This window comes from Hydrogenophaga sp. (assembly GCF_026125825.1).
Taxonomy (GTDB): domain Bacteria; phylum Pseudomonadota; class Gammaproteobacteria; order Burkholderiales; family Burkholderiaceae_C; genus Hydrogenophaga.
Genome location: NZ_JAHCKK010000020.1, coordinates 1 through 54,650, shown reverse-complemented (window position 1 = coordinate 54,650; position 54,650 = coordinate 1). Strand labels below are relative to the sequence as shown.

The 54,650-nt window shown below is 69.5% G+C and carries 47 protein-coding genes; 16 read left to right on the top strand and 31 right to left on the bottom strand.

Features of this window, described 5'->3' with window-relative positions; genetic code table 11:
• The 16 genes from KIT86_RS09625 to wbaP form a co-directional block, all read right to left on the bottom strand.
• On the bottom strand, nucleotides 1–518 hold a 518-nt coding region (locus KIT86_RS09625), incomplete at its 3' end, for a Wzz/FepE/Etk N-terminal domain-containing protein (protein ID WP_297397685.1).
• A gap of 13 nt (nucleotides 519–531) precedes the next feature.
• Nucleotides 532–1,290: a polysaccharide biosynthesis/export family protein gene (locus tag KIT86_RS09620; RefSeq protein WP_297397683.1), complete on the bottom strand. Its 759-nt coding sequence runs from the start codon at nucleotides 1,288–1,290 to the stop codon at nucleotides 532–534.
• The gene (locus KIT86_RS09615) at nucleotides 1,269–2,531 is read right to left on the bottom strand and encodes a glycosyltransferase WbuB (RefSeq protein ID WP_297397681.1); all 1,263 of its coding nucleotides are present in this window, start codon (nucleotides 2,529–2,531) and stop codon (nucleotides 1,269–1,271) included. Before KIT86_RS09615 ends, KIT86_RS09620 begins: the two co-directional genes overlap by 22 nt.
• Complete coding sequence (locus tag KIT86_RS09610) at nucleotides 2,528–3,406, bottom strand: hypothetical protein (RefSeq protein WP_297397679.1); 879 nt, start codon at nucleotides 3,404–3,406, stop codon at nucleotides 2,528–2,530. The genes KIT86_RS09615 and KIT86_RS09610 overlap by 4 nt, the downstream gene beginning before the upstream one ends.
• An 11-nt stretch (nucleotides 3,407–3,417) precedes the next feature.
• The gene (locus tag KIT86_RS09605; protein ID WP_297397677.1) at nucleotides 3,418–4,389 is read right to left on the bottom strand and encodes a glycosyltransferase family 2 protein; all 972 of its coding nucleotides are present in this window, start codon (nucleotides 4,387–4,389) and stop codon (nucleotides 3,418–3,420) included.
• A gap of 10 nt (nucleotides 4,390–4,399) precedes the next feature.
• On the bottom strand, nucleotides 4,400–5,356 hold the full coding sequence (locus tag KIT86_RS09600) for a nitroreductase family protein (protein ID WP_297397674.1): 957 nt from the start codon (nucleotides 5,354–5,356) through the stop codon (nucleotides 4,400–4,402).
• Nucleotides 5,349–5,921: a putative colanic acid biosynthesis acetyltransferase gene (locus tag KIT86_RS09595; RefSeq protein WP_297397672.1), complete on the bottom strand. Its 573-nt coding sequence runs from the start codon at nucleotides 5,919–5,921 to the stop codon at nucleotides 5,349–5,351. The genes KIT86_RS09600 and KIT86_RS09595 overlap by 8 nt, the downstream gene beginning before the upstream one ends.
• On the bottom strand, nucleotides 5,918–7,069 hold the full coding sequence (locus KIT86_RS09590) for a polysaccharide pyruvyl transferase family protein (RefSeq protein ID WP_297397670.1): 1,152 nt from the start codon (nucleotides 7,067–7,069) through the stop codon (nucleotides 5,918–5,920). The genes KIT86_RS09595 and KIT86_RS09590 overlap by 4 nt, the downstream gene beginning before the upstream one ends.
• The gene (locus KIT86_RS09585) at nucleotides 7,066–8,181 is read right to left on the bottom strand and encodes a glycosyltransferase family 4 protein (RefSeq protein ID WP_297397668.1); all 1,116 of its coding nucleotides are present in this window, start codon (nucleotides 8,179–8,181) and stop codon (nucleotides 7,066–7,068) included. Before KIT86_RS09585 ends, KIT86_RS09590 begins: the two co-directional genes overlap by 4 nt.
• Entirely contained in the window at nucleotides 8,178–9,443 is a 1,266-nt protein-coding gene (locus KIT86_RS09580) for a hypothetical protein (protein WP_297397666.1), read from the bottom strand. Before KIT86_RS09580 ends, KIT86_RS09585 begins: the two co-directional genes overlap by 4 nt.
• Complete coding sequence (locus tag KIT86_RS09575; protein ID WP_297397664.1) at nucleotides 9,440–10,375, bottom strand: aldo/keto reductase; 936 nt, start codon at nucleotides 10,373–10,375, stop codon at nucleotides 9,440–9,442. Before KIT86_RS09575 ends, KIT86_RS09580 begins: the two co-directional genes overlap by 4 nt.
• Nucleotides 10,372–11,967, bottom strand: a complete 1,596-nt coding sequence (locus tag KIT86_RS09570; RefSeq protein ID WP_297397662.1) for a GMC family oxidoreductase — start codon at nucleotides 11,965–11,967, stop codon at nucleotides 10,372–10,374. The genes KIT86_RS09575 and KIT86_RS09570 overlap by 4 nt, the downstream gene beginning before the upstream one ends.
• A complete protein-coding gene (locus KIT86_RS09565; RefSeq protein WP_297397660.1) occupies nucleotides 11,964–13,307 on the bottom strand; it encodes a lipopolysaccharide biosynthesis protein in 1,344 nt (447 codons plus the stop codon). Before KIT86_RS09565 ends, KIT86_RS09570 begins: the two co-directional genes overlap by 4 nt.
• Before the next feature lie 20 nt (nucleotides 13,308–13,327).
• On the bottom strand, nucleotides 13,328–14,479 hold the full coding sequence (gene gmd, locus KIT86_RS09560) for a GDP-mannose 4,6-dehydratase (RefSeq protein ID WP_297397658.1): 1,152 nt from the start codon (nucleotides 14,477–14,479) through the stop codon (nucleotides 13,328–13,330).
• Nucleotides 14,480–14,499: 20 nt separating this feature from the next.
• A complete protein-coding gene (locus tag KIT86_RS09555) occupies nucleotides 14,500–15,480 on the bottom strand; it encodes a GDP-L-fucose synthase (RefSeq protein WP_297397656.1) in 981 nt (326 codons plus the stop codon).
• Nucleotides 15,480–17,018, bottom strand: coding sequence for an undecaprenyl-phosphate galactose phosphotransferase WbaP (wbaP, locus tag KIT86_RS09550; protein ID WP_297397654.1), 1,539 nt, complete (start codon nucleotides 17,016–17,018; stop codon nucleotides 15,480–15,482). Before wbaP ends, KIT86_RS09555 begins: the two co-directional genes overlap by 1 nt.
• Before the next feature lie 379 nt (nucleotides 17,019–17,397).
• On the opposite strand from wbaP, the gene KIT86_RS09545 reads away from it, so the two are divergent.
• Nucleotides 17,398–17,826: a helix-turn-helix domain-containing protein gene (locus KIT86_RS09545; RefSeq protein ID WP_297397652.1), complete on the top strand. Its 429-nt coding sequence runs from the start codon at nucleotides 17,398–17,400 to the stop codon at nucleotides 17,824–17,826.
• Between the two features lie 126 nt (nucleotides 17,827–17,952).
• Here KIT86_RS09545 and KIT86_RS09540 read toward each other — a convergent pair whose 3' ends face one another.
• The 7 genes from KIT86_RS09540 to KIT86_RS09510 form a co-directional block, all read right to left on the bottom strand.
• Nucleotides 17,953–18,423: a hypothetical protein gene (locus KIT86_RS09540; protein ID WP_297397650.1), complete on the bottom strand. Its 471-nt coding sequence runs from the start codon at nucleotides 18,421–18,423 to the stop codon at nucleotides 17,953–17,955.
• A gap of 85 nt (nucleotides 18,424–18,508) precedes the next feature.
• Nucleotides 18,509–20,491 (bottom strand): carboxypeptidase-like regulatory domain-containing protein, encoded by a 1,983-nt coding sequence (locus KIT86_RS09535; RefSeq protein WP_297397648.1) that lies wholly within the window; start codon nucleotides 20,489–20,491, stop codon nucleotides 18,509–18,511.
• Nucleotides 20,488–21,309: a hypothetical protein gene (locus tag KIT86_RS09530; RefSeq protein WP_297397646.1), complete on the bottom strand. Its 822-nt coding sequence runs from the start codon at nucleotides 21,307–21,309 to the stop codon at nucleotides 20,488–20,490. The genes KIT86_RS09535 and KIT86_RS09530 overlap by 4 nt, the downstream gene beginning before the upstream one ends.
• 7 nt (nucleotides 21,310–21,316) lie before the next feature.
• Nucleotides 21,317–21,775, bottom strand: a complete 459-nt coding sequence (locus KIT86_RS09525; RefSeq protein ID WP_297397644.1) for a hypothetical protein — start codon at nucleotides 21,773–21,775, stop codon at nucleotides 21,317–21,319.
• Nucleotides 21,772–22,431, bottom strand: a complete 660-nt coding sequence (locus tag KIT86_RS09520) for a hypothetical protein (protein ID WP_297397642.1) — start codon at nucleotides 22,429–22,431, stop codon at nucleotides 21,772–21,774. The genes KIT86_RS09525 and KIT86_RS09520 overlap by 4 nt, the downstream gene beginning before the upstream one ends.
• Before the next feature lie 131 nt (nucleotides 22,432–22,562).
• The gene (locus KIT86_RS09515; protein WP_297397640.1) at nucleotides 22,563–23,153 is read right to left on the bottom strand and encodes a hypothetical protein; all 591 of its coding nucleotides are present in this window, start codon (nucleotides 23,151–23,153) and stop codon (nucleotides 22,563–22,565) included.
• A 208-nt stretch (nucleotides 23,154–23,361) separates the two neighbouring features.
• The gene (locus tag KIT86_RS09510) at nucleotides 23,362–23,865 is read right to left on the bottom strand and encodes an Lrp/AsnC family transcriptional regulator (RefSeq protein WP_297397638.1); all 504 of its coding nucleotides are present in this window, start codon (nucleotides 23,863–23,865) and stop codon (nucleotides 23,362–23,364) included.
• A gap of 183 nt (nucleotides 23,866–24,048) precedes the next feature.
• On the opposite strand from KIT86_RS09510, the gene KIT86_RS09505 reads away from it, so the two are divergent.
• The 5 genes from KIT86_RS09505 to KIT86_RS09485 all read left to right on the top strand — a co-directional run bounded on the left by KIT86_RS09505 (nucleotide 24,049) and on the right by KIT86_RS09485 (nucleotide 33,500).
• Nucleotides 24,049–27,648, top strand: coding sequence for an indolepyruvate ferredoxin oxidoreductase family protein (locus tag KIT86_RS09505; RefSeq protein WP_297397636.1), 3,600 nt, complete (start codon nucleotides 24,049–24,051; stop codon nucleotides 27,646–27,648).
• Nucleotides 27,649–27,769: 121 nt separating this feature from the next.
• Nucleotides 27,770–28,096: a preprotein translocase subunit YajC gene (gene yajC, locus KIT86_RS09500; RefSeq protein ID WP_291121741.1), complete on the top strand. Its 327-nt coding sequence runs from the start codon at nucleotides 27,770–27,772 to the stop codon at nucleotides 28,094–28,096.
• 92 nt (nucleotides 28,097–28,188) lie between these two features.
• Nucleotides 28,189–30,063, top strand: coding sequence for a protein translocase subunit SecD (gene secD, locus KIT86_RS09495; protein WP_297397632.1), 1,875 nt, complete (start codon nucleotides 28,189–28,191; stop codon nucleotides 30,061–30,063).
• 15 nt (nucleotides 30,064–30,078) lie between these two features.
• Complete coding sequence (secF, locus tag KIT86_RS09490) at nucleotides 30,079–31,032, top strand: protein translocase subunit SecF (RefSeq protein WP_297397630.1); 954 nt, start codon at nucleotides 30,079–30,081, stop codon at nucleotides 31,030–31,032.
• 83 nt (nucleotides 31,033–31,115) lie between these two features.
• A complete protein-coding gene (locus KIT86_RS09485) occupies nucleotides 31,116–33,500 on the top strand; it encodes a DUF1631 family protein (RefSeq protein WP_297397627.1) in 2,385 nt (794 codons plus the stop codon).
• 16 nt (nucleotides 33,501–33,516) lie between these two features.
• Here KIT86_RS09485 and dprA read toward each other — a convergent pair whose 3' ends face one another.
• Both dprA and KIT86_RS09475 read right to left on the bottom strand, forming a co-directional pair.
• Nucleotides 33,517–34,623, bottom strand: coding sequence for a DNA-processing protein DprA (dprA, locus tag KIT86_RS09480; RefSeq protein WP_297397625.1), 1,107 nt, complete (start codon nucleotides 34,621–34,623; stop codon nucleotides 33,517–33,519).
• An 8-nt stretch (nucleotides 34,624–34,631) separates the two neighbouring features.
• Entirely contained in the window at nucleotides 34,632–35,873 is a 1,242-nt protein-coding gene (locus KIT86_RS09475) for a LysM peptidoglycan-binding domain-containing protein (protein WP_297397622.1), read from the bottom strand.
• Nucleotides 35,874–36,094: 221 nt separating this feature from the next.
• Between KIT86_RS09475 and def the strand changes: the two genes are divergently transcribed.
• Genes def through KIT86_RS09450 form a run of 5 tightly spaced genes read left to right on the top strand, consistent with a single transcriptional unit; the run spans nucleotide 36,095 to nucleotide 39,216 of the window.
• Entirely contained in the window at nucleotides 36,095–36,616 is a 522-nt protein-coding gene (gene def, locus KIT86_RS09470; RefSeq protein ID WP_297397620.1) for a peptide deformylase, read from the top strand.
• The gene (locus KIT86_RS09465) at nucleotides 36,613–37,125 is read left to right on the top strand and encodes a hypothetical protein (RefSeq protein WP_297397618.1); all 513 of its coding nucleotides are present in this window, start codon (nucleotides 36,613–36,615) and stop codon (nucleotides 37,123–37,125) included. The genes def and KIT86_RS09465 overlap by 4 nt, the downstream gene beginning before the upstream one ends.
• Before the next feature lie 39 nt (nucleotides 37,126–37,164).
• Nucleotides 37,165–38,145: a methionyl-tRNA formyltransferase gene (fmt, locus tag KIT86_RS09460; RefSeq protein ID WP_297397616.1), complete on the top strand. Its 981-nt coding sequence runs from the start codon at nucleotides 37,165–37,167 to the stop codon at nucleotides 38,143–38,145.
• On the top strand, nucleotides 38,145–38,888 hold the full coding sequence (locus tag KIT86_RS09455) for an AzlC family ABC transporter permease (RefSeq protein WP_297397614.1): 744 nt from the start codon (nucleotides 38,145–38,147) through the stop codon (nucleotides 38,886–38,888). The genes fmt and KIT86_RS09455 overlap by 1 nt, the downstream gene beginning before the upstream one ends.
• Complete coding sequence (locus KIT86_RS09450) at nucleotides 38,881–39,216, top strand: AzlD domain-containing protein (protein ID WP_297397612.1); 336 nt, start codon at nucleotides 38,881–38,883, stop codon at nucleotides 39,214–39,216. The genes KIT86_RS09455 and KIT86_RS09450 overlap by 8 nt, the downstream gene beginning before the upstream one ends.
• A gap of 16 nt (nucleotides 39,217–39,232) precedes the next feature.
• Here the strand turns inward: KIT86_RS09450 and KIT86_RS09445 are convergent, their stop codons facing one another.
• On the bottom strand, nucleotides 39,233–41,932 hold the full coding sequence (locus tag KIT86_RS09445) for a sulfatase-like hydrolase/transferase (RefSeq protein WP_297397610.1): 2,700 nt from the start codon (nucleotides 41,930–41,932) through the stop codon (nucleotides 39,233–39,235).
• A 107-nt stretch (nucleotides 41,933–42,039) separates the two neighbouring features.
• On the opposite strand from KIT86_RS09445, the gene KIT86_RS09440 reads away from it, so the two are divergent.
• From KIT86_RS09440 to fba, 5 genes are all read left to right on the top strand, one after another.
• Nucleotides 42,040–42,762 (top strand): response regulator transcription factor, encoded by a 723-nt coding sequence (locus KIT86_RS09440; protein ID WP_297397608.1) that lies wholly within the window; start codon nucleotides 42,040–42,042, stop codon nucleotides 42,760–42,762.
• Entirely contained in the window at nucleotides 42,759–44,108 is a 1,350-nt protein-coding gene (locus KIT86_RS09435) for an ATP-binding protein (protein ID WP_297397606.1), read from the top strand. The genes KIT86_RS09440 and KIT86_RS09435 overlap by 4 nt, the downstream gene beginning before the upstream one ends.
• 137 nt (nucleotides 44,109–44,245) lie before the next feature.
• Nucleotides 44,246–45,928 carry a phosphoethanolamine transferase gene (locus KIT86_RS09430; RefSeq protein ID WP_297397604.1) on the top strand — a complete coding sequence of 561 codons (1,683 nt, stop codon included), beginning with the start codon at nucleotides 44,246–44,248 and terminating at the stop codon, nucleotides 45,926–45,928.
• A gap of 73 nt (nucleotides 45,929–46,001) precedes the next feature.
• On the top strand, nucleotides 46,002–47,195 hold the full coding sequence (locus tag KIT86_RS09425) for a phosphoglycerate kinase (RefSeq protein WP_297397602.1): 1,194 nt from the start codon (nucleotides 46,002–46,004) through the stop codon (nucleotides 47,193–47,195).
• Between the two features lie 37 nt (nucleotides 47,196–47,232).
• Nucleotides 47,233–48,270: a class II fructose-bisphosphate aldolase gene (gene fba / locus KIT86_RS09420; RefSeq protein WP_297397600.1), complete on the top strand. Its 1,038-nt coding sequence runs from the start codon at nucleotides 47,233–47,235 to the stop codon at nucleotides 48,268–48,270.
• Here the strand turns inward: fba and KIT86_RS09415 are convergent.
• From KIT86_RS09415 to KIT86_RS09395, 5 genes are all read right to left on the bottom strand, one after another.
• Nucleotides 48,261–49,595 carry an ATP-binding protein gene (locus KIT86_RS09415; RefSeq protein ID WP_297397598.1) on the bottom strand — a complete coding sequence of 445 codons (1,335 nt, stop codon included), beginning with the start codon at nucleotides 49,593–49,595 and terminating at the stop codon, nucleotides 48,261–48,263. The genes fba and KIT86_RS09415 overlap by 10 nt on opposite strands.
• A 142-nt stretch (nucleotides 49,596–49,737) precedes the next feature.
• Complete coding sequence (locus tag KIT86_RS09410) at nucleotides 49,738–51,279, bottom strand: nickel-dependent hydrogenase large subunit (protein ID WP_297397596.1); 1,542 nt, start codon at nucleotides 51,277–51,279, stop codon at nucleotides 49,738–49,740.
• Nucleotides 51,276–52,277, bottom strand: coding sequence for a HupU protein (locus KIT86_RS09405; RefSeq protein ID WP_297397594.1), 1,002 nt, complete (start codon nucleotides 52,275–52,277; stop codon nucleotides 51,276–51,278). Before KIT86_RS09405 ends, KIT86_RS09410 begins: the two co-directional genes overlap by 4 nt.
• A 1-nt stretch (nucleotide 52,278) precedes the next feature.
• Complete coding sequence (locus KIT86_RS09400) at nucleotides 52,279–53,733, bottom strand: sigma-54 dependent transcriptional regulator (RefSeq protein WP_297397592.1); 1,455 nt, start codon at nucleotides 53,731–53,733, stop codon at nucleotides 52,279–52,281.
• The coding region (locus tag KIT86_RS09395; RefSeq protein WP_297397590.1) for an enoyl-CoA hydratase-related protein at nucleotides 53,730–54,650 on the bottom strand (921 nt) is incomplete at its 5' end. The genes KIT86_RS09395 and KIT86_RS09400, both read right to left, overlap by 4 nt.

Here is a 54,650-nt window from a genome sequence, read left to right as displayed (position 1 = left end):
GCCAGGGCCGCGGCCTGGTCCAGCGGCCCGCTGCCGCCGGCCACGCCCGCGGCTTCGGCCACGGCCGGCGTGGGCGGTGCGCTCATGGCGCCCGGCTTGTCCAGGCCCATTTCATCGATCACGCGCTCGGCCAGGCTGCGGCTCTTGAGCAGCTCCACCTGGGTGCGCAGCTGCAGTTGATCCGACAGCGGGCCCTCTTCCACCTCGACCTCGGTGTTGAAGCCCACCACCTTCTGCGCCGCGCGGTCGATCTGCAGCATGGCCGAACTCTCGTACTGCGGCGTGAGGCTCAGCGTGTAAGCCCCGGCCGCCAGGGTGCACAGGGCGGCGACGCCCAGGATGCTGCCCTTGCGCCGCGCCAGCGCGCGATAGAGGGTCTTGAAGTCGATGCGCTCTTCCGTCAGTGCAATGGCTTCGCCGCGCGCCTGCCTCCGCTCGGCGCGGGGCGCCTCGTGGTGCAGGCTCATCGCGTCCCTCGGATCGGGCACGGCGGGCATGGGGTGGGGATGGTGGTTCATGGCGGGGCTCCCGTCATTTGAAGGGGTTGAGCGTGCTCAGGATGTCGCTGAAAAGCGAGTCCCTCAGAGCGGTTCGCCGGGCGTTGCGCTGGACCACGATCACGTCGTCCGAGCGGATGTTCGGGTCTTTTTCCTGGCCCGCGCGCACTTTGTCGAGGTCGTAGGTGAACTGTTCGCGTGCGCCGCCGCTGCCGTGGCGGTAGACAACGATCTGGTTGATGTCGGCATAGGGCGCGAAGCCGCCCGAGAGGGCCAGGGCGCGCAGCAGCGTGAGCTGGCCCGTCACCGGGTAGATGCCCGGGCGGATCACCGCGCCTTCGATGGCGACGCGCTGCGTGGTGAATTCCTTGATGAAGAGCGAGACCTGCGGGTCCTGCAGGTACTTCTCCTGGTAGCGCTGGGCGATCAGCCGCTCAGCGGCCTGGGCCGTGAGCCCGGCCACCGGCACCTGGCCGATGAGCGGCAGCGACACCTCGCCCGAGGCGTTCACGCGCACATCGCGCTTCATGTCGGGCACGCCGAACACGTCGAACGCCATCAGGTCGTTGGGGGCGATGCGGTAGTTCGCGTCCACGCCCTCGGCGGGCGAGGGCGTCGGCCGCAGGCCTGCTCCGTCGGCGTCCAGCGGCGCGCTGGCCGGCACGGCCTGGGGGGCTTGCGCCGCCGTGGGTGTCTGTGGCTGGGCCTGCAGCGGCCACGCCGCCGCGAGGGCCAGCGTGGCGATGGTCCGTGCAAGCCAGGGCCTGCGGGTCATGAAGAGCTGGTGGCACATCGCGTTTCCCCTTTCTGGCCCAGGGCCAGCAATTGCATTTCAAAGCGGCGCAGGACTTCGTCCCGGCTCAACTCGGCCTCGGCGTAGCGTCGGCCGTTGGCGCCCCACCTGGCGCGGCGCGCCGGGTCGGCCGCCATCGCGCGCAGTGCATCGGCCATCGCGGCCGGGTCCTCGGGCGGGACCACGAGGCCGCAGGCCGCGTCCTGCTCCACCACGCGGCACAGCTCGGTGCCGGGCTGGGCGGTGGCGAGCACGGCGCGGCCGCTGGCCAGCATGCCGGTGAGCTTGGAGGGCATCACCAGGTCGGCCGCATCGGCGCGCTGGGGCAGCAGGTGAACGTCGGCCAGGCCCAGCCACTCGTTGAGCCGCTCCAGCGGCTGCAGGTCCAGGAAGCGCACATGCGGCAGGCCCGCGCAGCGCGCCTGCAGATCAGCGCGCCCCGAGCCGTTGCCGCCGAGCACCAGCTGGATGCGCGGCTCGTCCCGCAGCAGGCGCCCCACCTCGGCGAGGACCTCCAGGCCCTGCTTGTTGCCCATGTTGCCGGAGTACAGGGCCACCACGGCGTCGCTCGCCAGGCCCAGCTCGGCGCGGTAGGCGCTGGGCGTGGTCAGCGGCGCGATGCCGCTGATGTCCACCCAGTTCGGGACGTGGACGATGCGCTCGGCCGCCACGCCCTTGCTCCGCGCGCGCTCGACCATGCGCCCGGAGATGGTGGACACGCGGTCGAAGCGGCGCATCAGCCAGCGCTCGGCCTGCTCGACCCAGCGGCGCAGCGCGGGGCCCCGGATGAGGCCGAGGTCGAACGCGGCGTCCACCTCGTAATCCTGAACGTGCAGCCAGCTCCGGGCGCCGCGCAGCGTCGCGAAGGCCGCCGCCGCGGGCGCGCACATCAGGGCCGGCTCCACCACCCAGACCACGTCGGGCTTCCAGCGCCATTGCGCGCACAGCACCGGCAGGCTGGACAGCGCGAAACTGCCCAGGTGCAGCAGCCGCTTGAGGCCGCCGGGCTGCCGGGGCACCCACAACGGCGTTCGCATCACCCGCACGCCTTGCCACGTCTCGCTGCGGTAGTGGCGCGCGCTGTGGCCCTCGCCCACCTTCCAGGCCGGGTAGTAGGGCGGTGCGGTGATCACGCGCACCTCGTGCCCCGCAGCGGCCAGCCACTGCGCCATCTCGCCGGTGTACTTGCCGATGCCGGTGAGCTCGGGTGCGAAGTTGATGCCGTAGACAAGCAGCTTCACGGCCGCCCCCTGGTTTTCGCCGCCGGGGCGGGCGTGGCCGCATCGCCCACGAAGGTGCGCACACCCATGAATTTCATCTGGTAGTGGCTGACGTTCTTGTGGCTTTGCGCGGAGATGATCAGGTAGAAGTTCTGGCGCCGGGCGATCTCGGGCACGTAAGGAGGCCCCGCCTCCAGCACCTGCTGGCCGTTGAGCCACCAGCGCACGGTGAGCGTGTCGGGCGAGTAGGAGACGCCGAAGACATTGGGCTGCGTGCGGTCCAGCGGCACCTTCGACGTCGGGTTGGGGTTCTGGATCTTCTTGTAGTTCGGGTAGATGCCGGTCCAGGAAATGGCCGTGTGGTGGCCGCCCGGCCCGAAGCCGCCTTCGTCGATGTCCAGCTCGAACCAGCGCTCGAAGCTCTTCGGGTCGCCTTCGTACACGTCCTCCATGCGAGGGTTGTGCTCGATCGGCATGAGCCAGATGGCCGGGAAGTTGTCGCGGTGGTTGGACGAGATCGCGACCTGCGCTTCGATGTAGAACGGGCGGTCGCCGCGCAACAAGGGGAACTGGCCCGGGTGCGAGGTCATCTTCGCGGTCGCCATCACGCCGCCGCGCTGCAGGATCACGCCGTCGTCGGCCTGCTCGTAGAGGCTCTGGTCCTTCGGCGGCGTGAAGTACAGGCCGTTGTAGTACTTGCGCCCGTCGGCCCGCCCCGTGAAGTCCACGTCATCGACCCGGGGGCAATCGCGGAACAGCGCCTGCACCGCGCCCACCTGCGTGGCGCCAGGCGGAGTCGAGGCGTCCTGGCAGATCAGCGCGCCGTTGGCGTGCGCCCAGGCGGGCCACGCCACACACAGGGCGGCGATGAAGGGGGACGGGGTGGGGAGGTGCATGCCGGTCCTTTTCACAGTCGGGGGGCGAGCCGGTTGTCGCGGACGTCCGGGGTCGCCACGGCCTCGCTCTGGGCCACCAGCCGGTGACCGGTGAGCCGGCTCAGTTCGGCGCAGATGGCGGCCTTGTCGTGCAGGTGGGCCACGGCCCGCTCCAGCTCCATCACCTTGGCGCCCACCAGGAAGCGGTACCAGCCACCTTGCAGGAAGTGGTAGACCAGGCCGCTGCGGCCGTCCAGGAAACCCAGCTGGATGACGTAGCGCCAGAGGAAATACAGCGGGGCGCTGACGGTGAAGGGAATGCGGTTGTAGAGGCGCTCCTTGACCCGGCGCTTGAACGAGGCCTGGAAGGATGCGCTGTGCGCGTTGAGCGCTTCGTCGCGCGCGAACAGGCCCAGCCGCTGGTTGAGCACCTCGATGGCTTCGCGCGTGGCGTACTTGTTGTGCTTGTCGGTGAAGTAGCTCAGGTCGTGCAGGTTGTGGTCGGCAAAGCCACCGTCGAAGGTGACGGTGCGCCCGCCCCAGACCACCACGTGCTCGTCCATCCAGCGGTCTTCCACGCGGCCATGGCCGTGCCGCCAGAGCCGCAGCATCACCAGGGGGTAGCGCCCGCCGTGGCGAACCCAGCGGCCCATGAAGATGTGCTTGCGCTTGAGTTTCACGCCCACCACATCGGCCGGCAGTTGCGGCAGCCGGTCGGCGATCGCCTGCGCGAGGTCGGGCTCGATGATTTCGTCGGCGTCCAGGCGCAGCACCCACTCGCCGCGGATGTCGAGGCTGTCCAGCGCCCACTGGAACTGCCGGGCCTGGTTGACAAAGGCGTGCGTGTGGACCTCGGCACCGAGCCGCCGCGCGATCTCGGCGGTGCCATCGGTCGAGCCGGAGTCCACCACCAGGATCTGCCGCGCGAACGGCTGGATGGAGCGGATCGCGCGTTCGAGGTGGATGGCCTCGTTGTAGGTCAGGATGATGGCGGTGATGCTCATCGCGTGCTCCTCATGCGTGAAGGGTGGCGATCTCCGCCGCGGGCCTGCGCGGCGAGAAAGCCACCTTGGTGTCGGGTGCGAGGGGCTCGCCGAAGGCGATCATCATGATCAGCCGCTCGCCCGCGGGGATGCCGCCGGCGCGGCGGATCGCGTCCTCGGTCTTGTGGTCGATCGCCAGGTTGAGCGGGCAGGCGCCCCAGCCCATCGAGCGGCAGGCGAACATCAGGCACATCGCGAACAGCGCCCCGTCGACATAGGCCTGGTTGCGCTGCCCGGGGCCGCCCCAGGCGCAGATCTCCGAGCTCACCACGAACAGGTTGCCGACCGATTCGGCAAAGCCGCGCGAGCCGCCCTGCAAGGCCAGCAGTGCCTGGATGCGTTGGCGGTCCTGGTAGGCGTGCACCCGGGAGGACTGGCGGTTGCACTGCGAGGGCGCGAGCTGCGCGAGTGCGATGGCCTCGTAGACGCGCTCGGGGGGCAGCGGGGTGGGCCGCAGCGTGCGGATGCTCGAGCGGCTGGCCATCAACTGCTGCAGGCTGTTCAGGGGCTGGCCCTGGAAGGAATAGTCGCGCGTGCCGCCCTTCCAGGGCCTGGGCAGCCGGGCTTCCCAGGCCTTGAGGTACACCGAGATCTCGTCGAGCAGCGGGTCGCTCAGGCCCGCCCTGGTGTGGAAGTTCAGATAGGCGTCCAGCGCGCCCAGCGACATGTGGGCGGGGATCGGCGAGTGCCCGATGTCGTAGCGCGAGAGCGCGGCCATGACGAAGCGGACCTTGTCCTTGCCGAACATCGGCTTGGGGTCCGGCAGGGACAAGCCCTTCTCGATCGTGTGGGCCTCGATGATGATCTTGTAGAACGCGCGCCGGGACGGGTCCACGAAGGGCGAATACGAGTTGAAGCGCAGGAACAGCACGGCGTCGCGAAAGGCTTCGCTGAAGATGCCGGCGACCTTGAGCATTTTGCTAAGCATGGCGGCGCTCCTTCACCACGCGGTCCTTGATCCTGCGGCACGGATGGCCGGCGCAGACCGACCACGCCGGCATCTCCTTGACGACCACCGACCGCGCCCCGATCACGGCGCCTTCGCGGATCACCACGTTCGGATGCACGAAGCACTCGGCCGCGATCCACACGTGGTCCTCGATCACGATGGGGCCGGTGATCAGCGGGCGCGACAACGACCCGATGTCGTGCGAACCCGCGCAGAGGAAGGTGCGCTGGCTGACCGCGACCTTGGAGCCGATGGTGATGCGGTCCATGCTGTAGCAGTCCACGCCATCGCCCAGGGCGACGTACTCGCCCATCACCAGGTTCCACGGTGCCCAGATGCGGCAGGACGGCGCGATGCGGCAGCCGGTGCCCACCCGCGCCCCGAACGAGCGCAGCAGGAAGCGCCGCCATCCATGCAGGGCCCAGCGTGGCGTGGGCCGAAACGCCAGCAGCCACACCAGCTCCCATGCCCAGCGCCGCAGCTTGGCCGTGGCGGTGAATCCGTTGCGGTACCGCAGCGAGCCGAAATCGTTCACGGGGTTCATGGCGCCACCGCCTGCAGTTGCCCGCTGAGAAATTCGTTGCCCGCCTGCCGCAGGTCCGCCAGGCGCAGGTCCACGGCGGCCCAGTCGATCGGCGTGGCCATCAGGGCGTCGGTGCGCTGCGCCGAGAACGAGGGGGCAAAGCGGCTTTCCAGGCCCACGGTGCGCAGCAGGTGGATGGCGCGCGCATTGGCGCTGGCCTTGTCGCCGGTCAGCCCGGCCACGATGAAGGGCTTCTTGAACAGCAGGGCGAACACGGTGCCGTGGAAAGAGTTGGTCACGACGAAACGGGCGTTCTTCACCAGCGCCACCCATTCGGCCGGATCGGGGTAGACCGTCTGGCCGATCTCGATCCAGCGCCGGTGCGGGTTGTGCGGCGAGAGGATCGGGCAGCCCAGCTGGCTGGCCACGAACTCGGCCGTCTGGCGGATGTTGTCGGGCGAGCGCAGCCCATAGCAGAAGAGGTACGGCTCGGCATCGGGGTCGCTGGGCGTCGGATCGGTCAGTTCCGCGTAGCTGTTGAGCAGCAGGGTCGGGTCGGGCACGTTGGCGGGCCGCTGCCCGGTGCTGCGCTCGACCAGCGCGACGCCAGAGGCTTCGCGCACCGAGATCGCGTCGAAGTGGTGCAGCAGCCCGGGCAGCTGCGCGGCCTCTTCCGGGGACACGAGGTCCCGGCCGAAACTGGCGGCGTACGAGATCTTGCGGGCCGGGAACGACTGCGCGAAGGCCAGGAAGTAGTTCGGGTCGAAGCCGAAATGCTGGGACGGGCTCCAGATCTGGTCGCTGCCCGCCACGATGAGGTCGTAGGCCTGCGCCGCGGCGAGCGAGGCGCTGTTGTCCGCGGGCGCGGCATCGCCGGGGATGCCCAGGAAGTGTTCGCGAAAGCGCACAAACTTCTCCCGCTGGCCCCGATGGCCGAAATGCCGGTGCAGGAACGAGGACACCGCCAGGTAGATGACCTTCAGGTTGGCCTTGAGCCTGGCGGGCGACGTGGGCAGGCAGAGCCGGCCACCCTGCTCGATGTGCGCGGGCCGGTAGTCGATGAAGCTGGCGCGGTGGCCGCGCTCCGTCAGCCAGCGGCGCAAGGCGTAGGCCTGCAGCGCGGCACCGTAATTGTCGCTGAAATGGAAGGTGAGAATGCCGATGTTCATCGCTGGGACACCTCCGGTTGCCAGGGCAGGCTGGCCGGCGCATCGGCCAGCCGCTGCAGGACGTTGTTCTGAAAGCGCGCGGCCACCGCGGGGCCACCCAGGCGGGCCGACTCGGTGGCCGCCAGCGCCGCGCGGTTCCACTGGAAGTCCTCGCAGAAGCGCTTGAGGCAGTCCCGCAGCGCCGGGACGCTGCCGGCCTCGAACACATAGCCGTTGCGGCCGTTCTCGATCAGGTCGCTGGCGCCGCAGCGGCTGCTGCAGATGACCGGGGTGCCGACCATCAGGGCTTCGTTGACCACCGCGCCCCAGCCGTCGAAGCGGCTGGGCAGCACCAGCACGTCGGCGGCGGCCATGGCCGCCACGGTCTGGGCGTTGGGCATGCCCGGTGAGAAGTCCACCCGCTCGGCCACGCCCAGGCGGTGCGCGAGTTGCTGCAGCGCCTGCGCCTGTGCGCCCTGGCCGATGACGCGCAGCCGCGCCGAGGACGCGCCGAGCTGGCTGAACGCCTGCAGCAGCACATCGACCTGCTTTCGAGGGATCAGCTGGCCCACGTACAGGATCTCGATGTGGCCGCGCTGCACAGGCGCAGGGGGCACCGGCGTGCGGTCCACCACATGCATGAAAGGCAGGATGCGCGCCGCGGGGTAGCCGCAGGCCGAGAAAAAGCGCGCGCCCCCGTGCCGGCCGGAATGCCCGATGCAGAACACGCCGTCGAGGTGGCGCCGGTAGCGAAGCGCGTCCCAGGTGTAGGCCAGCCAGCGGGGCAGCAGGCGCGCGCCCGGCTCGAAGCGGTTCTCGGTCATCAGGAAGCGGTGCACCGGCGCGCCCAGGCTGGCCTGGAAGGCAGCCCGCGGCAGCGCGAAACCGCGCAGACCGAAAAACACCTGCACCGAACCGGGCAGCGCGGCGAGCTGGGCGATCTGCGCCGGCCCGGGCGCCAGGTGCACCTGGACCCGGCCGGTGTCGGGCAGCGGGTAGCCGCGATCGCGGTAGTAGGCGGGCAGGTCCTGGGTCACGCACCAGTGCACGGTGTTGCCAGGCAGCTCGGCCAGGGCGCGGATGTACGCGGCCTGGTGGAACATCAGATAGGAATGCCAGAAGACGTAGGTCATGGAGGGGATCCCGCGGGATGGCCCAGGCCGCGGCCGGGCGTGGGAGGAACGCTGGCGGCGCGCAGCCGGGGCGGGCCCAGGTTCAGGCGCAGCAGCAACAGCAGGATGAGCAGCGAGAACGGGTTGCCGACCGCGATCAGGTAGCGGTTGAAGACCGACTGGACCAGCGCGAACAGCAGCATCAGGCCGCTGAGGAAGAGCAGCGGGTTCATCGTGCCCGCCTCGAAGCCGCGGCGCAGGGCGCGCCAGGCGGTGAACAGGAAGGCCAGGGCGATCAGCAGGCCCAGCACCACGCCATGCTCGAGCGCCAGGTTGATGTAGGAGCTCTCCACCGGAAAGCCGATCACCTCCGGGCCGGCGGCGCGCACGCCGCGGCCGGTGAAGAACAGCACGGGGTCGGAGAACACGAGTTCGATGCCTTCGCGCCACAGGTCTTCGCGACCCGTCGCGCCCGAGGCCGTGCCGCGCGTGGGCGAGTCCAGGTCGAGGATGGTGCTCAGGTAAGCGGCGATGGAGCCGGCCTTGGCCAGGCCGATGGCCAGCGCGCCGATGGCCGCCAGGCCCAGGGCGGTGCGCGCGCGGCGCGAACCGCGCCAGGCGATGAGCGTCACGGCGACGGCACCGGTGACCCCCAGGGCGAGCAGGCTGGCGCGCGCGGAGGCGGCCAGCACCATGCTCAGGCACAGGCCGGACATCACCAGCGCGAACAGCTTCTGGTGGGGGCGCTGGCTGCCCAGGAAGTGCTGGAAAAACAGCAGGCTGCCCCCGCCGTACACCAGGCCGGCGAGGTTGGGGTGCATGCCCAGCGGCGTGAATCGCACCAGCCCCACGCTGCGCTCGACCGTGCCCACCACCGAGGTGAGGTAGTCGGCCGGCTGCACCAGCAGCACCGAGGCGATGAGGGCGATGTAGGTGCGCCGGAACATCCGCTCGATGTCGTTCACCCAGGGTTGGCGCGCCAGCACCGAGGCCGCCACCAGCACCATGAGGAACATGGCGCCGTAGGCCACGGACAGGGCGTTCTCGCGCGCGAAGGCCACCAGCATGGCGAACACGAAGGCGCCGCCCACGATGTACTCGGGGGTGCTGAGCTCGATGCGGCGCGTGTCGCCCGCCAGCAGGGCCAGCCCGCCGGCACCGATGAACAGCGCCACCGAGCCCATCTGCACCGCCTGGAACGCCGGGCCTTCCACGTACCAGCCGCCCAGGTAGACGGCCAGGCCGAGCAGCCACAGCGAGAGCAGGCGCAGCAGCGGGTTCATGGCGCGGGGGCGCGCTTGAACGCGCCATGCAAGGCCGACATGGCGGGCAGCCACTGGGCCGACGCGGTGATGTGGCGCAGCTCGTCGAGGGTGCGGATCAGGCGCTGCGGCTCGCGGGTGGAGATCAGCAGCCGGCTCTCGAAGCGCGCCAGCGCGTAGGCCAGGGCGAGCGATCCGGTGGCGCTGGCCGGGTCGGTGCCTGCGGGCAGCAGGCTGGCCAGCCGGGCCTTGAGCTGGGGGTCGCGCTCCATCGCGGGCCCGATGGACGGCGCGACGAAGCGCAGCGCGCCGTGCAGCACGTCGGCGGGCGCGACCGGCGTCCATTCCGCGCCCGGTGCCGGGCTGCGGTACTGCGACACGGCACCGAAGCGCACGAGCTGGTTCATCGGCTCGCCGGTGGAGCTGCCGTAGGCGCCCAGCCGGCCTTGCTCGATGCAGCGATCGAGCAGCTCCTGCAAGGGGGCCAGCGTGTCATCGGCCTGAGCCTCGTGCAGCAGCAGGCAGTCCACGCGCTCGCGCCGCAACTGCCGCAGGCTGGTCTCGAAGGACCGGGCGATGAAGCCGGCGTCGAAGTTGCCGGCCGGCGCGCGCAGGGCCATGCCCCTGAGCACGGCCTGGCGCAGCCCGGGCACCCATCGGGCCATGGGCTTGACCACGGCGCGCGCCTTCTGCAGCAGGCCGGGCGAGGCCGGGCGCGCCAGCCCGGCCTTGGTCGCCACGATCACGTTTTCCTGCCGGCCCTCCAGGGCCTCGCCCAGCACGGATTCGGACGCGCCAAGCCCGTACGGCGGCGCGGTGTCGAAGTAGCGGATGCCCTGGTCCAGCGCGGCGTGGATCAGGCGCAGGGAGGTGGCTTTGTCGGCGCCGCCGTTGAGGCGGCCGCAACCGAAGCCCAGTCGGTGGGTCATCAGGTCGTTGGCGGTCATGTTCATGCGGTGGCCTCCGGGCGCAGCCGCTCGGCCAGCCGGGCCGTCAGCGCCATGGCGGTGAAGGTGGGGTTGGCGTAGCTGGAGGTGCGGAACACCGCGGCTCCGGCCACGTAGAGGTTGTCGGTGCCGAACACGCGCAGCCCGCTGTCGACCACGCCGTCGCGCGGGTGGTGGCCCATGCGGGCACCGCCGCACTGGTGGTAGGTGTCGGTGGCGTGGTCCAGCGCGCGCGCGTCTTCATTGGCGAGCAGCGCATCGATCTCCACCCGCGCCAGCCCGGCGGCCTGCAGGCTGTCGCCGATGCGGCGCATGAACCCGGCCATGGCGCGCAGCTCGGGCAGTCCGCCGATGCGCCAGTCCAGCGCGGCCAGCGGCATGCCGAAGCGGTCCTTGCGTTGCGCGTCGAGCGTGATGCGGCTGTCCGGGCGCGGCAGCTGCTCGGCGTGCATGACGAGCCAGACCCCTCGGTCGGCCGGGTTGTGGATGCGGTGGTGCCGCAGGTACTGCACGATCATCGGCAGCCAGGCGCTGCCCATGCCGCGCAGGTGGCGCAGCAGTTCGCCCAGGCCCTGGCGCGGCAGCGCGCCGCGCCTGAGCGAGCGGGCCATCACCTTGAGGTGCTGCAGGTGCTCGCCCATGCTGGACTCGAACGCGAAGTAGCCGGTGACCTGCAGCGCCGGGTCGGCGGCGAGGGCGCCCGCGCCGGCGCTGGCCAGCCGCAGCTTGGGCTGGTATTTGTGGCCGCCGAGCACGATGTTCTGGAAGGTGCGCAGGAAGCGGGGCTTGTCCAGCAGGTGCACCCGGCCGCCGCGCATCTCCAGATGGTCCTGGAAGCCCGCGCCCACCCAGGGGTTGCCGATCCAGGGGGCCTGGGGTTGTTCGGCCGCGCAGGCCAGCAGCAGGCGGGCGATCTCGATCGTGCCGTTGGCCAGCACGACGCGCTGGCCGGCGATGGCGGTGAGGCTGCCATCGGGCCGCGCCACGCGCACGGTGCTCACGCGCTCGCCATCGGGCGAGAGGTCCAGGCCCGTGACGTGGGCGTGCAGCAGCACGGTCAGCTTCGGCGCGTGCTGCAGGCGCTCGCGGAAGTGGCGCGCCATGGCCGGCTCCTTGAGCCAGCGCGTGAGAAACAGCGTGAAGCCGGGGATGTCCGGGTACGCGTCGCCGAAGAGCTTGCGCGCCTGGGGCGAGCCTTCGTCGAGCGCGTCGGCCAGGCGCAGTTCCCGGGCCACGGCCTCGTACCAGGGCAACAGCTCTTCATAGGTGATGGGCCAGGGCGCGTCCGACACGCCCGCACGGGCCTCGAAGTCCGACGGCACGAAGCCGGTGAGCTGGCCGCCCCAGAGGTTGGAGGTGCCCCCCAGCGCGCGCCCCCGCGCCAGCGCAATGCCGCTGTGCGCGCGGCCGACCACGGTGGCGTCGTTGAGCGCCTGGGCCGGGGTTTCGAAGCCACCACCGCCGCTCTCCAGCACCATCACGCGCTGGCCCTGGCGCTCCAGCAGCACGGCCAGCAACAAAGCGACCGTGCCCCCGCCGACGATGACGACGTCCTGCGCGGTCTCCGGTGCCGGGGTGTTCTGCAGGTCGATGATCATGCGGTGGCTCCCGTGGCCTGCGCGCCTTCGAGCCGGTGCTGCCGGTGCAGCCGGCGCACCGCGCGCGTGGCGGTGAGCCAGACCAGGGCCTCGCCCAGCACCATGGCGGCGACCACGCCCGTCATGCCCGCGCTGCGCCAGACCAGCCAGGCCACCACCAGCGAGGCCACGGCGGCGATCAGGCTTTGCGCGGCCAGGCCACCATGGCGGTTGATGGACATGAGCACCACGCGCGGCACCTGGGTGGCCGAGCACACGGCCGCATAGAGCAGGAACAGCGCCATGGTGATGGCGGTGAAGGGAATCTGGCCGTGCGTCCAGACCTCGAGCAGCCAGGGCGAGGCCAGGTACACGAGCAGCGCGCCCGCCGCGGCGATGAGCAGGCCCAGGTGCTTGGCGCGGCGGTAGAGCTTCCAGAAGGCGTGGTCGTCCTGCCGGCCTTTGAGGGCCGTGAGTTCGGGCCAGAGCGGGTTGCTCAGCGCGTTGGTCACCTGCACCACGACCCGGGCGATGGTGCGGTAGGTGTTGAACACGGCGGTGGCGGCGGGGCCGAGCGTGGCCGCCACCAGCAGGGTGAAGCCTTGCAGGCTCAGTGCGTTGGTCATGGAAATCGAGAAGAACAGCGCGCCCGGTGCGGCGGTCTGGCGCACGTCGGCCCAGCTGGCTCGCGCCACGCCCCAGCGCAGGAAGTCGGTGCGCCGCTGGCTCAGCGCGATGCTCAGCACCGTGTAGCCCAGCCGGGCCAGCAAGGCGGCGCTGGCCACGCCGATGAAGGTCTGCGTGAGCACCAGGCCGGCCAGGCCACCGGCCCATTCGACCAGGCGCCCGGTGGTGACGAGGTAGGTGCCGGCGGCGTAACCACCGGTGGCCTTGTAGACCACCTCGGCCAGGCTGCAGAACAGGCCGAGCACCACGCTGATGGAGAGCAGCATGAGCACGGCCTTCCAGTGCGGCGCCTGCAAGGTGGCGTCGGGCAGCAGCCACAGCGCGCCGCCGACCACGATCAGGGCCAGCAGCGACACCGTCAGCAGGAAGGCCACGGCGCTCTCGAACACCTCGGCCGCGCGCGCCGGGCGGCCCTGCGCGATGAGCCCGATCATCCGGTTGCACGACGCGGTGGAGATGCCCGCGTCGGCCATCGACAGGTAGAAGGGCAAGGCCGTCAGTGCCAGCCAGTAGCCATAGGTGGCCATGTCCCAGTGGTGCAGGAAGACCGGCAGGGCCACCAGTTGCGTGCCGATGCTCACCACCTGCGCGTAACCGTACGCGCCCGCGCCCGACGCCATGCGGCGGGCGATGGAGGCATGGCCGGTGGGGGAGGTGCGCAGCGGGGTGGACATGGGTATCGGCGCCGGTGGGGTCAGTGTTCGCTGGTGACCGACACGGCGTAGCCGTGGTGCTTGAGCAAAGCGTGGCGGCGGGCGTCGGCCAGGTCGCACACGACCATCTCCGTCACCATGTCCTGCAGTGCGATCTGGGGCACCCAGCCCAGCGTGTTCCGGGCCTTGGCCGGGTCGCCGAGCAGCGTCTCCACTTCGGTGGGCCGGAAATAGCGCGGGTCCACCTTCACGATCACCTGGCCCGGCCGCAGCGCGGGCGCCTTGTCGCCTTCGACGGCCTGCACGACGGCCTGTTCATTCACACCCCGGCCTTCGAAGCGCAGGGTGATGCCCAGTTCGCGCGCGCTCATCTCGATGAACTGGCGCACGCTGTACTGCACGCCGGTGGCGATGACGAAGTCTTCGGCCTGCTGCTGCTGAAGCATCATCCATTGCATGCGCACGTAGTCCTTGGCATGGCCCCAGTCGCGCAGCGAATCGAGGTTGCCCATGTAGAGGCACTGCTCCAGTCCCTGGGCGATGTTGGCCAGGCCGCGCGTGATCTTGCGGGTGACGAAGGTCTCGCCGCGGCGCGGGGACTCGTGGTTGAACAGGATGCCGTTGCAGGCATACATGCCGTAGGCCTCGCGGTAGTTCACCACGATCCAGTATGCGTAGAGCTTGGCCACGGCGTAGGGACTGCGGGGGTAGAAGGGCGTGCTTTCCTTCTGCGGGATTTCCTGCACCAGGCCATAGAGCTCGGAGGTGCTGGCCTGGTAGAAGCGGGTCTTCTTCTCCAGGCCGAGGATGCGGATCGCCTCGAGCAGGCGCAGGGTGCCCAGGCCGTCCACGTCGGACGTGTACTCCGGGCTCTCGAAGCTCACCGCCACATGGCTTTGCGCGCCGAGGTTGTAGATCTCGTCGGGCTGGGTCTCCTGCACGATGCGGATCAGGTTGCTGGTGTCGCTGAGGTCGCCGTAGTGCAGGTGAAAGCGCGCGTCGTCGATGTGCGGGTCCTGGTAGATGTGGTCCACGCGCTGCGTGTTGAACTGGCTGCTGCGGCGCTTGATGCCGTGCACGATGTAGCCCTTGTCGAGCAGCAGTTCGGCCAGGTAGGAGCCGTCCTGCCCGGTGACGCCGGTGATGAGGGCGACCTTGGGCTTGGCCTGGGGGATGGGCGGGTTCTTGGTCATGGTGTGGGGTCTCGCAAAAGTCATTGGGCGGCGGCGTGCTGCAGGAAGTCCTGGTAGGTCAGGGCCAGGCCGGCGGGAAGATCGACCTTGGCCTGCCAGCCCAGGCTGCGCAGGCGGCTGCTGTCCATGAGCTTTCGGGGCGTGCCGTCGGGCTTGGTGGCGTCGAAGCGGATACCGCCCTCGAAGCCGGTGATGCTCGCCACGCGGTGGGCGAGTTCGGCGATGGTCAGGTCGGAGCCGGAGCCCACGTTGATGTGGCTGAGCATGGGCTGGGTGTGCTGCTCGTAGCTGGCCTTGGGCAGGTTCATCACGTGCACGCAGGCGGCGGCCATGTCGTCGACATACAGGAACTCGCGCATCGGCTTGCCGCTGCCCCAGATGGCGACCTCGGGCGACCCCGTCATCCGGGCCTGGTGAAAGCGGCGGATCAGCGCGGGGATGACGTGGCTGTTCTCGGGGTGGTAGTTGTCGCCCGGGCCATAGAGGTTGGTGGGCATGACGCTGCGGTAGTCCACACCGTGGCTGGCGCCGAACTGGCGGTTGTAGCTTTCGCACAGCTTGATGCCGGCGATCTTGGCCACGGCGTAGGGCTCGTTGGTGGCCTCCAGCGGCGCGGTGAGCAGGGCGTGCTCGCTCATCGGCTGCGGCGTGAGCCGCGGGTAGATGCAGCTGGAGCCCAGGAAGAGCAGCTTGCGCACGCCGTTGCAGAAGGCGGCCTCGATCACGTTGGCCGCGATCATGAGGTTCTGGTAGATGAAGTCGGCGGGGAACACGCTGTTGGCGTGGATGCCGCCCACCTTGGCCGCGGCGAGGTAGACCTGTTGCGGGCGGGTGCGCGCGAAGAAGGCGCGCACGGCGGCCTGGTCGGTCAGGTTGAGCTCGGCGTGGGTCCGGGTGACGATGTGGCTGGCGGGGTGGCCGGCCGCGCGCAGCTGGCGCACGATGGCCGAGCCGACCATGCCGCGGTGGCCGGCGACGTAGATGGTTTCAGAGGTGTTCATCAGCAGGCTCCTTCTTGTTTGAGGACCACGCGCACGGTGCGCAGCATGATCACGAGGTCGTACCAGAGCGACCAGTTGCGCACGTACCAGAGGTCCATGTTGATGCGGTGCTGGAAGGTGCTGGTGCTGCGCCCGCTGATCTGCCACAGGCCGGTGATGCCGGGGCGGGCCTTGCCGTAGGCGGCGATGCTCTTGCCGTACTCGCCCAGCTCGCGCGCCAGCAGCGGGCGCGGGCCGACCAGGCTCATGTCGCCGCGCAGCACGTTGATCAGCTGGGGCAGTTCGTCGATGCTGGTGCGGCGGATCAGGCGGCCGATCTTGGTGACGCGCGGGTCGTTGGCGAGCTTGAAGTTGCTCGCCAGGTATTGCACGTAGAGCTTTTCGTTGTCGGTTTTCCAGCGCTCCAGGGCCCCGTCGGCGTCCATCACCATGCTGCGGAACTTGATGAAGTCGAACAGCTGGCCGTCCACGCCCACGCGCTTTTGCACGAAGAAGGCCGGGCCCGCGTCGTCGCGCTTGATGCGCCACGCCACCCAGGCAAACAGCGGGGCCAGCATCACCAGCAGGGTGGTGGCGCCGACGATGTCGAGCGCGCGCTTGAGCACCTGCGGCCCTCGGCGGTTGAGGTTGTTGCGCGCGCGCAGCAGCAGCACGTCGTGGCTGAAGAAGTGCGAGACCTCCATGCCGTAGATCGGCAGGCCGCCGAGCGCGGGCACCATGACGAGGTCGTCGCGCGTGAGCATGAGTTCTTCGGCGAGTTCGCGCAGCCAGTTGTTGTCCCGGATGCCGAGCACGCCCACCAGCTGGTGCGGGCCGGGCTGTGCGAGAAAGTCGCGCACGCCCGGGGTCAGCGCGGTCGGGGCGGCCATCTGCCCGCCGCCGAGGTTGACCAGCCGCGCGCCGGGGTCGGGACAGACCACGGCCACGGGTTTGTAGCCCAGCAGCGGCTCGCTGGCCAGGGCGGCGGCGGCCTTCTCCACGTCGTCGGGGTGGCCGATGAGCACATACGGCTGGGTGAGCAGGCCGGCGCGCAGCAGCCAGTGGCGCACGGCCAGGCGCGAGAGCGGCAGCATGACCAGCACCAGGCCCCAGGTGGCGCCGGTCCACAGCCGGGAGAGCGGCCACTTGGCGAGGTAGATGACCATGGCGTCGAGCAGGGCCGCGAGCACGATGACCTGGATCAGCTGGCGGGTCTCGTCCCACCAGGGCTTGCGGCGGTGGGCCGAGTAGTGGCCCTGCACGGTCCACATCCAGCTCACCATGGTCAGGGCGATGGCGGCGAACAGCGTGAGGCGCAGGTGGCCATTGGCGGCCCACCACACGTTCATGGCCTGAGAGAGGCTGATCTCGTCGCGCAGCCACGCCGGCAGGCGGCCGGCGACGAAGCACAGCGCCAGCACGGTCAGGTCGGTGAGGACCAGCCAGGCCTTGACCTTCTGTTGGCGCCGCGCGAGGTCGTCCCACGGGGCCAGGTTGCGGGCCAGGTCGTGTTCGTTGTAGAGCGGGACGACAACGCCCGGGCCCGCTTCGACGGGCAAGGGCGTGGCTTCCAGCCTTTCCCGGGAATGGGTGCGCGCGCGGGCCATGTCAGCCCCCGAGACGGAAGTGGGACGGCGGGGCCCCATGGCGGTGCGTGCAATGCACTCGCAAGGCGCGCGCAGGCGTGTGGTGGTTCAAGCATGGCATACATGCACTCCCTGTGTTCGTTGACTTGGCGCCGGCATGCAGCCTGCGCTCGCCTTTCTTTGTAGGGCACGAAAAAGCGCGAGATGTAACGAGCTTTGAGTTAAGACACGGGGCGCTTGTAGGACTGAACCTTGCTTCGATGTGGGAACATCCGCCCTGCGAGGGGTGTGCGCCTTAATTGGTGGAACTTATGTTTTGGCGCGCTGTCCGACGGCGTCAGGAGGTAAAGCAATGCGAGTGGCCGAAGCGATCGAGCTGGATGCGAAAACCGAGCGTGCCTTGCGCACGCTGGCCCAGGGGCGGCGGGTCGAGGCCCGCGTGAAGCAGCGCGCCAGCGTCGTCCTGCTGGCGGCGCGGGGCTGGCAGAACAAGGACATTGCCGAAGAGGTCAAGCTCGACCGCCGGCAGGTGGCCGTGTGGCGCAAGCGCTTCATCGAAGGGGGGCTCGAGGCCCTGATGCAGGACGCGCCGCGTTCGGGGCGCACGCCGAGCGTGACGTCGGCGCTGGAGTCCCACATCGTGAGCACGACGCTGTACGAGCAGCCGGCCGAAGCCGCGCAATGGAGCTCGCGCACGCTGGCGTCCTACCTGGGCCTGGGTGCCACCACCATCCGCCGCGTGTGGCAGCGCAATGGCATCAAACCGCAAGGGGCGGAGTGATCAAGTCATAAGTGCAGGCCAAAATGGCGCAGTGCAGCAATTGGCCCGGTGAATGGGGGGTTGCGCGCAAACGCAGGGTTTACATCCCGAAACCGGTTTCGTGGACCAACGGCCACGACAGGCGGTTCAAATGGCGGAGATGTCGGTCTGCACCGGCCAGTGCAGGGCACTGGCCCGGCCTTCGCCGGTGCCGAAGCGGTGCTGCAGCAGCAGGGTGTAGTGGCCCGGGCGGGTGCCGCAGAGCCGGTAGCCGTCGGCCACCGGGCTGAGTTGGACGCCGCTTTGTGGGGCGGTTTGCATCTCCCAGGTGCCGAGTTGGGGCGCGGCGCGCCGCAGCGAGACGCAGAAGCCCCGTTTCATGTTGGACTGGATCACCAGGCGCTGCTGGGCGCTGGCCTCGCCGGCGACGGAGGTGTCGAGCTGCAGCGGATGGCTGTTCTCGATGACCCGCATGATGGGCGGGATGATGATGCGGAAGTCCAGCGAGGCGCCGGCCTGGCCCTGGGGCACCAGCACGCTCTCGCCGATGCTGGTCGCGGGGACCAGCAACAGGGCGCTGGCGGCCAGCGCGGGGAGAAGGAGGCGGCGGGGGGACATGACCCACTATCGGCCCACGCCCTCCAAACTTGATACCCCTGCTGGGTGAAGGCTGTCGCGCCGCAAGGGCATGCGGGGCCCGGGCTTACTCGCTGCGCTGCACCGGGATGCTGATGGAGGCGCTTTCCCGCAGGCGCACATCCACCCGGGCCTGGCCCTGGTCGACCACGTTCCAGGGCAGGGGGAGCGTGTCGCCGCGCACGCTCACGGTGCGCGGCCCGCCGGCGACGAAGGGGAATTCGAACCGGCCCTGGCTGTCGGTGCGCACGGCGTAGCGGTTGTCCAGGTAGACGGTGACGTTGGGCACGCCCTGCTCGCTGGCTTCCTGGGTGCCGCTGCGGTTGGCGTCGAAGTACACGGTGCCGACGATGCGACCGCCGCCGTCGCTGGCCCGGCCGCCCAGTGGCACGTTGCGGCTGCCGGCTTCGAGTTCGTAGCGCAGCACGGCATAGAAGGACCGGTCCGATTCGGGGATGACGATGGCCAGCGGCGGGGCCAGTGGGTCCAGCGAGGGGTTGAAGCGGCTGCGGCCGGTGGAGCGGTTGTAGTTGGCCTCCAGGCTCCAGCGCGGGTCGATGCGCCACTGGCCACCCAGGTTCAGGCTGTGCCGCGACTGGCCGTTGTCGCTGTGTTCGGTGTTGAGGTTGCCGCGCAGGCTCGCCTTGTTGGTGATGGGCGCGGACACGCTGAGCGCGGCGCTCCAGACCGATTCCCGGGGGCGGCCCTGGTCGGCGTCGTAGGCGCCCGTGCCCAGGCTCGTGGAGACGGACCAGCCCTGGGGCACCAGCCATTCCTGGTCCCAGGTCAGCCAGCGCGAGTCGGCTTCGTTGTCGCTGCGCACGAACTCCAGGCGCAGGCCGCTGTTGCCCCAGCCGTTCTGGAAGCGCCAGTCGCCGTAGCTGCTCCAGGCGTTGCCGTCGAAGCGGCGCACGGTGGTGCCTGCGCCCACCGTGTGGTCGCGGTTGAGGCGCCAGCGCGCCGAACCGGTGGCGAAGAAGCCGCTGGCGCTGCGCCCGCTGATCGAGTCCAGCCAGTCCACCGAGCCTTCGGCCGACCATTGGCGGGTGCGCCAGCTGGTGCGTGCGTAGCCGCCCACGAGGTCGTTGGCCAGGGGCAGGTTGGCCCAGCTCAGGTCCCGTTCGAGCCGGTAGGCGCCCAGGCCGTGCCGTCGCGGGCCGTCGTCCCATTCGCCGTCCACCCAGAAGCCTTGGCGCGCGCCGTTCACGGCGCTGGACTGGGTGCGCAGCACCTGGCCCTGGATGCGGTGTTCCGCACCTTCGTGCCGCACCGCCAGCAGGGTGGAGTCGGCGTTGACGATGTCGCTGGCTTGCAGCGGCGCGTCCAGGTTGGAGACCTTGCGCGCGTCCTCGTGCTGCACGGCGAGCGTCCAGCCCTGGTTGGACAGGGGGTTGGCATCGTCCGCGTTGAGGCGCCACTGCCCGCCCAAGGCGGTGCGCTGGCCCGGCAGCTTGCGAAAGCCGTTGGCGGGCAGGAAGTCCAGCCGGCCGGGCTCACCGGTGCTGGCCTGCAGTTGCAGCCCGGCACCGGGGTTTTCCCACTCGGTGCTGAGGCCCTGCACGATGGCCGAGGGCAGGTAGATGCGCGCGGGCAGGCGCAGGATGCCGGGCGCGGGTGGGTTGATCACGCCCAGCTCGTTGCTCATCAACCAGCCGTCCGACAGCGGCATCGCGCGCTGGCGCAGCGTGAGCGTGCCGCTGCTGTCGCCGGGCGCGTAGGTGCCGTCGATGGACAGGGTGCCGTGGTTGGGCGTCTCCAGCAGGCCGTAGATGCCGTAGCCGATGCGGGTCTTGCGCGCTGTGTCGAAAGGCTGGGTGCCCAGGCGGGTTTCCAGGCGCAGGAAGCGCGGCCAGCCCTGGCGGTCGTAGGGGTAGGCCTCGGCGTCCTCCGCGGGTTCGGGCGGCAGGCCTTCGATCACCCGGTCTTCGTAGGGGGGTGGGCTGGCCGCAGCGGGCGCGGTCGCGTTCTGGGCCCAGGCCGTGAACCAGGGGGTGGAGGCGCCCAGCAGCGCCAGCAGGCAATGGACGGGGCGCGCCGCCAGCCCCCTCATGGAGCGAAGCTCGCGTCCAGCGGCAGGCGGTTCTTGCCCCATTCGAGGTTGCCCTTGACCGCCAGGGGAAAGCGCACCGTGGGCGCGGGCTTGCCGTTTTCGGCGACCGGGGTGATGGCGATGCGCCGCGTCTCGCCCGGCAGGATGGGCAGGTCGGCCGGCGCCATCTCGAAACGCGCGCCGCTGGCGTCGGTGCCGTTGACAAAGCCTTCGAGGCGGCCGTGGGCGTTGCCCAGGTTGCGCACGTCGACCACGGCGGTGGGCTGGCCATCGACCTGGGCCACGCGGGTGCCGGTGATCTCCAGCTTCGGGGCCGCGTCGCCGATGGTGGCGTACACGATCACGCCGATGCGCCCGCCCACGGGGAAGTTGAGGTCGCCCTGGACGCGCGCGGGCTCCAGCCCTTCGATCATCAGCGCGAAGCGGCACTCGCGCGCCGGCGTGCCCGCCGGGGGGGTGATCTCAAACCGGTAGCGGTAACGCGCACCGGGCTCGATGGTCAGCTCGCGGCGCTCGACCGCGACCCAGGGCCGGCAGCTGTCGGCCGCGAGCGCGTCGCTGAAGGCCACCGAGTTGTCGGGCAGGAAGGCCCAGTCGTTGGTGTAGACGCGGTAATTGCCCTTTTGCTGGCCGACGTGCTGGATCTCCACCACCTGGCGCAGGTTCTGGCCGGGCGCGACCTGCACCTCGAAGCGCGGCGGCGTGATGTAGGCCGCGAAACCCTGGGCCCGCACCGCGTGCGAGACACCGGCCAGGGCCAGGGCGGCGCACAGCGCAGGGACGGGGCGGTGCAAGAAGCTCAGAAAAGCAGGGCGCATGGCGGGCTCAGTCGGCATCCAGTTCGAAATGGAAGTTCAGTCGGCGGCTGTTGGACTGCCAGTCGGCGTTCGAGCGCAGGCGCACCTGAAGCTGGTCTTCCAGGGTGGGCGTGGTGATCGGGCCGGCGTGCACCAGCGCGCGCTCACCCGACAGCAGGCGGCCAGCCTGCAGGCGGCCCTGGGTGGTCCAGACCGCTTCGATGCTGGAGGCCTCGTCGCGCGGCAGCACCATGTAGATGCGGCCGCTGCGACCGATCCAGTCGCGCGTGTCGATGCGGATGTTCACGCGCAGCCGGGCTTCCATGCCGCCTGCGAAGGGCTGGCCCGACTTCAGGGGCAGCCACTGCATCTGCACGTTGGGCGGCACGGTGTGGCTCAGCGAATCGTCCAGGCGATGCGGGTTGGCCCAGGCGGTGCCGGCCAACAGGCCGCACAGGACCGCCAGGACGCGGCGCTGCGCCGTCATGGGCTGCTCAGGGTGTAGGTCACCCGGCCGTTGTAGGTGCCGGCCGCCCGCACCGCGTTGTTGGCGTAGACGTAGGTGTGGCAGTTCTCGAAGTACGTGTTGCCCGGGACCGTGGCCAGCGTCTGGGTGCCGCCGTTGAAGGTGCCGGCCGGAATCACGTTGGGTGCGCCGCTGCCCGGCGCGGAGACGGTCCAGCTGATCTCGGTGAAGGGAATGGTGTCGCCGCTGGCACTGGTCAGGTTGGCCGGGGAGGACACGGTGAGCGTGGCATTGGCCGCGCCGCTGTTGCGGCGGTAGCCGGCGCCGACCATCACCTGGCTGGCTGGTGTGGGACAGGTGTTGTTTCCATCGCCGTACAGGCTGGTGGACTGGCTGCTGTCGCTGGTCATGGGCAGGTCGGTGCCATTGCCCAGTTGCGCCACCGGCACCGTGACCTGCACCAGGTTGATCGCGCCGCTGGTGCCCGCGGTGCCATTCAAGGTGCCGCTGGTGCCGCTGAGGGCGCCGTTGCCCACGTGCAGGAACAGGCGGCGGCTACCGGAGGTGATGGTCAGCGACCAGGCGTGCGCGGCCGCCATGTCCATCAGGCACAGCACGGCCACGCAGGCGCCCGCCGCGAAGCGGGCCTGGCTGGAGCGGGACGTGGTGCGCTGCATGCTGTCTGGTGGACCGTGGCTGTCCTGGAAAACGGGGCGCCTGAAATGGCGACGGAGGGTTGCTCTGCGCAAACCCTCCGGGAAGCCGATGGCGGCGGGTCGGCCGCCCTCTCGAGGTCTGCCGCGCCGGCTCAGGGCATGGAGGCGGTGTAGGTCACGCGGCCGTTGGTCGTGCCGTAGGTGCCCGGTGCCACCACGGCCGAGTTGGCGTAGCTGAAGGTCCAGTTGGCGGTGCGGTCCGTGATCTTGGTGCCCGAGGACAGCGTCACGTTGGAGGCCGCGCCAGCGCCGGTGTTCGGAATGGCCGGGCTGGGCAGTGCGGCCAGGCTGCTGGTGGCCGAGATCTCGGACCAGGCGATGGTGTCGGCCGTGCCGTTGGTGAGCGCGCCGGTGGTGGAAGCCGCCAGGGTAACCTGGCCGTTGTTGCCCACCACCCGGACCGGCACCACATTGCCGGTGACCACACCGGCGGCGGCGCCCGTGCCCACGGCGGCGGGGTTGCTGGTGTAGTCGAAGGTCACGGTGTCGACCGTGGTGTTGGTGGCGAAGCCGGCGGCGCCAGTGCCCACGGCCAGGAACAGCACCCGGGGAACGACGACGCGGAAATCCAGGCGGGCCACCGCGCTGCCCGCGCCCGTGACAAGCTGGGATTCGGCCGAGGCCATCAGCGGGGTGGCCAAGGCCAGCGCCAGGGCAGATTGGAGCAGCAGGGCTTTTTTCACGACGTTTCCTTCAGGACGGAGCAGAAGTGGGAGGTGTGCACTTTTAGGTACGCGGCCCACGGGTGGTTGATGGGCAGATGTTACGGAAAGTCACTTCACGGATCAATACATGCCCGAGGAAAAATTTCACACTTTTCAACCACTTACGGCCACTTTGTTATCCAACGGTAAAAAAACGAAGACGAGCGGTGAAAAAAAGTGCTCAAGTTCAGGTGCTTTTTGCCGTGTTCAAACTTCTGGTTACAAGATGCTGCAGCGGAAGTGCACTGCCCGACTTCACTTCACCCAGGGAGAAGCTGGTGTGCAGGTCCTTGACGTTGGGCAGGTTGAGCAGGACCTCGCGGGCGAATTGGCTGAAGTGGTTGAGGTCGCGGCTGACCACCTGCAGTTCAAAGGTGCCGGAGCCGCTGATGTAGTGGCAGGACACCACCTCGGGAATGCCCCGGATCGCGTTTTCCAGGTTGCGGGTGACGTCGCCGCTGTTGCGGTCGGCGTCCAGGCGCACGAAGGCCAGCACGCCCAGGCCGATCTTCTCGCGGTCAATCTCGGCGCGGTAGCCGCGGATGAAGCCCGACTCCTCCAGCGCGCGCACGCGCCGCCAGCACGGTGCGGCCGACAGGCCCACCCGCTGCGCGAGTTCGGCGTTGGTGAGGCGGCCGTCGGTTTGCAGTTCTTGCAGGATGGCGATGTCGAACTTGTCAAGTGTTTCCATGATGGCCTGTTTTGAGAATGAATCTTTCTTGATCATCCCGAAAACAGGCATGAAACGCAAACACCTGTCGCGCACTGGGGCATACACTGTGCGCCACACTGGAGGCGCGCACCTATCCGGCGCGCGACCCTGTTCACGACCCGCCCACGAAGCTGGCCCCCCATCCCCCACGGAGACAAGCCGATGAACGCCCCCCTGCCCGACCACATCCGCCGCGCGCTGGAAACGGTCACCCTCGACGACAAATACGCACTCGACCACGGTCGCGCCTTCATGAGTGGCGTGCAGGCTCTGGTGAAGCTGCCCATGCTGCAGCGCCAGCGCGATGCGCTCGTGGGCAAGAACACCGCCGGCTTCATCAGCGGCTACCGTGGTTCACCCCTGGGCGGTTACGACCAGGCCCTGCAGAAGGCGGCGCCGTACCTCAAGGCGCAGAACATCGTGTTTCAGCCGGGGGTGAACGAGGAACTGGCTGCCACCGCGCTCTGGGGCACCCAGCAACTGGGCTTCGCGCCACCGGGCAGCAACCGGTTCGACGGCGTGTTCGGCATCTGGTATGGCAAGGGGCCGGGCGTGGACCGCTGCTCCGACGTCTTCAAGCACGCCAACATGGCCGGCACCACCCCCTGGGGCGGCGTGATCGCCGTGGCGGGCGACGACCACGTGGCCAAGAGTTCCACTGCCGCGCACCAGAGCGACCACATCTTCAAGGCCTGCGGCCTGCCGGTGTTCTTCCCCACCTCGGTGCAGGACATCCTGGACATGGGTCTGCACGCGCTGGCCATGAGCCGCTTCAGCGGCGTTTGGGCGGGCATGAAGACGATCCAGGAGATCGTCGAATCCAGCGCCACGGCCGAAATCGATCCGGGCCGCGTGAACATCGTGATCCCCGAATTCGAGATGCCGCCCGGTGGATTGCACATCCGCTGGCCTGACCACGCGCTCGACCAGGAAGCCCGCCTGTTCGACTACAAGTGGTATGCCGCACTGGCCTATGTGCGCGCCAACCGGCTCAACCACAACGTGATTGCCGGGCCGAACGACCGCTTTGGCCTGATCGCCAGTGGCAAGGCCTACAACGACACGCGCCAGGCGCTGCTGGACCTCGGGCTGGACGACGAGACCTGCCGCCGCATCGGCCTGCGCCTTCACAAGGTGTCGGTGGTCTGGCCCCTGGAGGCGCAGACCACGCGCGAGTTCGCCACCGGCCTGCGCGAGATCCTGGTGGTGGAAGAGAAGCGCCAGGTCATCGAGTACCAGCTCAAGGAAGAGCTCTACAACTGGCGCCCCGACGTGCGGCCGAACGTGCTGGGCAAGTTCGACGAGGTCGAGGGCGATTTCAGTGGCGGCGAATGGAGCATGCCCAACCCCAGCGCACGCACCCTGTTGCGCGCCAACGCCGACCTGTCGCCGGCCATCATTGCGCGGGCCGTCGCCAGGCGCCTGAAGAAGATCGGCGGCGTCCCGCAGGACGTGATGGCTCGCATCGATGCCCAGCTCGCGATCCTGACGGCGCAGGAGCAGTCGATGCAGACCCTGCTCACCCAGGGCGTGGCGGGCGCGGAGCGCCAGCCCTGGTTCTGCTCGGGCTGCCCGCACAACACCAGCACGCGCGTGCCCGAGGGCTCGCGCGCCATGGCCGGCATCGGTTGCCACTTCATGACGATCTGGATGGACCGCGCCACCGTGGGCTTCACCCAGATGGGCGGCGAAGGCGTGCCCTGGGTCGGCCAGCAGCCGTTCAGCCACGATCAGCACATGTTTGCCAACCTGGGCGACGGCACCTACTTCCACAGCGGCCTGCTGGCGGTGCGCCAGAGCATCGCGGCCGGTGTGAACATCACCTACAAGATCCTCTACAACGACGCCGTGGCCATGACCGGCGGCCAGCAGGTGGGCGAGCGTCCCGAAGGCCACAGCGTGGTCCAGATCGCGCAGAGCATGCGCGCTGAAGGGGCGGTGAAGATCACCATCGTCACCGACGAACCCGAGAAGTACGACAGCATCAAGGGCCTGCCCGAAGGCATCGCCATCCAGCACCGCGACACGCTGGACGCCGTGCAGCGCGAATTCCGCGACATCAAGGGCACCACGGTCATCATCTACGACCAGACCTGCGCAACCGAGAAGCGTCGGCGCCGCAAGCGCGGCACCATGGTCGATCCGGCCAAGCGCGTGGTCATCAACGAGCTGGTGTGCGAAGGCTGCGGCGATTGCGGCGTGCAGTCCAACTGCCTGTCGGTCGAGCCGCTGGAGACCGAGTTCGGTCGCAAGCGCGCCATCAACCAGAGCACCTGCAACAAGGACTACTCCTGCGTCAAGGGCTTCTGCCCGAGCTTCGTGACCGTCGAAGGCGGCCAGCTGCGCAAGAAGGAGAAGGGCGGGGCCCAGCTCGAATGGACCGGTGGTGCGCTGCCGTTGCCCGCGCTGCCCACCCTGGATGCGGAGGCCTGGGGCATCATCGTCGCCGGCGTGGGGGGCACCGGTGTCATCACCATCGGGCAACTGCTGGGCGTCGCCGCGCACCTGGAGGGCAAGGGCATCGTCACGCAGGACGCGGCCGGCCTGGCGCAAAAGGGCGGAGCCACCTGGAGCCACGTGCTCATCGGCGCGCGGCAGGACGACATCCGCACCACGCGGGTGTCGGCCGCGTCGGCCGACCTGATCCTGGGTTGCGACCCGATCGTCAGCGCCCACAAGGAAACCTGGGCCCGCCTGCGCGCCGGCCGCACCCACGTGGCGCTCAACGTGAACGCCACGCCCACCGCGGCCTTTGTCAAGAACCCCGACTGGCAGAACCCGGCCCAGGCCTGCGTGGACGCGCTGGTGAACAGCCTGGGGGCCGATGCGGTCGGCACGTTCGACGCCGAGACGGCGGCCACCCGCCTCATGGGCGACAGCCTCTACACCAACCCCATGATGCTGGGCTACGCCTGGCAAAAGGGCTGGCTGCCGCTGGAGCTGGCCTCGCTGCTGCGCGCGATCGAACTCAACGCGGTGCAGATCGACAAGAACAAGGCGGCCTTTGAATGGGGCCGCCGCGCCGCGCACGATCCGAAGGCGGTGGCCGCGCTGTGGCAGAAGGCCGGCGCGGGCGAGCAGGTGATCCAGTTCAAGAAGCGCGACTCGCTGGACGACCTGATCGCCCGCCGCGTGGAGTTCCTCACCAGCTACCAGAACGCCGGCTACGCCGAGCAGTACCGCCAGTTCGTCGAGCGCGTGCGCGCGTCGGAAGCCGCGCTGGGCAAGACCGCGCTGACCGAGGCCGTGGTGCGCAACCTGTTCAAGCTCATGGCCTACAAGGACGAGTACGAGGTCGCGCGCCTGCACAGCGACCCGGCTTTCCACGCCCGCCTGGCGAGCCAGTTTGAAGGCGACTTCACGCTCAAGGTGCACCTGGCCCCGCCGTTGATCGCCCGCAAGAACGAACGGGGCGAGCTGGTCAAGCAGCCGTTCGGCCCGTACATGTTCAAGGTGTTCAAGCTGCTGGCGCGCTTCAAGGGTCTGCGCGGCACCCCGCTGGACATCTTCGGCCGGACCGAGGAGCGCCGCACGGAGCGGGCCCTGATCGGGCAATACCGCGCCGATGTCGAGGCCCTGCTGGCGGGCCTGAGCGCCACCAACCACGGTCTGGCGCTGGAGATCGCCCGCCTACCCGAGCAGATCAAGGGCTTTGGGCACGTGAAGGAGCGCCATCTCGCCGCCGCGCGCAGCCGCCGGGAGGCCCTGCTCCAGCAGTGGCGGCAGCCCGAAGCGGCGGCCCACCTCGCCCGCGCCGCCTGATCGGCGCAACCCCCCCCGGCATACAATCGCCGGTTGAGTCCCGAGTGCCCCGGGGCCGCCTCCTCCAGGCGGCCCCGGGCCTTTGGCGTTGTCCTGATCCCGAACCTGTTGGAGACCTCCCGTGTTCATTTCCTCCGCTTACGCCCAAGCCGCTGCCGCTGGCGACACCCAATCCACCCTGCTGGGCATGCTGCCCCTGGTGTTGATGTTCGTGGTGCTGTATTTCGTGATGATTCGCCCCCAGATGAAGCGCCAGAAGGAGCACAAGGCCATGGTCTCCGCCCTGGCCAAGGGCGATGAGGTCGTCACCGCCGGTGGTTTCCTGGGCAAGGTGTCCAAGATCGGCGAGATCTATGTGGGTGTGGAACTTGCCGACGGCATGGAAGTCCAGATGCAACGCACCGCCGTCGTGCAGGTGCTGCCCAAGGGCACGATCAAGAGCGTCTGAGCAAGCCGGCCCGCGCCGCCGTGCCGGCCCGGGCCCTTCAATTGCGCTTTCGCCTTCGCTGAACAACTCCAGGCCTCAGGCCCGGCTTCACCATGAACCGTTATCCGCTGTGGAAGTACGCGATCATCCTGGTCGCCCTGCTCGTCAGTGCGCTCTATGCGCTGCCCAACCTGTTTGGGGAGTCGCCCGCCGTGCAGGTCTCGGCGGCCCGGTCCACGGTGCGCATCGACGCTGCCACGGTCACGCGGGTGGAGCAGGCGCTGGCGGCGCAGAACGTCCGCAGCACACGCATCCAGCTCGACGCCAACTCGGTCAAGGCCCGATTCGACAGCACCGACGACCAGCTCAAGGCGCGCGACGCGCTGGAGAAGGCGTTCAACCCCGATGCGGCCGATGCCGGTTACGTGGTGGCCCTCAACCTGCTGCCCCGCACGCCCGGCTGGCTCGCCTCGCTGGGCGCATCGCCCATGTACCTCGGCCTGGACCTGCGCGGCGGCGTGCACTTCATGTTGCAGGTCGACATGCAGGCGGCCCTGCAGCGGCGCGCCGACGTGCTTGCCACCGACTTGCGCACGCTGCTGCGCGAAAAAGGCCTGCGGCACGGCGGCATCAACCGCAGCGGCCAGACCATCGAGCTGCGCGCCGGTGACGCCCAGACCCTGGGCGCTGCACGCGACCTGATCCGCACCCAGTTCGCCGACCTTCAGGTCGCCGAGACGGCCGATTTCCGGCTGGTGGGCACCATCAGCCCCGAGGCCGCGCGGCGCGTGCAGGAACAGGCGCTCAAGCAGAACATCACCACCCTGCACAACCGGATCAACGAACTCGGCGTGGCCGAGCCGGTGATCCAGCAGCAGGGCGCCGACCGCATCGTCGTCCAGCTGCCCGGTGTGCAGGACACGGCCAAGGCCAAGGACATCCTGGGTCGCACCGCCACCCTGGAAGTGCGCATGGTCGACGAGAGCATGGAGGCCCAGGCGGCCGCGCGCGGCACCGGCCCGGTGCCCTTCGGCGCCGAGCGTTATCCCGAGCGCGGTGGCCAGTCCGTGGTCGTCAAGCGCGAAGTGCTGCTCACCGGCGAAAACCTCACCGACGCCCAGGCCGGCTTCGACAGCCAGACCCAGGAGGCGGCCGTGCACCTCACGCTGGACGCCAAGGGCGCGCGCGTGTTCCGCGACGTCACGCGCGAGAACGTGGGCAAGCGCATGGCCATCATCCTGTTCGAAAAGGGCCGGGGCGAGGTGGTCACCGCACCGGTGATCCGGGGCGAGATCGGGGGCGGCCGGGTCCAGATCTCGGGCGCCATGACCACCGTGGAAGCCAACGACACCGCGCTGCTGCTGCGCGCCGGATCGCTGGCCGCGCCGATGGAAATCATCGAAGAGCGCACCATCGGCCCGAGTCTGGGGGCCGAGAACATCACGAAGGGCTTCCACAGCGTGCTGTGGGGCTTCATCGCGATCGTGGCTTTCATGTGCATCTACTACGCCATGTTCGGCGTGTTCTCCAGCATCGCGCTCGGCTTCAACGTGCTGCTGCTGGTGTCGCTGCTGTCGATGCTGCAGGCCACCCTGACCCTGCCCGGCATCGCCGCCATGGCACTGGCACTGGGCATGGCCATCGACTCCAACGTGCTGATCAACGAGCGCGTGCGGGAAGAACTGCGTCGAGGCGCTTCGCCGCAGATGGCCATCAACGCTGGCTACGACCACGCTTGGTCCACCATTCTGGACTCCAACGTCACCTCGCTGATTGCCGGCATCGCGCTGCTGATCTTCGGTTCCGGGCCGGTTCGCGGCTTTGCCGTCGTGCACTGCCTGGGCATTCTCACCAGCATGTTCTCGTCGGTGTTCTTCTCGCGCGGCGTGGTCAACCTCTGGTACGGCCGTCAGAAGAAGCTCAAGTCCGTTTCCATCGGGACCGTCTGGCGTCCCGATGCCTCGAACGCCACGGCCAAGGCCGACTGATCAGGACCCCACGCCATGGAATTCTTCCGCATCCGCCGCGACATCCCGTTCATGAAGAACGCGTTGTTGCTCAACGCGATCTCCTTCATCACCTTCATCGCCGCCGTCTTCTTCCTGACCACGCGGGGTTTGCACCTGTCGGTCGAGTTCACCGGCGGCACCGTGATGGAGGTGGCCTACGAACAGCCGGCCGACCTCACCTCGGTGCGCAAGGTCATCGAATCGCTGGGCTACGCCGATGTGCCGGTGCAGAACTTCGGCACTTCGCGCGACGTGCTGCTGCGCCTGCCGGTGCAGGCGGGCCAGACGTCCGGCCAGCAAAGCGAGACCGTGCTCGCGGCCCTCAAGGCCCAGAACCCGGCTGTCGAGCTGCGCCGCACCGAGTTCGTCGGCCCGCAGGTGGGCCAGGAGCTGGTGACCAACGGCCTGCTGGCGCTGGGACTGGTCATCGTGGGGATCATGATTTATCTCGCGTTGCGCTTCGAGTGGAAGTACGCGGTGTCGGCCATCGTGGCCAACTTGCACGACGTGGTCATCATCCTGGGCTTCTTCGCCTTCTTCCAGTGGGAGTTCTCGCTGGCGGTGCTCGCGGCGGTGCTGGCGGTGCTGGGCTATTCGGTCAACGAGTCGGTCGTGATCTTCGACCGCATCCGCGAAACCTTCCGGCGCCAGCGCAAGATGAACACGCAGCAGGTGATCGACCACGCGATCACCTCCACCATCAGCCGCACGATCATCACCCACGGCTCCACGCAGGCCATGGTGTTGTCCATGCTGGTGTTCGGCGGACCCACCCTGTTCTATTTCGCCTTGGCCCTGACCATCGGGATCTGCTTCGGCATCTACTCGTCGGTGTTCGTCGGTGCCGCGATGGCGATGTGGCTGGGCATCAAGCGCGAGGACCTGGTCAAGACCAGCAGCAAGACCGAAGGCGATCCGGACGACCCGAACGCCGGCGCTGTCGTATAAGCGCGAAAGCGCGCAGCCTATACAGCGTGCTTCGCGCGCCTGACGCCTGTGGATGAATCCATTCGTGTCATACTGCACACATTGTGTCGCCGCCCGATCAGCACGTTTCATCCCTGGCCAAACAGGCACGTGAACTCTTCGTGGTTCATGTGGGACGGGCGCTTCCCGAATGGGTCAAGGTCTGTGACACGCGGCTGACCTCGATCCTCGATCAGGCCGGGTCCGCGCGCGACATGCAGGCCCGCCGTGACGCCTGGACCGCCTTCCAGAAAAACCAGACCACCTGGCTCAATCAGAGCCGCAAAGCACTGCAGCGTTCGCTGCTGCCGCGCTTCTCCAACTCTGGCAGCCCCACCAGCGTGTCGGGCCAGCTGGAACTGGTGGCCGAAGGCGCGATCGACGACCAGATCCTGGCCTCGCGCCTGGCGATGCAGGTGCTCGACAAGTCGTCCACCGAACTCAACGAACTGCGCCTGCGGGTCCAGCATCTGGAAGGCCGGATGGAGCTGCCGCGGGGCGACGTGCTGTTGCCCGATGTCACGGCCCGCATTCTGGTGGACCAGTGGCTCGACGCGCACATGACGCGGGAGGCCTGGGTGCTGGTGCAGGACGCGCTGGCGCCCGTCATGGCCGCCAAGCTGTATGAGGCCTACAAGGCCGCGAACGAGTTTCTGGTGGCCAGCGGGGTGATGAAGGAAATCGACCTGCAGGCCCTGGTCAGGCGAGTGCCTGGCAGCCGCAGCGAAGGTTCACCGGTCGTCCGCCGCGATGCGTCGGCAGCGGCCGCCACGGCATCGCGCGCGATGGCCCCAGGGCAGCGGATGGACGGCGGGTCGGCGGCCATGCCCGCCTCCGTGCCCGGCGCTGTCTCGGGCATGGGCCCCGGCTCGAACTTCGGTGCGGGTCGCTCGGGCGTGCCTTCGTCGGGCATGGGTGTGCACGATGAAACCCGGCTCATGACGGGCACGTCGCCGCTGGCGCGGGCGCGCATGCGGGCGCAGGGCGTGGTCGGGCGCCTCAAGCGCATGCTGATCGATCGCGTCGGAGGCGATTTCGAGGCCACGCAGCTGTTGCCTCCTTCGCCCCGTCTGCAGCAGGCGATCCAGCAGCAGGTGGCGTCACCCAGCGTGGCCGCGGCTCTCTATGTGTCCGGCTCCTCGGGCATGGGCGCGGTGCATGTGGAGCGGGTCGCCTCCTCGTTGCGACAGCGCACCGCCGAGCTCAAGCAGGCCGCGAGCACGCCGACCGAAAAGGCCACCATCGAAGTGGTGGCGCTGATGTTCCAGAGCATCCTGGCCGAAGAGCGCATTCCGCCGAGCGTGCGGGTCTGGTTCGCACGGCTGCAGATCCCCGTGCTGCGCGTTGCGCTGGCCGAACCCGAGTTCTTCAGCGCCCTGCAGCACCCGGCGCGCCGGCTGATTGATCGCATGGGCTCTTGCGTGATGGGCTTCGAGTCCAATGTGGGCTCGGCCGCGCTGGAGGCCGAGATCAAGCGCGTGGTGCAGGTGATCGAGCAATACCCCGAAACCGGGCGGCGCGTGTTCCAGCTCGTGTTCGACGAGTTCCAGAAATTCCTCTCCACCTACCTCAGCGAGCAGGGAAGCGCCAGCCGCTTCGTGAGCGTTGCGCAGCAGGTGGAGCAAAAGGAAACCCTGTCGGTGCAGTACACCATCGAGTTGCGCAAGCTGCTCGACGAGATGCCTGTGCGCGACGAAGTGCGCGACTTCCTGTTCAAGGTGTGGGTCGATGTGCTGGCCGTGGCCAGCGTGAAGTACGGCCTCAAGCATGAGGAGACGACCGCGCTCAAGCAGGTGGCGTCCGACCTGCTGTGGGCGGCCAGCGCCAAGCCCAACCGCAACGACCGCGCCCGCGTGATCCAGCAGCTTCCCGGTCTGCTGCAGCGACTGCGCCATGGCATGGGGCTGCTGGGTTTCCCGACCTCGCTGCAGGACCAGCACATCAAGTCGGTGAGCGACACGCTGGCCGATGCTTTCATGTCGCGCACCGAGCCCATCTCGCAGGAAAGCCTGGACAACCTGTCCGACCGTCTGGCGAACCTGGAAGACTACCTGCCGGCCAACGGCGTGGGCGACCTCGATCTGGACACCGAGAGCATCGAGATGATCACTGGCGTGGACGCCAGCAACATCGAGGTGATCAACCAGGGGGGCAGCCAGCCCAACGAGGCGATGCGTTCGTGGGCGGTGGAGCTGCAGATCGGATCGTGGTTCGGCCTGGACCACAACGGCAAGCTCAACAGCGTGCAGCTGGCCTGGCGCAGCGAGCGCGGTCAGCTCTACCTGTTCGTCACCAACGGCGGGCGCTGTTTCCTGATCCAGTCGATGCGGGTGGCCTCCTACCTGCAGGCCGGTCTGCTGGTGCCGAGCGAGGAAGAGGCCCTCACCGTGCGCGCCACGCGCGACGCCATGGCCAAGCTCGAAGCGAATCCCGAGCGCCTGCTCAACTGAGCCGGCCCGCCCAGGCTCAGCCCTGGCCTTGACGCTGCAGCAGCCCGCCGGGCAGGCGGGCCACATCGCCCGCCAGTTCCAATTCGAGCAGGCGCGCCTGCAAGTGGGCCGTGTCCAGTCCGGTGCGGGCCTGCAAGGCATCCAGGCTCACCGGGTCGTGGCCCATGGCGCGCAGCAGGCTGTCTTCGCTGGCCCCTTGGCTGTGGTCCGGTCTGGCGCGCTCGTCGGGCGCTGACGGGTCGGCGAAGTGCAGGTCTTCCAGGATGTCCTGTGCCGACTCGACCAGCTTGGCGCCTTGGCGGATCAGCGCATGGCAGCCCCGCGATTGAGGTGCGTGGATCGAGCCCGGAATCGCGAACACTTCCCGCCCCTGCTCCACGGCCAGCCGGGCCGTGATCAGCGAGCCCGACTGAACGGCCGCCTCCACCACCAGCGTGCCTTGCGACAGGCCAGCGATGATGCGGTTGCGCTGCGGGAAATGGGCGGCCAGCGGCGGCGTGCCCAGCGGGTACTCGCTGACGAGGGCGCCTTGCGCACCGATGCGATGGGCCAGCGCCAGGTGGCGCTTGGGATAGACCCGGTCCAGCCCGGTGCCCACCACGGCGACCGTGGGAGCGCCAGCGAGCATCGCGCCATCGTGCGCGGCCCCGTCCACGCCCAGCGCCAGGCCCGAGACCACACAGACCCCGGCCTGACCGAGCGCCTGGGCGAACTGGCGGGCGTTGATCTCACCTTGGGGCGTGGGGTTGCGGCTGCCGACGATGGCCAGCCGCCGGGGATGGTGCAGCGCCTGCACGCTGCCGAGCACGTACAACAGCACCGGCGGATCGGCCATCTGCAGCAGGTCGGGCGGATAGAGCGGATCGCCCAAGGTCAGGATGTGGCGGTCCGGCGCTTCGGCCAGCCATGCCAGCGTGCGATCCACCTGCGCGTCGAGGTCTTCGGGGGGGTGTTCCAGCGCCCTCGCCGCGCGGGCGCCGACAACCGTCTGCCAGGCCGAGGCGGGTTGAGCGAAGACCGCTTCAGGCAGGCCAAAGGCCGCGAGCAGTTTTCGCGCGGAGTCCAGGCCCACGCCCGGCGTGAGCAGCAGCCGCAACCAGGCGGCCAGCTCGGTTCGCTGCATCGCGCCGATCAGGGGTTGACGAAGCGGTCGCCGACCTTCACCCCGTCGGTGATCTGCAGCACCAGGGCGTACGACACCTTGTCGAAGGTGCGAAACACCATCATCAGGCCGTTGCGCTCGCCGGGCAGGCGCAACTGCGGGCGGGTCTGGTCGGTGGTGTCGGTGACGAGGCTGCTCTCGCGTTGCAGCGCCAGCACATGACCGCGCTCGATGCCATGGGCGCGGCCGCGGTTGATGGTCACCACCTGGTTCTGGGCGGCGTAGCGCACCGCGTTGCCATACACCGAGACGATCTGCCCGCTTTGCGGTGCGTCGGGCGCGCGCGGCACGAAATTGCTGAGCTCGCGTTCAGGCTCGGGCAGCAGCCGGTCGCCAATGCGCATCTCTTCCTTGGCCGCGACGATGTCGAGGGAGGCGGGCACGATCTCGGCCGGCCCCTTGCCGTTGCCATCGGCCGCCGGGCGCTGGGTTTCGCTGGTCACGAGCTGGGCCTTGCCCACGTACTGGGCTTCATAGCCCAGGATCTCGCTGGTGGTGGGGTCGCGCAGGGGCGTGGCATTGCGGAACACGCGGTAGTCGATCGACTGGCCGTCCACGATGCGCAGCGGTTCGTTCTGCGGGCCGTCGCCGTACAGGGCTCGCGCATAGGCGCGATCGCCGCGCGTGAGCAGCACGCGGTTTTCTTGCGTGGCCACGATGCGCGGTGCGCGCGCGAACGTGGCTTCGTCCACGATCATGGGTTCGGCCAGGAACGACTCGATGGCCTGCAGCGACACCGGCGGGATGGCCGAGTCGCCCAGGCTTTCGTACCGGGTGCGGGGTGACACGCGCACCGTGGCGATGTCGCCATTGCCACCGGGGCGGGTGCTGAGGATGGCGCGGTCGCCCGACTTGATCAGGTACAGCATCTGCCCGGGGTAGATGCGGTGCGGGTTCTGGATGTCCTGGCGGTTCATGCCCCAGAGTTCGGGCCAGCGCCACGGCGTCTTGAGGAACACGCCCGAGATCGCCCACAGGGTGTCGCCGCGCTTGATGGTGTAGCTGTCGGGCGCGTTGGGCGCGAGCTCGGACAGCGGCACGCCGCTTTGCGCCACCTGGTCGGCGGTGGCGCGTTGCCCGGCGGTGATGGGGAAAGTCTGCGCGAGGGCGCTGCCGGTGATCGAGGCGACCAGCAAGGCGGCGGCGCAAACCAGCGAACGTCGCTGGCGCAAGGAAAATAGGTCGGCGGACTGGCGGGTTTGCAATGGCATGAAATGGCCCCTGAGCGGCGAGCGCGTCTTGACAAGTCGCTTTTGATTTTGCGCCCAAGCCATTGATTGGGCAACGTATATGGCGCAGGGATTTCACGCGCCGTCGCAAAAGTGGCGAAAATAGCGACATCGTCCTCCGCCTGTCACCGGCTTGCCGCCAGCCGTCGCCCCGCGACAATGGACGCCCCTGTCTGGACCTGTTCCGAACCCACCGATTTTTCATGAATTCGCCCTCGCTCCTGCCCATCCTGCGCTACCCCGACCCGCGCCTGCACACCGTGGCCAAGCCGGTCCAGGCGGTGGACGATCGCATCCGCTCGCTGATCGAGCAGATGTTCGAGACCATGTACGACGCCAATGGCATCGGCCTGGCGGCCACGCAGGTGGACGTGCACGAGCGACTGATCGTGATCGACGTGAGCGAGACGCGCGACGAGCGCCTGGTCCTGATCAATCCGGAAATCGAGTGGGCGAGCCCGGAGAAGCGCAAGGGTGAAGAGGGCTGCCTGTCGGTGCCCGGCATCTACGACGGCGTCGAGCGGTCGATCGCCGTGCGCGTTCGCGCGCTCGATGGCGACGGCGTGGAGCGCACGGTCGATGCGCAGGGCATGCTGGCGGTGTGCATCCAGCACGAGATGGACCATCTGCTCGGCAAGGTCTTCGTGGAGTACCTCTCGCCGCTCAAGCGCGATCGCATCAAATCCAAGCTGGTCAAGGCACAACGAGAGGCTCTGCGCGCATGAACATGTCATTCACCACCTCGCTGCGTGGCCTCTTCGCGGTGAGCGTGCTGGCGCTGGCGGGCTGCTCGTTGATGCCCGAACAGGTGGCCACGGGCACGCCGCGGCCAGAGATCGAGGCGCGGCTGGGCCGGCCGACGCTCATTCACGCGCTGCCCTCCGGCACGCGCCTGCAGTACTCGGGTCAGCCTTCGGGCCCATGGGTGCACAACCTCGATCTCGGGCCGGATGGCCGTCTGGTGCGGTACGAGCAGGTGATGGACGCGGGCTGGCTGCTGCGGCACATCGAGATCGGCCGCTGGACGCGCGAGGACGTGTTGCGCGGCCTGGGGCCGGCCATGGTGGAGCGCGTGGCGCGCTTCGATGGCGAGGTCTGGAGTTACCGTTTCCTGGAGGCCACGCGGCCGCGCCTGGTGCATGTGCACCTGGACCCGGCGGGCGTGGTGCGGCAGCTGATGTTTTCCGACGACCAGGTGCTCGGCGATCCCGTCGACGCCGTTTCCCACCCGTGATGCCGCGCGGCATCGCGTCTTCGGCTCCTTTTCCTTGCCATGAACCTGATTTTTGCCGGCACGCCGGAATTCGCGCGTGTGGCGCTGGAGCGCCTGCTCGCCGCCGGCTTTCGCGTGCCGCTGGTGCTCACCCAGCCCGATCGCCCGGCCGGCCGTGGCATGAAGCTGCAGCCTTCGCCCGTCAAGCAGCTCGCGCTGGAACGAGGGATCGCCGTGGCGCAGCCGCGCAGCCTGCGGCTCGATGGCAAGTACCCGGAGGACGCGCGCGCGGCGCGTGAAGCCATCGAGGCCGCGCAGGCCGATGCCATGGTGGTGGCCGCGTACGGGCTCATCCTTCCCCAATGGGTGCTGGACCTGCCGCGCCTGGGCTGTCTCAACATCCACGCCTCGCTGCTGCCGCGCTGGCGCGGTGCGGCGCCGATCCACCGCGCCATCGAGGCGGGCGACGCGCAGACCGGCGTGACCATCATGCAGATGGACGCGGGCCTGGACACCGGCGACATGTTGCTGATCGAACGCCTGCCGATCGAAGCCGAAGACACCACCGGCACGCTGCACGACCGCCTGGCCGCGCTGGGCGCTCGCCTGGTCGTGGAGGCGCTGGAGATCGCCGCCTGCGGCGGCCTCAAGGCCGAGAAACAACCCGCCGAAGGCGTGACCTACGCGCACAAGATCGAGAAGGCCGAGGCCGCGATCGACTGGGCTGCACCGGCCGGGACGCTGGCGCGCCGTGTGCGGGCATTCAACCCCTTCCCGGGCGCGGCCACGTCGCTGGCTGGCGAGGTCATCAAGGTCTGGGCCGCGCATGCCGAAAGCGGGTCGGCGCCGGCCGTGCCCGGCCAGGTGCTGGCGGCCGATGGGAGCGGCATCCGCGTGGCCACCGGCGGTGGCGTGCTGGTGCTGACCGAGCTGCAGCGCGCGGGCGGCAAGCGCCTGGCGGCAGCGGACTTCCTGCGCGGCTTTGCGCTCGCGCCCGGCCAGGTGCTCGACGCCGCGCCCTTGCCGCCAAAGGCTCGCTGATGTTCCATCGCCGTGAATACCGCGACCGTCCCGAGTACTGGGACGGCGTGCGCGACCAGGTCTCGGTGGCCATGGGCATCGGTGCCTGGGGCCTGATGACCGGCGTGGCCATGGTGCAGTCGGGCCTGTCGGCGCTGGAGGCCGTGCTCATGACGCTGATCGTCTACGCCGGCAGCGCGCAACTCGCCGCCGTGCCCATGATCGCCGCAGGCGCACCGCTGTGGGTGATCCTGGCGGCGGCGTTCTGCGTGAACCTGCGCTTCGTGGTGTTCTCGGCGCACCTGAGGCCCTACCTGATGCACCTGCCGCGCTGGGAGCGCCTGATCAAGGGTTACATCACGGGCGACCTGAGCTACGTGTTCTTTGCGCGCCGCTACCCCCACCCGGGCGCCAACGAAGAAGAGCTGGCGCAACAGCAGGCCTACCTCATGGGCAACTGCGCCGTGAACTACGTCGCCTGGATGGGGGCGAGCCTGGTCGGCATTGCGCTGGCCAACGCGATCCCCGTGGCCTGGGGCCTGGGATTCGCGGGCATCCTGGCCCTGCTGGGTGTGCTGTGCTCGCTGGCCTCATCGAAGCTGCGCTTCGTGTCGGCAGGCGTGGCTGGCGCGGCGGCCGTCGCGGCCTGGGCGCTGCCGCTCAAGCTCCATATCCTGGTGGCGATCGCCAGCGCGGTGGCGATCTGCCTGGTGCTCGAAAAACTCAGGCCCCAGGCGCCGGGCCAGGGAGCGCACCATGTTTGACCTCGACCCCTGGACCCTGCTCACCATCGTCGCGCTGGGCGGCATCACCGTGATCACGCGCGGCTTCTTCTTCATCTCCAGCAGGCCCTGGAGCCTGCCTCATTGGGCCCAGCGCGGCCTGCAGTACGCGCCGATCGCGGCGCTGGCGGCGGTGATCGTGCCCGAGATCGTGATGAACCAGGGCGAGCTCATCACCACCTGGAAGGACGCGCGCCTTTTCGCTGCGGCCGCCGGCATGGCCTGGTTCTTCTGGAAGCGCGGCGTGCTCGGCACCATCGTCTGCGGCATGGCGGTTTACCTGCCGCTGCGCCTCGGCCTGGGCTGGTGAAGCCTGGCGCCGTGGTTCAACGGTGCCACTGCTTCTGGTAGGCCCACTGCGTGTAACGCGCATGCGTCTGGGCCTTCTCCACCAGGGCCGGCTGGCTCTCGGTGCTGTCCTTCAACTGGCCATCCAGGTAGCTCATGACGCGCGGCGGGCTGTCGGGTTGCAGCACCGCCACGGACGAGCCTTCCATGTAGGCCTGGATCTTGTCGAACTGCAGAATGGCGCGGCCGGGACGGGCTCGCTGGGCCGGGTCGCTCAGGTCGCGGCCGGTCAGGGGCACGTCGCCACTGAGGCCCATCATGGAGATCAGCGTGGGCGCGAGGTCGATCTGGCTGGCCACCGTGCGGATGCGCTCGGGTGAGCGGACCGCACCACCCAGGATCACCCCCGGGATGTGGAAGCGCTCGATGGGGATCACCGAAGGGCCGTACACGCGCGAGTTGTGGTCTGCGACCACGAGAAAGAGGGTGTTGTCCCAATAGGCGGACTTTTTTGCCTTCTCGAAGAAGCGGCCCAGGGCGTGGTCCGCGTACTTCACCGCGTTGTTCACCGTGTTCTTGGGTTGCTCGTACAACTCGAAGCCCCCGTCCGGAAACTCGAAGGGCGCGTGGTTGGACGAACTGAACACCAGGGCGAAGAAGGGTTTGTCGGCGGGTTGCTGGCTGAAACGCTCGTGGGCCACATCGAGCAGATCGCCGTCGGACGCACCCCAGGTGGCCATGAAGGCGCCGGCGGGCATGTCCTTCTGCTCCACGACGCGGTCGAAGCCGTTGCCCATGAAGTAGCTGCGCATGTTGTCGAAATGCGACTCGCCGCCGTAGAAGAAAGTGGACTCGTAGCCCTTGGGTTTGAGGAAGCTCGCCAGCGTGAAGAAGTCACGCTGCGATCTGGCGAGCTTCACCGTGCTCACCGCCGAGGTGGGAGGAAAGCCCGCCACCACCGCCTCGATCCCGCGCACCGAGCGCGTGCCGGTGGCGTAGAGGTTGTCGAACCAGATGCCCTCGTCGCCCAGGCGGTCCAGGTGGGGTGTGAGCGGCAGGCCGCCCAGGCGGCCGACGAACTCGGCGCCCAGGCTTTCTTCGAGCACGATCACCAGGTTCAGCGGCCGCTCGCGCGGGTGCTGGCTGACGAGTGGGTGCCGCAAGGGCGACGCGGGGTCGGTGAAGGCGCTGGGCGGCAAACCCGTTTCGCGCCGCACGATGTCGATCACGCGCTCCTGCGGCATCTCGGCGTAGGTGATGCCGCCTTCTTCGGCCTTGCGCGACTGGTAGATCGCGTACGTCACGGTGTAGAGCGAGCTCAGCGGCAGTTCGTTGACCAGGTGGTCCGTGGTCACGGCCGCGGTGGCGGGGTTGGCCGGGCGATGCCCCAGCGCGCCGCGCGCGCAGAGCGCGAGCACCAAAAAGCACAGCACCGACAGCAACAGGGCCTGCCAGATCCGCAGGGTCCCGGGTGGGCTCGGCGCAGGCCGGGTCAGCCGTGCATAGGCCCAGCCCATGCACGGCAGCAGCACCGCCGTGGCAAGCAAGTGCGCCCCATAGTCCTTCAGCAGCGTGCCACCCACTTCCTTCGCATAACCCAGGTATTCCACGAAGAGGTAGTTGGGCCGGCTGTCGTACTGCAGCACAAACGCGGGGGTGGCCAGTTCCATGAAGACCACGAGCAACACCGCGATGCCGCCGTACACGCGCAGGAAGACGCTCCATGCGCGCTGGCTGCCTGGCCGGGTGGCCATCCAGGGCGTGAGCGTGGCGGGCAGCACCCAGGCCAGGCCCATCAGCACCGCATCGAAGCGCAGGCCCTCCCACCAGACCAGCGGCCCGGCCTGAGCCTGGGCGATGCGGTCGGCCTGCCACCAGGCCAGCCCGGCGCGCGACAGCCACAGCACCGCCAGCATGCACGCCATTGGCATGAGGAGGGGGCGCAGCACGGCGAGGATGTGGGTCGCAAGGGGACGGCGAGGGGGGCGCTCGGCTGGCCCCACCGCCGGTGCGCGCGGTGCGCTCTTCGTTGGGGTCAGCCACGGCTGGGCCACCCGCCAGCCCACCCAGGACACGGCGGCGGACATCAGCAGCGTCCACAGCGTGTGACTCGGAAAATGCGCGCCCCGCAAGGTTTGCACCGCGCCGGCCAGTAGGCCGACGAACAGCACGGCGGCAAGCCAGCGCAGGCCGGTCGCGCGCAGGCGATCGGGGGTGGTGCCGCGCGGCGCGTCCAGCCAGGGCAGGCACAACCCGATGAAAGCGAAACCGCTGGACGCATGGCCGCCCGGGAAACAACGCCCGGGACCGCCGTCGGCCACGCCCCAGGCCCAGTGCGACACCCAGCGGGCCGCTCCGCCATAGGCCTGAAGGTCCCAGGGGCAGCTGGTCTGGCTGGCGTTCTTCACCAGGTTGACCGCCAGCAGCGACAGTGTCGCCAGCGCCACGACGGTCCAGCGCTCGCGCCGGGGCAACCGCCCCCCTGGCCAGCACGCCCATGCCAACAGCAGCAGCCAGAAGCCCGTCATGACCTGCCGCAGGCCGTCGTGCAGCACGCGCGACAGCAGCCAGTTGTCCTGCAGCGCAAAGCCCTCCGGGCTACCGATGGCGCGCATCGAGGCCATGTCCAGGCCGCTGAGGTCCCAGAGCAGGGTGAGGGTGAGCAGACCGAGCAGCCAGGTCGCTGGAGACGATCGGAGTGGGCCGGAGACCCAGCCGGGGCGTGACAGTGCATGCATGGCCCGGGACTCTGGAGGGACCAGGTTAAATGCGCCTTAAGGCGGCGCTAAGGCGGGAATCCATAATGGGCAGATTCGGCCTCCATGGGCCCCATCCCCTCCCAGACATGCGCGCTCTCGTGGTGGAAGACGATCCCGGCATTGCCAGCGGCTTGCAGGCCTCGCTGCGCCAGGCCGGCTATGCGGTGGACACCTGCCCCTCGCTGGAAGCGGCCTGGCTGGCCCTCGCCGTGGAGCCCTTCGACGTGATGCTGCTCGACCTGGGCCTGCCCGACGGCGAGGGGCTGGACCTGCTGGCCCGGTTGCGCCGCCGGCCCGCGCCCGCACCGGGACGGGACGACCTGCCGCGCCACGACATGCCGGTGCTCATCATGACCGCTCGCGACGGCGTGAGCGACCGCATCAGCGGCCTGGACAGCGGCGCCGACGACTACATCGTCAAACCCTTCGACGCCAACGAGCTGCTTGCCCGACTGCGCGCCATGCTGCGCCGCGCCGGTGGCCGCAGCAACCCGCTGATCCAGCACGGCGACCTGGTGGTCGACCCGGCGGCCCACACCGTGCGGCGCGCGGGCGAACCGGTGGCGCTGGGGGGCAAGGAGTTCGCGTTGCTGCTCACGCTGCTGCAGGCGCGGCCGCAGGTGCTGTCCAAGTCGCGGCTGGAATCGGCGCTGTACGGTTTTGACGAAGGGCTGGAGAGCAACGCCATCGAGGTCCACATCCACCACCTGCGCCGCAAGCTTGGCGAATCCCTGATCAAGACGGTGCGAGGCGTGGGCTACTTCGTCCCGCAGGACGTGCCCGAGCCACCCGAGAAAGCGACGCGGTGACAGCCAGCCCCGTGGCCCCGCGCGAGAAGACCCTGCGGCACTACCTGCTGGCCTGGGCCCTTGGCGTGCTCGTGGTGGTCTGGCTGGCCTTGATCCTCTTCGCCTGGTCCACGGCCTTCCGGGAAGCCCGCCAGTTTTCCGACGGGCAGATGACGGCGGTGGCCAAACTCTGGTTGAGCGCCACGCCCTACCGGCTCGAACCCCGTGCCGCGGCCGAGGTGCCCGACCTCCAGCACGAATACCTGCAGGACGTGGCCGTGGTCGCATGGGACGACGGGCGCCTGGTGGCCGACACCCATGGCATGGTGGGCGGGCTGGACGTGGCGGCCATGCGGACGCAGGGCTTTGCCACCGTGCGCGTGAAAGTCCCGGGCCTGGTGCCCGAGTGGCGTGCCTACTCGGCCCAGGCGACCCTGGAGGGGCGGGTGCGGCGCGTGATCGTGCTCATGGACCTCAAGCAGCGCTACGAGCTGGGCAAGGACATCGCGGAGCACGTGGCCTTGCCCGCCCTGCTGGTGCTGCCCTTGGTGAGTCTCCTGTTGTGGTGGGCGATCCGCCGCGGCTTGCGCCCGCTGGACCAGCTCTCCAGCGAGGTGGCCGCGCTCGACGGTTTCGCGGGCCAGCGCCTGGGCACGCAGCACCGCCATCGCGAGTTCGCCAGCACGGTGGCAGCCATCAACGCCCTGGTCGACACCTTGCAGACGCGCGCCCAGCGCGAGCGTGAATTTGCGTCCGACGTGGCGCACGAGTTGCGCACGCCGCTGGCCGCCCTGGCGCTGCAGGCCGGGGCGGCGCAACACGATCCGTCCCCCGAGCGGCTGGCGCAGCTGGAGCAGGAGGCCCTGCGCGCGGGCCGCATTCTCTCGCAGCTGCTGGAACTGGCCCGTGCCCAGCGCAGCTCGATCGCAGGAACCGGCCCCCTGGTCGCGGGGCAGGTGGCGCTGGGCGAGCTCGCGGCGCGGTTGATCGCGGCTCATGCCCCCGCCGCCTACGAGAGCGGCCACGAGCTGTCCCTGCTGCAGCCCGACGAGCCGGTGATGGTGCAGGCCCCGCCCATGCTGCTGGAGCTCGCGCTGCGCAACCTGATCGAGAACGCGCTGCGCCACACGCCCAGCGGTTCGCAGGTGGCCGTGGCGGTCTGGCGGACCGACGCGGCGCAGGGTGTGTCGGTGAGCGACGACGGGCAGCGTGCCGACGCCACCCCCCTGGCGGCCGAGCGCGGTGGGTTGGGCCTGGGGCTGCGCCTGGTGGAGCGCATCGCCGAGCAGATGGGTGCCCAGCTGGAGCGGGACCGGGGCGAAGCGCCCATGACAACGCGCTTCACCCTGCGCTGGCCGCGCGCATAAGGTCCGTTTAACCTGGACTGCGCACAGTGCCGGGGCCGGCATGTGCTGGCCTTCGGATGCCGGCCATGCAGCTCTCCTTGCCTCTTGCTTTTCCCCGCTCTCTCCCGTCGGTTCAGACAACCCCGCCCGCGGCTCGCGTGCACCCCAGGGTGGCGGTGTGGGGTCTGGCGCTGTGGCTGGCGATCCTGGGCAATTTGCCGCTGTGGCAGCGCATCGATGGCTTGGGCGGCTCACCCACCCAGCGCCTGGCCCTCATGGCCGGCCTGGGCTTCTTGCTGGTGGGCGCCTTGGCGGGGCTGCTCTCGCTGCTGGCCTGGCCGCGCGTGTTCCGGCCTGCCGCCAGCGCGCTGCTGCTGGTGGCCGCCTTCAACACCTATTTCATGTGGCAGTACGGGGTGGTGATCGACCCGACGATGCTGGCCAACGTGGTGCACACGGACGTGCGCGAAGTGCGTGACCTGCTCTCCTGGGCCCTGCCGGCCACGGTGCTCGTGGTGGCCGGTGTGCCTTTGTGGCTGCTCTGGCGCCGGCCGCTGGCCCTGCGCGCCCTGGGGCCGCAAGCCGCGCGCAACCTCGGGGGGGCGCTGGCCGCGCTCGTGCTGCTGGTCACGGCCGCGCTGATGAGCTACCAGGGCCTGGCCTCGCTCATGCGCAACCACAAGGACCTGCGCTACATGGTCAACCCGCTCAACACGGTGTATGCCGGTGCCCGGCTGGCGGTGGATCAGTTGCCGCGCCAGGTGCGTCCGTTGCAGCCGGTGGGGCAGGACGCGGCCCTGGGCGCGAGCTACGCACAGCAGCCCCGGCCACCTTTGCTGTTGCTGGTGATCGGCGAGACCGCGCGCGCCCAGAACTTCGGGCTCAACGGCTACGCGCGCGACACCACGCCCACGCTGGCGCGCTGGCAGTCGCAGGGTGACCTGGTGAACTTCGCGCAGGTGCGCTCCTGCGGCACCAACACCCAGGTCTCGCTGCCCTGCATCTTCTCGCCGCTCACGCGCGCGCAGGGCGGCGACAAGACCCCTGAGCACGAGAACCTGCTTGACGTGCTCCAGCGCGCCGGGCTGGCCGTGCTGTGGATCGACAACCAGTCCGGTTGCAAGGGCGTGTGCGATCGCGTGCCGAACGCCTACGCGGGCGACCACGCCGTGCCCGGTCTGTGCGAGGGCAGCGAGTGCTACGACGCCGCCATGCTCGACGGACTCGACCAGCGACTGGCCGCGCTGGACCCGCAGCGGCGCGCGCGCGGCGTGGTGGTGGTGATGCACCAGATGGGCAGCCATGGGCCGGCCTATGCGAAACGTGCGCCCGCCGACCAGAAGCCGTTCCAGCCCGAGTGCCAGAGCATCACGCTGTCCGACTGCCCGCACGAGCCGCTGGTCAATGCCTACGACAACTCGATCGCCTACACCGACCATTTCCTGGGCCAGACCCTGCAGTGGCTGAAGGCACGCGCCGATCGCGGCGCCGAGGACACCGGTCTGATCTACGTGTCCGACCATGGCGAATCGCTGGGCGAAAACGGGCTCTACCTGCATGGCGTGCCTTATGCCCTCGCCCCGGAGCAGCAGACCCACGTGCCCATGGTGAGCTGGTTCTCGCCCGGCCTGCAGCGGCGCGCAGGCCTGTCGATGGGCTGCCTGCGCGGGCAGGCCGCCGCACCGATCTCGCACGACCACTTCTTCCACTCGGTGCTGGGTCTGATGGACGTGCAGACTCGCGCCTACCAGCCCGCGCTGGACGCGCTGCTGCCGTGCAGCGCGGCCTCGCAGGCCCGCTCGCCCGGGGAACCGACAGCCGATCCCGTGCACACCGGCTGAGCGGCCGGCGGGCACGGTGGAGCCGCGTTTCCTACAATGCGGGCTTCACTCTGACGACCCAACCCCGCCCACCATGTCCTTCATCCGTTTCTCCGACCTTTGTTCCAGTGGCCAAGTCAAGGGCCAGCGCGTCTTCATTCGCGCCGACCTGAACGTGCCGCAGGACGACGCCGGCCGCATCACCGAAGACACGCGCATCCGCGCGAGCCTGCCGGCCATCCAGATGGCGCTGGACGCGGGCGCGGCGGTGATGGTCACCAGCCACCTGGGCCGCCCCACCGAAGGCGCCTTCAAGCCCGAGGACTCGCTGGCCCCCGTGGCCGCGCGCCTGGGCGAGCTGCTGGACCGCCCGGTGCGCCTGGTGGCCAACTGGATCGACGGCGACTTCCCGGTGGCCCCCGGCGAGGTGGTGCTGCTGGAGAACTGCCGCCTCAACGTGGGCGAGAAGAAGAACAGCCCGGAGCTGGCGAAGAAGCTCGGCGCGCTGTGCGACATCTTCGTGCACGACGCCTTCGGCACCGCGCACCGCGCCGAAGGCACCACCTACGGCATCGCCGAGACCGCACCCATCGCCTCGGCCGGCCCGCTGCTGGCCGCCGAGATGGACGCCATCGCCAAGGCCCTCGCCGCCCCCAAGCGCCCGCTGGTGGCCATCGTGGCCGGCAGCAAGGTCAGCACCAAGCTCACCATCCTCAAGAGCCTGGCGGCCAACGTGGACCAGCTCATCGTCGGTGGCGGCATCGCCAACACCTTCATGCTCGCCGCGGGCCTGAAGATCGGCAAGAGCCTGGCCGAGGCCGACCTGGTGAACGAAGCCCGGGCCGTGATCGACGCGATGAAGGCGCGCGGCGCGGAAGTGCCGATCCCCACCGACGTGGTGACGGCCAAGGCCTTCGCGGCGGACGCACCGGCCACGGTGAAGAAGGCCACGGAGGTGGCCGAGGACGACCTGATCCTGGACATCGGCCCCGAGACGGCGCAGAAGCTGGCCGCGCAGCTGATGCAGGCCGGCACCATCGTGTGGAACGGCCCGGTGGGCGTGTTCGAGTTCGCGGCCTTCGAGGGCGGCACCAAGGCGATTGCGCAGGCCATTGCGAAGAGCAGCGCGTTCAGCATCGCGGGCGGTGGCGACACGCTGGCGGCCATCGCCAAGTACGGCATCGAGAAGGACGTGGGCTACATCTCCACCGGCGGTGGCGCCTTCCTCGAAGTGCTCGAAGGCAAGACCCTGCCGGCGTTTGAGGTGCTGGCGCGGCGTTCGGCCTGAGTTCCCCCTTTCTTTCACTTCCCACTGGAGTTTCCCCATGGCCCTCGTTTCCCTTCGACAGGTGCTGGACCACGCAGCCGACCACGGCTACGGCGTGCCCGCCTTCAACGTCAACAACCTCGAGCAGATCCTCGCCATCATGGAAGCCGCGCAGGAGACCGACAGCCCGGTGATCCTGCAGGCCTCGGCCGGCGCGCGCAAGTACGCGGGCGAGGCCTACCTGCGCCACATGGTGCTCGCCGCGGTGGAGGCCCACCCCGGCCTGCCCGTGGTGCTGCACCAGGACCACGGCGCCACGCCGGCCGTGTGCATGCAGTCCATCCGCTCGGGCTTCACCAGCGTGATGATGGACGGCTCGCTGCGCGAAGACGGCAAGACCCCCGCCACCTACGACTACAACCTCGCGGTCACGCGCCGCGTCTGCGAGCTCGCGCACGCCGTGGGCGTGTCGGTGGAAGGCGAGCTGGGCTGCCTCGGTTCGCTGGAGACCGGCGAGGCCGGCGAAGAAGACGGCGTGGGCGCGGCCGGCAAGCTCACGCACGACATGATGCTCACCGACCCCGAGCAGGCCGAGGACTTCGTGCGCCGCACCGGCGTGGACGCCTTGGCCATCGCCATCGGCACCAGCCACGGCGCCTACAAGTTCACGCGCCAGCCCACCGGCGACATCCTCGCCATCGACCGCATCGCCGCCATCCACGCCCGCGTGCCCAACACCCACCTGGTGATGCACGGCAGCTCCAGCGTGCCGCAGGAGTGGCTGGCCATCATCCGCGAGCACGGCGGCGACATCAAGGAAACCTACGGCGTGCCGGTGGAAGAGATCCGGCGCGGCATCCAGAACGGCGTGCGCAAGGTCAACATCGACACCGACATCCGCCTGGCCATGACCGGCGCCATGCGCCAGACCTTCGCGAAAGAGCGCAGCGAGTTCGACCCGCGCAAGGCGCTGCTGGCGGCGAAAAAGGCCGCGCGCGCGGTGTGCCGCGAGCGCTTCGAAGCCTTCGGCAGCGCAGGGCAGGCGGGGAAGATGAAGCCGGTGCCGCTGGACGCGATGGCCGACAGCTACGCCTGAGGAAGTTCGAGAATGAACTCGGCGCCGCCCTCGGCCGCGTTGCGCGCGCTCAGCCGCCCGCCGTGCTGCTCCACGATGCCGTAGCTGATCGACAGGCCCAGGCCGGTGCCCTTGCCCACCGGCTTGGTGGTGAAGAAGGGGTCGAAGATGCGCAGCAGGTGCTCGGGCGGGATGCCCGGGCCGTTGTCGCGCAGCGTCACGCGCACGGTGCCGTCCGCGCGCTCCAGCGACACCACGATGCGCGGCGTCTCGCGCTGGCCCACGGCGTCGAAGCCGTTCTGCAGCAGGTTCATCATCACCTGCTGCAGCTGGCCCGCGCTGCCCATCACGGTGCAGGTCTCGCCGGGCTGCCACTGCACCTCCACCGGTGCCGATCGGCCCTTCTGCACCCAGTGGATCGCGCGATCGATCACCTCCACCAGGTTCACCGGCTTGCGCTCCTCGGAGTCCATGGCCGAGAAGCGCTTGAGCCCGTGCACGATGTCGGCCGTGCGCTGCGCGCCCTCCAGCGTGCCCTCGATCAGCGAAGGCAGGTCGGCCAGCAGGTGCTCGATGCGCAGCTTGCGCCGCATCTCGGCCAGCACCGGCTCGGGCTCGTGCGCGTGCATCGCGGCCAGGTAGGTGCGCAGCCGATCGCTGTACTTGCTCAGCGCGTGCACATTGCCCAGCACGAAGCTGATCGGGTTGTTCAGCTCGTGCGCCACGCCGGCCACCAGCTGGCCCAGCGAAGCCATCTTCTCCGAGTGCAGCAACTGCTGCTGCGTGCGCTTCAAAGCCTCGTGCGCGGTGCGCATCTCGTGGTAGGCGCGCTTGAGCTCGGCCGTGGGCCGGCCCACCCACACCGTGCCCACGCGCCGGCCCTTCTCGCCGATGCGCGGCGTGCAATTGGCGTCCACCGACACGGCCTGCCCCTGGCGGTCCAGCAGGTTGAGCTCGATCGCCTCGCCGGCGCGCGGCGCATCGGCCTTCTCCATGGCCGCGCGCGCCAGCGCCTGGCTGCGCTCGTCGGCCAGCAGCGCGTGCAGCGGCGTGCCGCGCAACTGCGCTTCCGGCCGCCCGGCCAACTCGCACAGCGCCGCGTTCGCCTGCTCGATCACCCCATTCGCGTCGCACACCACCAGCACATCCGACATCGAGGTCAGCACGCTGAAGATGAACTGCTGCGACTGCTCCAGCTCGGTGTTCTTCTTCTCCAGCTCCACCTCGTCGTCGATCAGGCGCGTGTACACCTCGTCCATCTTCTGGATCACGTCCATCCAGGTGGACTCGTCCACGCCTTCCATCGGTACGGTGGGCAGCGGGCTCGGGGAGCGCGGCTTCTTCATGCGGATGTCCGGCGAGAGGGGCCGTCACCCAGAGGCGTCGAGGGTCCGGCTCCGCCGGCCCCAGACGCCGTTCCCCCTCGAAGCGCCGAAGGCGCGCCACGGAGGGGGGAAGCCGCGAAGCGGCGCAGGGGGGCGTTCATATCTAGTGCACCGTGCAGACCATGCAGGGGTCGAAGGAGCGCACGATGTGCTGCACGGCGACGGGGGTTTTTTCGCCTTCGCGCACCGGCGCGTTCACCAGCGCCTGTTCCAGCGCGCCGGGCGTGCCGGCCGCGTCGCGCGGCGAGAAATTCCAGCTCGTGGGCGCGACGATCTGGTAGTTGGCGATGCGCCCGCGCCGCACCACCACCCAGTGCCCCAGGCTGCCGCGCGCCGCTTCCGACAGGCCCATGCCGCTGCCCTCGTCGGGCAGCTCGGACGGCACGCAGAACGGCTCGGTGGGCCGCAGCGCGCGCAGCCAGTCCTCCATCAGCGGCACCACGCGCGCGAGCTCGAGCGCGCGCGCCAGCACGCGGGTGTACACGTTGCCGCCGTGCCGCGCCACCGCGTCGCGCACCAGCGGGTGGCCGGCCGCGAGCTGGCGCGCGATCGCACCGGTCTCCACCACCTCGCCGACCAGGCGCGGTGCCTTGTTCCAGGTGTAGCCGCGCGCCTTGTCGGGGTCGGGCCGGGTCTGGCCCACCAGCGGGTGCAGCGGGCCCGCGCCGTCGGCCAGCCAGGCGTGCGTGGCGTCCTCGGTGATGGCGGCCGCGTCCACCGCGTCCAGCCGCGCGGTGTCGGCGCGCCACACGCCACCGGGCAGGGCAAAGCCGCCCTCGGGCTGGGCGTAGGCGCCGTAGCTCAGGTAACGGCCCGGGCCGGGGCCCAGGGCCTGCAGCCGCAGGTCGCGCACCAGCGTGAGGAAAAAGCGCAGGTCGCCGCCCAGCGGGTCCTGCGCGTGCCAGTCCCACAGCGCGTCCTCGGTGTCGAGGGCGCCGATGGCCTCCAGGGGCGCGGCGAACAGCTGGCGCTCCAGGAAGGCGCGGAACTCGCGCACGCGCGAGAGCAGGCGCACGCGCTCGGCCGCGTCGATCGGGCGGGTGGAGCCGCCCGGCTCGATGGACTGCGTGTGCGGCCACTTGCCGCCCAGCGTGCCCAGCAGCGTGAGCCAGCGCTGGCGCGCCGCCGTGGCCGCGCGCACCTGCTCGCCATGGTTCGGCGCGAAGCGGCGCACCGCTTCGGCGTGCCACGCGTGCGCCGCGTACACCGGGCGCGTGAAGTCCGGCATGAAGAACAGGTAGAAGTGCGTGAGGTGGTCGGCCAGGTTCTCGGTCGCCAGGATCACGTTGCTCGCGTGCTGCCCGTTGGCCGGCATGGCGATGCCGCCCAGCGCGGCCAGCGCGCGCGCCGAGGCCACCGACTGCGAGACCGAGCAGATGCCGCAGATGCGCGGCACATACACCAGCGCATCGTGCGGCGCCTTGCCCTGCAGGATCTGCTCGAAACCCCGGTACATGGTGGCGTTGACCTGGGCCGAGGCCACGCGGTCGCCCTGCACGTCGAGCTGCACTTCGAGGTCGCCCTCGACGCGGTTGAATGGACCGACGATGAGACGAGCCCCCACGCTCGTCGCTGCGCGCACTTCGCTGCCCCCCAAGGGGGCGCTCGCGCCCTGGGGCGGCCCGGCGTCGCTCGGTCGTGTCATTTGAGGCGGGTCTTCCGAATGGCCGGCGTGACCACCAGGTGGTCCGCCACGGCGTTGTGTTTCACGCGCTTGGGCGTGGCGCTCTTGGAGAGCGAGGCCAGCGCGACGAACCAGGCCTTGGGCATGTCGGTGGGCAGGCCGATGGGGATGCCGGCGAGCTTGGGCGTCTGGTGGAAGGGGTGGCCGGGCTCCTGGAAACCCGGCTCGGTGCAGGCGATGCAGGCGTAGCCGCCGCGCGTGCACGAGCCTTCGCCGTTCCACAGCCGCGTGTTGCAGTCGGCGTGCACCTGCGTGCCCTTGCAGCCCATGTGCTCCATCATGCAGCCCAGGTCCGAGGGCTTCTCGGCGCTGGCCTTGAACTCGTAGTACTCGTTGCGCGTGCAGCCGTGGTGCACCAGCTGGTCGGCGTAGAAGCGCGGGCGGTTCAGCGGGTCGAGGTCGCTGGCGGTGAAGCTGTCGGCGGCCAGCGCCATCAGCGTGTCGATCACCCAGCTCGGGTGGGTCGGGCAGCCGGCGATGTTGATCACCGGCAGGCCGCTGGCCGAGCGGAAGGCCGCGCCCAGCAGGCCACCGGCCTCGTCGTCCTCGTGCTGCAGGCCGCAGGCGTCGGTGGGGTTGTCGCCGCCGGCCGTGATGCCGCCCCAGGCCGCGCAGCTGCCCACGGCCAGCACGTGCTTCGCGCGCGCGCTCAGGCGCCGCACCCATTCGATCATCGGCAACTGCGTGCCGGCCAGCATGTGAAAGCGCCCCGTGCCGTTGGGCCCGCGCAGCAGCGAGCCTTCCACGCACAGCGCGTCGAGCCGCGTGCGGCCGTCGAGCACCGCGTCCAGCAGGTCCAGCAGCTCATCGCCGCTTTCCATCGAGAGCGAGGGGTGCCACAGCAGGTTCACGCCCGCATCGCGCAGGTGGCACTGGAAGTCGGTCGTGTCCGCGCACAGCAGCGACATGCTGCAGCCACCACACCCACCGCTCTGGAGCCAAAGGACGTTCAGTGTCATGTCACTTCTCCAATCCCAAGCGCTGCATCTTGCCGCGCAGGCCGACGCGGGACAAACCGAGCTCCTGCGCCACGCGGGTCTTGTTCCAGCGGTGCCGCTGCAGCGTCTCGCGCAGCACCATGGCTTCGATCACGTCCAGCCGCTCGGCCAGGGTGCCGCTGGTGGGCAGCGCGGCCTGCAGGTCCTCGCCGCCCTGGCTGTGGCCCTGCAGCACGCGCGCCGAAAACGCGGCGGCTTCGAGCGCGCTGCCGTCCTGAAGCGCGAGCGCGCGCGCGATCTCGTTGCGCAGCTCGCGGATGTTGCCGGGCCAGGGGTAGGCCAGCAGGCAGGCCAGGGTGGCGTCGGGCAGCGTGGCGCCGGGGTGGCCGAGTTCGTTCGCCACGTCCTGCAGCAGCTGGCGCGCAATGGGTGCGATGTCGGCCGCGCGCTCGCGCAGCGGCGGCACGGTGATGCTCACGCCCGCGAGGCGGTAGTACAGGTCTTCGCGGAACAGGCCCTCGCGCACGCGCTGCTCCAGGTCGCGGTGGGTGGCGGCGATCACCCGCACGTCCACCGGCACCGGGCGCGCACCGCCCACGGGCCGCACCTCGCCCTCCTGCAGCACGCGCAGCAGCCGCACCTGGAAGGCCGGCGAGGTCTCGCCGATCTCGTCGAGAAACACCGTGCCGCCGTGCGCGCGCTGAAACAGGCCGGGGTGGTCTTCATACGCGCCGGTGAAGGCGCCGCGCTTGTGGCCGAACAGCTCCGATTCGAGCAGCGTGTCGGGAATGGCCGCGCAGTTCTCCACCACGAAGGGGCCGGTCAGGCGCGGCGAGGCGTAGTGGATCGCGCGCGCCAGCAGCTCCTTGCCGGTGCCCGACTCGCCCAGCACCAGCACCGAGAGGTCGTAGCGCGCCACGCGCTGCGCCATGGCGCACACGCCGTCCAGCGGGCTGCCCGGGGCGCGCACGATGCGCTCGAAACCGAAGCTGGCGCGCGCCCGGTCGATCTGCGTGGCGGTGCGCTGGCGCAGCACGCCGGTGCTGGTGCGCAGCTCCAGGTCGAGCCGGCTGGTCTGGCGCTGCAGCGCCTGCGTCTCCACCGCGTTGCGCACGGAGTCCAGCAGGTGGTCGGGCGCCCAGGGCTTGAGGATGTATTGGTAGATGCCCGCCTCGTTGATGCCGGCGATGATGTCTTCGCTGTCCGTGTAGCCCGAGATCACGATGCGCACCGCATCCGGCCAGCGCTCGCGCACTTCCTTGAGAAAGCTCACCCCGGTCATGCCGGGCATGCGCTGGTCGCACAGGATCACGCTCACCGGCTGGCGTTCGAGCAGGCCGCGCGCCTCTTCGGCGCTGCTGGCGGTGAACACGGTGAAGTCTTCGTCCAGCGTGCGGCGCATCGCGTCCTGCGAGCGCACCTCGTCGTCCACCACGAGCACGGTGGGCAACACGTCGGCAGGGAAGGGTGCGTTCATCGGTGCACCGCAAGATGCCGGGGCGTCCACGCGTGCGGCAGCTTGTGCACGAAATGGTGGCGCGCCACGTGGTAGCTGGGGTCGAAGCCGTAGAAGTTGCGGTGCATGCGCGCGAGTTCCTGTTCGCGGTGGTGGGCCAGCGGGCGGCGCGCTTCGTCGCGCTCGCGCGTGGCCTGCTTGGCCGCCAGCCTCTGCGGCAGATTGTAGGAGGCGGCGAGCGCCAGCGCGCGCTGCAGGCAGCGGTCCTCGAAGCCGGCGCGCCCGGCCGGGTCGCAGTGGTCGATCAGCGTCATGTGCCAGGCGTCGAGCGCGCGCAGCGGGGTGCGCTGGCCCATGAGCGCCTTCGCACCCGCCTCGCCCAGGCGGCGCGGCAGCAGGTAGGTCCAGTACTCGGAGCCGTACAGGTTGCCCATGTTCTTGTAGTGCGGGTTGAGCACCACGTCCTCGTGCGCCCACACCTCGTCGGCCGCCAGCGCCAGGAAAGCGCCGCCCGCGCCGGCGTTGCCGCGCAGCACGCTCACCGTGAGGCGGTCGGTGGTGGTGATCACGGCCAGGGCCAGGTCGTTCATGGCCTCGATGTTGCGCCACGAGGCGTCGGCCGCGCTGTCGCCGGGCCGGTGGGCGGCGGCCTCGATGGCGTTGAGGTCGATGCCGTTGCTGAAGAAGTCTTCGCCGCCCATGAGCAGCAGCACGCTGACCGGGCGCTCGCGCACCGCCAGCCAGGCCGCGCGCAGGCGCTCGCAGCGCGCGGTGGACATGGCGCCGTTGTGAAAGTCGAAGTGCAGGCAGCCCACGCGCGCGCCCTCGGGGCCGTGCTCGGTGTAGCGCAGCTCGCCCCACTCGTGCGCGGCCCGCTGCAGCGCCACGGGCCGCTCGGGCAGGGCGGCCGCCTCGGCCGCGAAAGCCTGCGCGGCCAC

What these genes read in the sequence shown, in the direction of transcription:
- KIT86_RS09540 (WP_297397650.1), bottom strand. Translation starts at nt 18,423, where the DNA reads ATGTCCCCCCGCCGCCTCCTTCTCCCCGCGCTGGCCGCCAGCGCCCTG.
- KIT86_RS09575 (WP_297397664.1), bottom strand. Translation starts at nt 10,375, where the DNA reads ATGAACATGACCGCCAACGACCTGATGACCCACCGACTGGGCTTCGGT.
- KIT86_RS09595 (WP_297397672.1), bottom strand. Translation starts at nt 5,921, where the DNA reads ATGAACCCCGTGAACGATTTCGGCTCGCTGCGGTACCGCAACGGATTC.
- KIT86_RS09400 (WP_297397592.1), bottom strand. Translation starts at nt 53,733, where the DNA reads ATGAACGCACCCTTCCCTGCCGACGTGTTGCCCACCGTGCTCGTGGTG.
- KIT86_RS09590 (WP_297397670.1), bottom strand. Translation starts at nt 7,069, where the DNA reads ATGAACATCGGCATTCTCACCTTCCATTTCAGCGACAATTACGGTGCC.
- gmd (WP_297397658.1), bottom strand. Translation starts at nt 14,479, where the DNA reads ATGACCAAGAACCCGCCCATCCCCCAGGCCAAGCCCAAGGTCGCCCTC.
- KIT86_RS09425 (WP_297397602.1), top strand. Translation starts at nt 46,002, where the DNA reads ATGTCCTTCATCCGTTTCTCCGACCTTTGTTCCAGTGGCCAAGTCAAG.
- KIT86_RS09505 (WP_297397636.1), top strand. Translation starts at nt 24,049, where the DNA reads ATGAACGCCCCCCTGCCCGACCACATCCGCCGCGCGCTGGAAACGGTC.
- KIT86_RS09475 (WP_297397622.1), bottom strand. Translation starts at nt 35,873, where the DNA reads ATGCCATTGCAAACCCGCCAGTCCGCCGACCTATTTTCCTTGCGCCAG.
- dprA (WP_297397625.1), bottom strand. Translation starts at nt 34,623, where the DNA reads ATGCAGCGAACCGAGCTGGCCGCCTGGTTGCGGCTGCTGCTCACGCCG.
- KIT86_RS09510 (WP_297397638.1), bottom strand. Translation starts at nt 23,865, where the DNA reads ATGGAAACACTTGACAAGTTCGACATCGCCATCCTGCAAGAACTGCAA.
- KIT86_RS09405 (WP_297397594.1), bottom strand. Translation starts at nt 52,277, where the DNA reads ATGACACTGAACGTCCTTTGGCTCCAGAGCGGTGGGTGTGGTGGCTGC.
- KIT86_RS09585 (WP_297397668.1), bottom strand. Translation starts at nt 8,181, where the DNA reads ATGACCTACGTCTTCTGGCATTCCTATCTGATGTTCCACCAGGCCGCG.
- def (WP_297397620.1), top strand. Translation starts at nt 36,095, where the DNA reads ATGAATTCGCCCTCGCTCCTGCCCATCCTGCGCTACCCCGACCCGCGC.
- KIT86_RS09415 (WP_297397598.1), bottom strand. Translation starts at nt 49,595, where the DNA reads ATGAAGAAGCCGCGCTCCCCGAGCCCGCTGCCCACCGTACCGATGGAA.
- KIT86_RS09610 (WP_297397679.1), bottom strand. Translation starts at nt 3,406, where the DNA reads ATGCACCTCCCCACCCCGTCCCCCTTCATCGCCGCCCTGTGTGTGGCG.
- KIT86_RS09525 (WP_297397644.1), bottom strand. Translation starts at nt 21,775, where the DNA reads ATGACGGCGCAGCGCCGCGTCCTGGCGGTCCTGTGCGGCCTGTTGGCC.
- KIT86_RS09465 (WP_297397618.1), top strand. Translation starts at nt 36,613, where the DNA reads ATGAACATGTCATTCACCACCTCGCTGCGTGGCCTCTTCGCGGTGAGC.
- KIT86_RS09545 (WP_297397652.1), top strand. Translation starts at nt 17,398, where the DNA reads ATGCGAGTGGCCGAAGCGATCGAGCTGGATGCGAAAACCGAGCGTGCC.
- fmt (WP_297397616.1), top strand. Translation starts at nt 37,165, where the DNA reads ATGAACCTGATTTTTGCCGGCACGCCGGAATTCGCGCGTGTGGCGCTG.
- KIT86_RS09445 (WP_297397610.1), bottom strand. Translation starts at nt 41,932, where the DNA reads ATGCATGCACTGTCACGCCCCGGCTGGGTCTCCGGCCCACTCCGATCG.
- KIT86_RS09530 (WP_297397646.1), bottom strand. Translation starts at nt 21,309, where the DNA reads ATGCGCCCTGCTTTTCTGAGCTTCTTGCACCGCCCCGTCCCTGCGCTG.
- KIT86_RS09450 (WP_297397612.1), top strand. Translation starts at nt 38,881, where the DNA reads ATGTTTGACCTCGACCCCTGGACCCTGCTCACCATCGTCGCGCTGGGC.
- secD (WP_297397632.1), top strand. Translation starts at nt 28,189, where the DNA reads ATGAACCGTTATCCGCTGTGGAAGTACGCGATCATCCTGGTCGCCCTG.
- KIT86_RS09565 (WP_297397660.1), bottom strand. Translation starts at nt 13,307, where the DNA reads ATGTCCACCCCGCTGCGCACCTCCCCCACCGGCCATGCCTCCATCGCC.
- KIT86_RS09570 (WP_297397662.1), bottom strand. Translation starts at nt 11,967, where the DNA reads ATGATCATCGACCTGCAGAACACCCCGGCACCGGAGACCGCGCAGGAC.
- secF (WP_297397630.1), top strand. Translation starts at nt 30,079, where the DNA reads ATGGAATTCTTCCGCATCCGCCGCGACATCCCGTTCATGAAGAACGCG.
- KIT86_RS09520 (WP_297397642.1), bottom strand. Translation starts at nt 22,431, where the DNA reads ATGCAGCGCACCACGTCCCGCTCCAGCCAGGCCCGCTTCGCGGCGGGC.
- KIT86_RS09410 (WP_297397596.1), bottom strand. Translation starts at nt 51,279, where the DNA reads ATGACACGACCGAGCGACGCCGGGCCGCCCCAGGGCGCGAGCGCCCCC.
- KIT86_RS09600 (WP_297397674.1), bottom strand. Translation starts at nt 5,356, where the DNA reads ATGCTTAGCAAAATGCTCAAGGTCGCCGGCATCTTCAGCGAAGCCTTT.
- KIT86_RS09580 (WP_297397666.1), bottom strand. Translation starts at nt 9,443, where the DNA reads ATGAACCCGCTGCTGCGCCTGCTCTCGCTGTGGCTGCTCGGCCTGGCC.
- KIT86_RS09455 (WP_297397614.1), top strand. Translation starts at nt 38,145, where the DNA reads ATGTTCCATCGCCGTGAATACCGCGACCGTCCCGAGTACTGGGACGGC.
- KIT86_RS09440 (WP_297397608.1), top strand. Translation starts at nt 42,040, where the DNA reads ATGCGCGCTCTCGTGGTGGAAGACGATCCCGGCATTGCCAGCGGCTTG.
- fba (WP_297397600.1), top strand. Translation starts at nt 47,233, where the DNA reads ATGGCCCTCGTTTCCCTTCGACAGGTGCTGGACCACGCAGCCGACCAC.
- KIT86_RS09535 (WP_297397648.1), bottom strand. Translation starts at nt 20,491, where the DNA reads ATGAGGGGGCTGGCGGCGCGCCCCGTCCATTGCCTGCTGGCGCTGCTG.
- KIT86_RS09605 (WP_297397677.1), bottom strand. Translation starts at nt 4,389, where the DNA reads ATGAGCATCACCGCCATCATCCTGACCTACAACGAGGCCATCCACCTC.
- KIT86_RS09555 (WP_297397656.1), bottom strand. Translation starts at nt 15,480, where the DNA reads ATGAACACCTCTGAAACCATCTACGTCGCCGGCCACCGCGGCATGGTC.
- KIT86_RS09620 (WP_297397683.1), bottom strand. Translation starts at nt 1,290, where the DNA reads ATGTGCCACCAGCTCTTCATGACCCGCAGGCCCTGGCTTGCACGGACC.